Origin of the sequence: Planococcus shenhongbingii (assembly GCF_030413635.1) — a bacterium.
GTDB lineage: Bacteria > Bacillota > Bacilli > Bacillales_A > Planococcaceae > Planococcus > Planococcus shenhongbingii.
In genome coordinates this window covers 1,207,203-1,264,873 of sequence record NZ_CP129235.1, presented here as the reverse complement: position 1 = coordinate 1,264,873, position 57,671 = coordinate 1,207,203, and the positions used below count along the sequence as shown (strand labels likewise).

Genomic DNA, 57,671 nt, shown 5'->3' with positions numbered 1-57,671 from the left:
CCGCCCGCTTTCGACATTTTTTCCGCAATCAAAGCGGAAGCGATTTTATCCAGGCCAAGGCCGCCGTATTGCTCCGGTACATCGGCACCGAGAAGGCCGATCTCTCCAGCCGTTTTCAATAGCCGCACAGAATGCTCAAACTCATGGTTTTCCAGTTTCTCCACCACAGGCATTACTTCCGTATTCACAAAATCCTCGGTCGTTTTAGCGATCATTTTTTGCTCTTCCGTAAAGTCTTCCGGTGTAAATACTCGGGATAAGTCTGCATCTTCGATTAAGAAACTGCCGCCTTTGATTAACGTCTTAGATTCTGCCATTTTTTATTCCTCCTGTTTTATCGTTAGGTTATATTAAAATGCATGAATTTTTTAATCGATATTCCGCACAGCAGCTTCGCTTGCTGCGAACGTCTCCGCTGTTTTGCTCCAAAGTAATTAATAATCAAAGAGGTATATTAAGTAATCATACTTTTATAGAAAACCTATCCAGCGCAGGCGCGTCCACGGGCTAGGCGAAGCAAGAAGACAGGCGTTCTTTGCCTGGCTTCTTGCGAAAGCCATGCCCAAAGCGGCCTAAGCGGTATACAAAAAGCCATTTCTTCAATTCAACTTACTCAATAATTTACAGCATTTCAAAAACGCCGGCTGCGCCCATACCGCCGCCGATGCACATTGTCACAACGCCGAATTGTTTTCCTTGGCGTTTTAATTCACTCATCATCTTCATCGTCAAAATAGATCCTGTTGCTCCAAGCGGGTGGCCTAAAGCTATGGCGCCGCCGTTTAAGTTCACTTTATCGATATCAAGGTTGAGATGGCGGATGACGCCTAACGATTGGGAAGCGAAAGCTTCATTCAATTCCCATACATCAATATCCTCAATTGAAAGGCCAGCCAATTTCAATGCTTTCGGGATGGCGACAATCGGACCGATTCCCATCACTTCCGGCGGCACACCTCCTGTTGCAAATGAACGGAATTTTGCAATCGGCTTTAATCCGAGTGCTTCTGCTTTTTCCCGGTCCATGACCAACACCGCTCCGGCACCGTCTGAAGTCTGCGAAGAGTTTCCGGCAGTTACTGTGCCGCGGGCCGAGAAAGCTGCTCGGAGCTTGTTCAAGGATTGAATGCTTGTGCCGTGTCGCACGCCTTCGTCCATTTCAAACATGAATGTTTTTTCCTGGTATTTATTATTGTCATCGACGAAACGCTTAGTGACTTCGACCGGCACGATTTCTTCATCGAATTTGCCGGCAGCGATTGCTGCAGCCGCTTTTTCATGGGACCGGACAGCAAAAGCGTCCTGATCTTCCCGGCTTACGCCGTATTGAGTAGCGACTTGCTCTGCCGTATGCCCCATGCTCATATAGTATTGAGGAGCTGTCTCCGCCAGCTTTGAATTCGGCCGGATCACATTGCCCATCATCGGCACCATGCTCATCGATTCAACACCACCGGCTATGATTGCTTCTGCGCTTCCGACCATGATCCGTTCGGCTGCATAAGCGATCGACTGAAGCCCTGATGAACAGAATCGGTTGACTGTTACTGCTGATACCGTATCCGGCAATCCTGCCAATGCACCGATATTGCGTGCAATGTTCATGCCTTGTTCAGCTTCCGGCATCGCACATCCCATGATCAAATCATCTATCGGGCCATCATATCCGCCTGCCCGGTTTAATGCTTCCCGGACTACCAATGCGCCGAAATCATCCGGACGCACAGTAGCAAGAGAGCCTTTTTTCGCTTTGCCGACCGGAGTTCTGGCCCCGGCGACGATTACTGCTTCGCGCATGTGTTTTTCCTCCTTTAATATCTTCGATTAGTTGCGGAGCGGTTTGCCTTTGACCAGCATATGCTGCATCCGCTGCTGAGTTTTCGGTTTCGCAACCAAGCTTAAAAATGCTTCACGTTCCAGATCCAACAAGTATTGTTCATTCACTTTCGTACCGTATGGAAGTTTTCCGCCGGACAAGACAAAAGCGAGTTTCTTGGCGATTTTCAAATCATACTCTGTAATATAGCCGGATATGAACATGCCTTCTGCTCCGAGTAAAAGAGTGGCGTATCCAGGCTCACCGGTAACCGGCACTTTTTCGCGAATCGGTGCCTGGTAGCCATTTTCATATAAAGCAAGTGCTGCTTGTTTTGCATCATAAATCAGATGATCGCTGTTGACGCTGATGCCATCTGTGAAATTCAAGAAGTTATTTTCACGCGCTTCTTCTGCTGAAGTAGACACTTTTGCCATTGCAATCGTTTCAAACACATTGCTTGCGATATTCTGGTAATCGACCGTTACGCCGTTCGGCAGGCCTTTCAAGTGCTTGATGTAAAGTTCTTTGTTTCCACCGCCGCCAGGAATCAGCCCAACGCCCGCTTCCACTAAGCCCATATACGTCTCCATCGAAGCCTGGATATGTGCTGCATGAAGCGCAACTTCCGCGCCTCCGCCAAGCGTCATGCCGAACGGTGCGACCACTACAGGTTTGGAACTGTATTTGATTTTCATTAACGAGTTCTGGAAGGTCCGGATAGTGAAATCCAGTTCAAAGATATTGTCATCTTGCGCTTCCATCAGGATCATCCCAAGGTTCGCGCCGACACAGAAGTTCTTGCCTTGGTTCCCGATGACCAAGCCTTTGTAATTCTTTTCTACTTCATCTATTGCATAATTGATCATTTGCATAATGTCCAAGCCGATTGCATTTGAACGCGAATGGAATTCCAGCAGCAAAATGCCGTCTCCAAGATCAATCAAGCTTGCTCCTGAATTTGACTTCAAGACCCCGTTCTTTTTCTTATAACGTTTTAAATCAATCGCTTTTTCGTTGACTGGCACCGGCTGGTAATCGGTTCCATTAAAGAAATACAGGTTGCCGTTTTCTTCTTTATAGAAGCTCTCATTGCCGCTGTCGAGTAAACTTTGAACAAAGGCAGGAATCTGTAAACCTTCCTGCTGCATTTTTTCGACTGATTTTCGGACGCCGATTGCATCCCATGTTTCAAACGGCCCTTGTTCCCAGCCGAATCCCCATTTCATGGCATTGTCAATGGCCACTATATCGTCTGCAATTTCACCAGCTAATTGAGCGGAATACAGGAGTGTCGGCGAAAGGATGCTCCATAAAAGCTCTCCTGTGCGGTCGTTTGCGTAAACGAGCGTTTTAGTTTTCGCCGCAAGGCCTTTCTGTTGTTTTGCCATTTCTTGTGAAGGCGTTTTCAAATCGCCGGCTGGGCGGTATTCCAAGGTTTCCGGATCCAGTTCCAGAATTTCTTTGTCTTTTTTAAGGAAGAATCCTTGTCCTGATTTGGCACCGATCCAGCCTTTCTCAATCATCTTCTTCATGAATTCAGGCGTTTCAAACACTTTCTGTTCTTCACCGGAAGTCTGGTCATAAACATTTTTCGCTACATGCATGAATGTATCGAGGCCAACTACATCCAATGTACGGAATGTCGCTGATTTCGGGCGTCCGATCAACGGCCCTGTAACCGAATCCACTTCTCCGATGGAATACCCGCGGTTCTGCATTTCACGCAATGTCACCAACAATCCGTATGTACCGATGCGGTTGGCTATGAAATTCGGCGTATCTTTCGCAATCACAACGCCTTTACCCAATCGGTCTTCTCCGAATGACGTCATGAACTGAAGAACTTCAGGTGCCGTCGTGTGCGCCGGAATGATTTCCAGGAGTTTCAAATAGCGCGGCGGGTTGAAGAAATGAGTACCAAGAAAATGTCTGCCAAAATCTTCTGAACGGCCTTCAGCCATCCCGTTGATGCTGATGCCGGATGTATTGGATGAAACGATTGTGCCAGGTGTTCTGACAGCATCAATTTTTTCATAAAGCGATTTTTTAACTTCTAAATTTTCAACGATTACTTCGATGATCCAATCCACGTCTTTCAATTTCTCCAAGTCATCTTCCAAGTTTCCTGGTGTAATCAGCTGCAAATTCTTTTTAGAAGTCAATGGTGCCGGTTTCTGTTTCAACAGTTTTTGAATAGATGTGGCGGCAATCCGGTTTCTCACCTGCGGATGTTCTAATGACAATCCTTTTGCCTGTTCTTCTTCCGACAATTCGCGAGGAACGATATCCAGCAGTAAAACCGGAATTCCTATATTTGCAAGGTGTGCTGCAATTCCTGAACCCATTACACCGGAACCAAGCACCGCTGCTTTTTTAATTTGGTAAGCCAATGAAAAACCCTCCTCGTTTTTTTGAATGAACCCTCATTCATTTTTTACTTAAAAAAATAGAACGCTCTCTATGTCCTCAGTGTAAATTATTTTCATTGTTTTCGCAATATTTAATCGTTAAAATTATTGAACTCTTTGAGTTCAATCTCTTCCCGAAAGTTATCCGGCATTGTAAACTGGTTTAGAGACATTTAGGAGGAGATTTTATGAAACCCATTACATCAACTGAACAATTCAATGAAATCATCGAAGGAACTGAACCAGTAATCGTTAAATTCCAAGCCGGCTGGTGTCCGGATTGCACGCGCATGGATATGTTCATCGATCCAATCATCGAAGAATACAACGAATACAAATGGTTTGACGTGAATCGTGATGAATTGCCTGAGCTTGCAGAAAAATACGACGTTATGGGCATTCCCAGCTTATTGGTTTTCAAAAACGGTGAGAAAACAGCCCACCTTCACAGTGCTCATGCAAAAACACCTGAATCGGTAACAGACTTTTTAGCAAGCCAGAAGAAATAGACAACCGTCTATTTCTTTTTTTGCGCTATAATAAAAATCAATAATAGAAATAGAGGTGTCTTAATGGATTCATCGCAAGAAATTAGAGAGTTAAAAGAACTGGTGCTGCATTATGAAAAAGTGATTCAGAATATGTCGGCTCCAATCATTCCTTCCATTGTGCCCGATACGATTCTCGTTCCAATCGCCGGTTTTATTTTCCGGAACCGTTTTGAAACAATCCGCACGAAAGTGCTTCAATACGCATCTGAACACCGTGATATCGAGTGCGTCATTTTTGACTTTACCGGTGTGCGGATCGAAGATGTGGAAACATTCGATTACAACGAATTAGCCTCTGAATTGTCCCAGCTCAATAACGCTCTCAAGCTGATGGGCCTCCGTCCAATTTATGTCGGCTTTAATCCGCGCTTTGTCCGGGAAATTGTCCATGCGGGCATACAAGTGGAACTGGAAGTTTTTAATACATTCCGGGCAGCGCTGAAGAAACTCCTGGCGGAAAATGAAAGATCCTTGTATTCAATTTAAATGCCATCCAAGAACGTTGAGGAGGTCTGAAAACTGAAAATTCTTCTTCCATTTGAAGGCATGTCTCAATACGCTGCAGCGATCGATGCCAAAAAACAGCGATCTGCCTGTGGGCCGACCACCATTGCCGCTATTCTAAAGCATCATGAAAAAATTGATTATGGAATTGAGCAGCTTTATGGCCTGCTTGGCACTACGCCAATCGGCCTTTTTACTTGGCGGCTGATCAAGAACTTCAAAAAAGCCGCCGGCCAGCGCTATCATATTGAAAAAGTCCGTTCATTGGAAACAGTTAAAAGTGAACTGCTTGCCGGGCGGCCGCTCGCAATGAAATTCGACCGCTATTTTTCATTCCGCTGGTTCTCTAAACCTTTGTATGACTACCACTGGGTGCCGCTTATCGGATTTGAAGACGAGGACGATGATGTGGTCCTGTATATTCACGATAACGGAAAAAGAAACCGCCCGAGTAAAATACGGGCGGTTTCTTATAATGAAAACCGAAACGTCTTAACGTTCGTAAGGATCTGTCCGGTCAAAAGGAGATAGTTCCGGAATCAAGCTTTTTTCCAATTGGCGCGCCAGCAGTTTCAATTCCTGGCCGTCGAACAGTTCGACCATATCGCTTGTATAATTCGGCACCACTATTTCATCAAGAGCCACAGCGAGCGGAATATCGCATTTGATGACAGCCAGTTCTTTAGATAGCAGCAGCATATCCTTATGCTCTTCTATCTTTTTCTTTTGGGCAGGTTTCAATTCGTCAATCGCTTCAAGCACTCCATCGGTCGATCCGTATTTTTTGATGAGCTCCAAGGCAGTCTTCGGTCCAATCCCTTTTACTCCCGGGTAGCCATCGCTCGCGTCTCCCATAAAGGCTTTGACATCCGCGAACTGGTCTGGCTCGATGCCATATTCTTCTTTAAACCGGGTTTCAGTGTAAACATCGTATATATGATAACCTTTTTTCATAAAAGCGATTTTCACGGAAGGGTTTAAGAGTTGCAGCATGTCTTTGTCGCCTGTCATGATGGTGAAATCTGCTTCACCTTGCCATTGCTTTGTAAACGAGCCGATAAAGTCGTCAGCTTCGATGCCGGCTTCTCCGTAATTCTTCCAGCCAAGCTGCTCCGATACCTTTTTTGCCAAATCGAATTGATGCAGCATATCTTCCGGCGGCGCTGGCCGGTTTGCTTTGTACCCGTCAAACATTTCAGTACGGAATGTCTGTGCCCCCATATCCCAGCATACTGCCAGATGCGTCGGCTTCATCATGGTTTTAGCGGCCAGAACGTGCCGTGCAAATCCCTGTACGCCGTTAGTTGCCAGCCCTTCCGTCGTCCGGAAATACTGTCCTACTGCGGAAGTTGCAAAAAAAGAGCGGAATAACAAAGCCATTCCATCTACTAATAAAACATGTGGTCTTTCATTCATTGTAAATCCTCCATCCTTTATCAAACACTCTCCCCATTATACCTCTTACTCACCGTAAAAGTCGGATTCGACCTACTGGCAATCAGTAGGATAACATCCGTTGATTGAGTTTCTTTTTAGCCAACAAAAAAACCGCCGAAGCGGCGGTTTTAACGTTTGCGTTTGACTGCTTTGAAATCAAGACTGATTGATTTGTAAAACGATATCATCATTAAGAGTATGATGAACGAGAACGGAAAAGCAGCTATGATCAACGAAGTTTGAAGTGCACCTAATCCACCAGTTGACAATAAAACTACAGCAATCAGTGACTGAGAGATACCCCACGATATCTTAACGGAATTGGCTGGATTTAGCGATCCATTTGTCGATTGCATTCCTAACACAAAGGTTGCCGAGTCTGCTGATGTCACAAAGAAAATAGCAATCAGCACAATAGCAATGACTGACAAGAAGGAGCCAATTGGCAGTTGTTCAAATACAGCGAACAAAGTTTCTTCCGTCAACAGGCCAGTTAAATCTGTCCCTTTATTCTGCACATCCATGGCCGCCGTGCCGAAAGTCGCAAACCAAATGAAACTGAAAACAGCTGGAATCAAGAGAACCCCTGACAAGAACTGGCGAATTGTCCGGCCTTTCGAAACCCGGGCAATAAAGATTCCCACAAAAGGAGCCCAAGAAATCCACCAGGCCCAGTAAAACACAGTCCAGCCATCTATCCAGGCTCGTTCATCTGAATTGACCGGTGCAGTACGGAAACTCATCTGAGCCAAATTTTGCAGATAGCTTCCGATCGTATCCGTGAAAGTGTTGAGAATAAGCAATGTCGGACCTAATACAAGTACTAAAATCAATAAGAAAATAGCCAAAACCATATTCGTATTGGACAAGTATTTAATCCCTTTACTTACTCCGCTCCATGCGGAAACCGTGAACATTATGGTTACAATAATGATAATGATGACCTGGACGATGAAATTATTGCTTGGAATTCCTTCAAATAAGAAGGATAATCCTCCGTTAATCTGTATTGCACCAAATCCAAGTGTGGTGGCCACCCCCATAGCGGTAGCAAAAATGGCAATGACATCGACCAGCGTTCCCCATGGCCCTTTCATTTTATCACCGAAGATCGGTTTTAACGTTGCTGATATTAAACCAGGCTCACCTTTTCGGAATTGGAAATAGGCCAGTACTAATGCTACGGCACCATATATAGCCCATGCGTGGATTCCCCAATGGAAAAAGGTGAAACGCATCGATTCCCGGAATGCTTCGGCAGAACCTGGCTCTGCAGTTGCCGGATCAATGGCAAAGTGAGATAGTGGTTCAGCTGACCCCCAAAAGACCAGGCCAATCCCCATTCCCGCTGAAAATAGCATGGATACCCATGATATAAACGAAAATTCCGGTTTGTCATTTTCTTTCCCCAATTTGATTTTCCCCATCGGGCTGACGAGGAAAAACAGACAAAATAGAACTATGAACGAAACGACCAATAAATAATACCATCCAAACGAAGTTGTCAGGAATGACTCTATATTGCCTGTAACTTCTGCGAAATTTTCTGGCGCGAATGTACCGTACGCAACTGCCAATAAGACGACGGCAAGCGAAATCCAGAAAACATTGGTTACTTTTTTCATATAGTATCTCTCCTTCTCTTTTAACACATTTCTTTATGTTAAAGAATATTGGAAGTGATGTCAAATCAGCTTCTATTTGAAAAGATTTAGAATCATAAGTCTTTGAGTTGCAATATGCATATATTAAAAAGAATGGAAGAAACCCCACCAGTAGATGATTTCGTTTCCTTCTTCTAAGAGCCTTTCTAGCAAGTTTACCTCTTGAACCATTTGTACAAGTTAATTATTCACCATATACAATAATTCTATTCCCTTTCTCTTTTTAAATTATCCCTTAACTTCCCTTCTTCAGAAAATAAAAATACCGCCATTCAATTGAATGGCGGCCAGAATGTAGACTAAGTGTACTAGGAATGAATAAAACGGTATAACCCCCAACCGGTTCGGCCACTTCGCTTTCCGTGGGCACGGCCTTAGCCGCTTCCTTCGCTTCGCTCAGTCCAGGGTCTTCGGCTCGTGTCGCTTCGCTGCTCCCACAGGAGTCTCGTGGCCGAATCGGCTGGGGGTGTCGCTTTACTTCAAGGAATCCCTTCCATCCAGGATGCCTCTTTTCAGATAAGTGAAGAGAAGCAGCATCCGGTTTTTATTTCACTTCAGGTTCCGCAGCGGAAACCGGCGAGGGCAAAGATGTGCTCCTACATCGCTGCGCTAGCTTCGTCGCAAAGGCTTGGCCTTACTACCTTCGGCCAATGCCTTTCCTGCGGGGCAGCGTAGCGACGAAGTGCCGAAATCCACTTGGGCGCCCGTCCCAAGTTAGTTCGGCGCGAGCCCGCGGAAAGCGTCCGGTTGAAGCGCAGGAACCGGGGGGAGAACCTTGTTTTTTGTAGTTATTCACGTGATTGAAAGTAGGATTCTTTTGTCTACAAGCTCCACCGCCATTCAATTGAATTGGCAGTAACATATACGAATGACTTAGAAAGTAAGAACTCCGAAGGCAAGTGCTGCGAATATCATAACAAAACACGATCCCAATGCCCATTTAAATATGAATTTTTGATGGTCTCCGAACTCTACGCCAGCCATCCCTACAAGCAAGTAAGCAGATGCTATTAATGGGCTCATGGCATGGACGGGTTGGCCAAGCAGTGATGCACGTGCAATTTCTACCGGGTCTACGCCATAAACTGCTGCAGTTTCAGCTAAAATCGGCAATACGCCAAAATAATAGGGATCGTTTGCCATAAAGTAAGTGAACGGAATACTGGTGACAGCTGTAATAATCGCAAAATACGGGCCAGCCGATTCTGGAATCACGGCAACTAAACTGTTAGCCATCGCGTCAACCATTTCTGTTCCTGACAGGATTCCCGTAAAGATGCCGGAAGCAAAAACCAATCCGACTACTGCCAAGACGTTTCCTGCATGATTGGATATTCTTTCTTTCTGGTCATCCAATTTCGGATAGTTGATCATAAGCGCTATGACAAAAGCAATCATGAACAAAGTCGATAATGGCAATACAGACGCCACCAAACAGATGATCAATGTAACGGTTAACAGAAAATTGATCCAGATTAATTTTGGCCGCTTCGTATTTTCCATAGCGGCAGTTGCACTTAATTCACTGATAACAAGTTTTTCTTCCTTTGAATATTGAATCTCTGCAATTCCTAAACGTTTGCGCTCTCTTTTTCCTAGGACAAATGCTGTAAATAATGTCCATAAAATCCCGGCTGCCATAACTGGGATAAGCGGCGTAAAGACATCTGCTACATCAAGTTGAAGTGCAGCAACCGCTCTTGCAGTCGGCCCGCCCCAAGGCGTCATGTTCATGACACCGAATGAAAGCATGGCTACACATGTCAAGATAAGCGGATTCATTCCAATGCGTTTATAAAGCGGCAGCATTGCTGTTACAGTGATCATATAAGTGGTCGTCCCGTCGCCGTCAAGTGCGACAGCCATGGCAAGAACAGCGGTACCTATGACGATCTTCAGTGGATCCCCTTTAACGATTGATAGTATTTTTGACACTAGCGGATCAAACAATCCCGCATCAATCATGATACCGAAATACAGAATAGCAAACATCAGCATGACTCCCGTCGGTGCCACTTGCTTAATCCCTTCCAGCATCATATCACCGAGGCCTGTCCAAAATCCTCCCAGCAATGCGAAGATAATCGGTATCGTCACTAACGCAACCATCGCGGACATCCGCTTGGTAATGATTAAAAACATGAATACACCGATCATTGAAAACCCTAAAAGTGCTAACATATTTATTCCCCCTCTATTGTTCTTCCATTGTCCGTTGATAAATTCAATAAATAATTCAACAATTTAGATATTGTTTATTAATATAGATGAGCTACACAGCTATGTAAACGTTTACAAAATATTGTTATTTAAATACTTAAAATCTATTTCGTACATTAAAACTATTGTCAGATTTTTCTGCTCCTTTTATTTAAAGTGCAAAACAATAAAAAGAGGCTCCCATAGGGTCTGTTTTAACTCTCCGCCAGCCTGCATAAACCGGCGGAAATACTAACACAGTTATCCCTAAGGCAACCTCATGATAAGATGATTTCTATATTTTAAAGTGTCTACAGAACAAGAAATGGATGCCGAAAATATTTATTTTGTTAAATCCATTTCAGCTTTTTTATTTATCCAGAAACTTATTCGTTTCCCTCATTAGTCTTCATCAAATCCTCATACATCTTACTTTGCTGTTCTAGAAATTGAGTTGTTTCACTGCTATTCATATAAAAATCTTTCCACATATACTTCTCGAGCGTTTGCTGCCATTGTTCTGTTTGCACCATTTTTTCAATCGTCTGATCCCAAAATCGAATTTCATCTTCCGTCATATCAGGCGGTCCCATAATGCCGCGCCAGTGCTCGAATACAATTTCAATTCCTTCTTCTGACCAAGTCGGGACTTCAGGCAGTTCTTTTAACCTGTCATCAGACGAGATCACGAGTATTTTCACTTGATCAAGGTCATAGTATTTTTTCGCTTCCGCTAACGTCATGGTTGCCACATCTATTTGCTTTTTCAATAAGGCATCCACTACGTTGGCACTGTTTTCATAAATTTGAAAGTTAAGTTTTTCCGGCTGCACGCCAGCTCGTTTGCTCGCCAGTACAAACGACAGTTGATCATCATTTCCTAATCTGGGAGAAACGCCAATTTTATAATCATGCGGTGCATCTTTCAGGTTTCCCATCATGGTTTTGGCACTATCAATGCTTGAATCTTTTGAAACCACCACCACTTCCCACTCTGTAGCCAATATCGCCAATGGAGTAAAATCTTTATAAGTCAACTGGCTTTGGCCCAATAAATGATTCGTGATAAGCAAGCTGGAGTTGACCGCTAATACGGGATCTTTCTGCTGCTGCGTATATTTCCAGCCTAGTTCTCCGCCAGCCCCAACTTTATTGAGTACATGAATCTCCCCATCAATCAGGTTTTCACTTAGTAAACTGTCCTGCATCGCTCGTGCCGTTATGTCCCATCCTCCGCCAATTGACCCGGCAACAATCGTGACTTCCTCTGTTGCCAGTTCCTGATTTTCTTCAGGAGTACATCCCGTTAAAAGAATGGCAACAAATATGGAAATGGTCATTATCTTTTTTCTCATTCTTTATCCCTCGTTAACTTAATGAAATAAACCATGGCGTATTCCTATTCGCCAAAGTTGCCATTTTCTTGAATCATTCTACAAAGTAATATTTTCTTTGAGGCCTTCCGACAATCCCGTACTCATGTTTTGCTACGCAGACATTTACCGAAACCAAATACTCCAAATATCTCCTTGCCGTCGTTCGGGAAATCCCCATTTCTTCACTCATTTCATCAATGGAAACGCCTTTCAGTCTCTCCACTACAACTTTCACTTTATCCAAAGTATGGCCATCTACACCTGTCGGAAGATCATTTTGCATGGCAACTGGCTGCTTTGCAGATCCAAATAGTTGGTCGATCATTTTTTGATCTACTTCACCATTAGAGCCGAGCAATTTTCTCTTTCTTTTAAACTCTTCAATCGTTTCCACAAACTTGTCCATGGTTACTGGCTTTAAGAGATAATTGAAAACACCGTATTTGACGGCTTTCTCAAGCATCGCTTTTTCGGTAGCAGCAGTCACCATAATAATATCGACCAGCGGATAACTTTCCCGTATTTTCGGCAATAATTCCGTACCCAGTTCATCAGGCATATAAATGTCCAGCAACAGCAAATCCACTTCATTTTCACGTAAAAGATCCATCGTTTCCTTCGCATTTAATGCCTTTCCCACCAACTTTACATCGCTTACTTTTTGCAAGAACTGCTCCTGTACTTGAGCAATCCGAAAATCATCTTCTGCTATAACCACTTTAATCATGGTATTTCCCTCCTGAGTTTATCCCATCATTTTTTTTGGGAGGTAAACGGTAAAAATAGTCCTGCTTTCTTGTTCAGTGCTTACTTCAATTGTGCCGCCCAAGGATTCGACAATGCGCTTCACGTTGAATAAGCCGAATCCTCTATTTTCACCCTTCGAGGAGTATCCCATCGTAAATAGCGCATCTAATTTATCGTTTGGAATTCCTTTTCCATTGTCCGTTACTTCTATTATAATATCGTTGCCAAAATCCGTAATTGAAAATGCCACTTTCTTCTCTTGCTGCTGCTCTACTGCATCAAAGGCATTATCAATCAGATTGCCAATAATGACAACCGCATCTGCTGCCTCTATATGGCTTGGCAACGGATCGACATAGCTGTCAGGATCCACTTCAAAGTGAATTTTCTTTTCCGAAGCCTTTCCAATTTTCCCCAACAAAATAGCCTGGACATTCGCATCGTGAATTTGATTGAACAAAATCTGGTTTTGATGCTTATGTGTGACAGACTCTTTCTGGATAAACTCAAATGCATCCTGGTATCGCTCTAATTGCAATAACCCGGACAGCAAAAATAATTTATTGGCATATTCATGGGTTTGTGCACGAAGCCCTTCCGAATACTCACGAACCTCTGTTATCGTATTCATCAGATTCTTCAATTCTGTTTTATCCCGGAAACTGGAAACAACGCCTGCCACCTGGCCATTTTCAATAATCGGAATGATATTGAAGATGAAAATCTTTTCATTAATCAAGACCTCTGCATTATTAACCGATTTCCCTGTCTGTAACACGTCATCTATTTGAATCTGTTGAAGAAATTGGTTGAGGGGCTGGCCTATAAGGTTGTCCTCATCAAAATCTAACATCGACTTCGCTGAATGATTGATCAACGTGATCCATCCATTTTCATCAATCGCTATAATCCCTTCTTTGACGGATAACAGAATGGCGTTTCTTTCCCTATACAAGGCAGCAATTTCGTGCGGCTCCAGTCCCAATGTATCTTTTCTAATACTTTTCGCCAGAAATATGCCTCCCAATATTCCCACCAGCAAAACAATCAAAGAGGCAATCATAATAACTCTGATTCGTTCATAGATACTTTGGTAAATATCCCTTTCCAAAAATTCGACGGACACGGTCCCAATGATTTGCGTGTATTCACCGTAATCCGCAATGATCGGCACTTTCCCGATGATCACAGTTCCTTGTTCCCGTTCCACTTCAAAATTATTCGAGCCCCCGAAAATTAATGCCCGGTAACTGATAGGATCGATGCTCTCTTGGCCAACGAGACTTGGATTCACATGTGAATAAATGATTCTTTCGCGATCTTCGATGACGATATCCGCTGCATTTACTTGATCTTTTATCTGCTCAGCAATTGGGCGGAAGCGGCTGTCTGCATCATTTTCTTCAATGGCCTCCCGAAGTTCAGGCAAAAGAGAAATCGTCTTGGCCGATTGCAAAGCCAATTGCTCCACTTGGTCCCTGGTATCTACAGATTCTAAATAAGCGAAGATACCGGCAAGCAGAATTACGATAAAAAGGATCAGCGCACTGATCAGCCCAAGTATTTTGGTTTGTAATGGAATGTTTTTCATTTTATTCATTAGCATGACTCTTTTCTTAACATTACGATTATTTTCTCATCACTCATTATAGCTTATGGGATTCTAATTGGGGGTTTGAATCTTATCTTTATGATATAAAACAAATAGAAAAACGCACCGCTTGCAGAACTGGTTTAACGTTCTGCAAGCGGTGCATTTCTTCTTAAAGAATAAACTTTAGCTAATTTTCAATTCCCATCGACTGTCTATACCCTTTTAGATAGGGAATTTCAGAGGAACTGCCCAGCTCCATTGAATTCATTGCCCGGTGCCAGTGTGGATAGAGAGGTGCCGGCCTAGCGACTGATTCAATCCGGTCATGCTCATCCGCAGTGAGCTGAATTTCAAATGAAGCGATGTTTTCCTTCAATTGCGCCTCGTTGCGGGCTGCGATGACTATCGGACCGACATTCGGGCGGTCCCTCACCCAAGAATATGCGATTTGCGGAACGGAGGCGTTGTGGTTCATCGCAACCTCTTCCAGGGCATCAATCACTTGGTAAAGGCGTTCTTGGTCCTGAACCCAAGGCTCCGGCCATCCGGTGCCTTGGCGCGTATTGTCAGGGGCTTGTTTATGCCGGCCAATCTTTCCGTTGAGCAATCCTTCGCCGAGCGGACTCCAGATCATCGAACTGACGCCAAGTTCCGCTCCTGCCGGCAGCAGCTCATACTCCGCTTCCCGTGCTTCTGGCGTATAGTAGATTTGCTGGGTGACCGGTGGGATGCAACCCAGCTGCTGTGCAACTGAATAAGTTCTAGCCAGTGCCCATCCGCTGTAATTTGAAACACCCCAATGCCGGATTTTTCCGGATTTAATCAGGCTCGTCATCGTTTCCACCGTTTCTTCGATTGGTGTCTGCCCATCCCATAAATGGACCAAATACAAATCCAAATAATCTGCTCCAAGCCGCTCCAAGGTTTGGTCAATGGAAGATAAGATATTGTTTCTTGAAGCACCTCGAACGTTCGGATTTTCGCTTAAAGGAAAGCCCGTTTTCGACGTCAGCAACACTTCATCGCGGCGCCCTTTAATAGTTGTGCCAAGTACTCTTTCAGCATCACCTTTCGAATAAAGATTTGCTGTATCAAACATATTGATTCCAGCTTCTAAAGCCAAATCCACCATCCGCCGAGCTTCTTTTTCTTTGATGTTGCCGGCTGCTTCAAAACCATTTGTGCCGCTGAACGGGACAGTTCCCAGTATGTATTTGGGTACGCGTAAGCCTGAGTTTCCTAGATAGATATATTCCATAAGATCCTCCTATCGAATAAGCATTAGTTTTACTAATGCGGGATATTAGTGGATTACCCTACTGTTGTGTCAGTAAAACTGCTTGTAATGCCGGCTGGATAATTTATTAGCGTTAGATTTGGTTAATGCTAAAAACAGTTATCGCAGAAATAACAAAAAACGCCAAAACCTCATAAAAAGGTTTTGGCGTTTTCTTAAAATCCTTTTTCTCCAAATGGAGACGGCGGGAGTCGAACCCGCGTCCAGAAACTCCGCTACTTGAGCGTCTACGCGTGTAGCTTACTTATTAGGGTTTCATGCGCCATTCTGCCAGTAAGCAGGCGTCCTGGGCACTAATTTGAGAATCTCTTGCCGGCAGCTCAAATGGCACTGCAAGCCGTATCCCACTAAAGTTGAGCTTTACCTAGCCACATGGGCGATGGATAGATAAAGCAGATCCGAGCTTACGCTGCGAATGCTAGGTTTTGGTTTGTTTTGCCAGTTACTATAGTTACGTTGGTGACGGAGCCGATCCTCCGACGCGCGACCCAAGCCCAGATCATCCCTGTCGAATCCGTAACGTCCCCTCATTATAAAGGAACACGGGAAGGCGATGAGCCTTATGTGCTATAACATTATTATAAGGCAATAATGGTCAGACATCAAGTGTTAACGGTTGCGGTCTTTCATAGCGCGGTCAATTTCTCGTTTTGCGTCTTTTTTCTTTAAATCCTGGCGCTTATCGTAGTTTTTCTTACCTTTACCGATACCGAGCAGCACTTTTGCATAGCCGTCTTTCAAGTACATCTTCAACGGAATGATTGCCGATCCCTGCACTTTTGAGACGCCTACAAGTTCATTGATCTGCTTTTTATGCAGCAACAGTTTCCGGACTCTTGTCGGATCATGGTTAAAGATATTGCCCTGCTCATAGGGCGCAATGTGCATATTGGAAATCCAGGCTTCGCCGTTCCGGATCCGAACAAACGCATCCACCAGCTGCACTTTGCCGTTTCGTGCAGATTTGATTTCAGTTCCTTGCAGCACAATTCCGGCTTCAATCGTTTCTTCGATGAAATAATCGAATCCTGCTTTTTTGTTTTGTGCGATAACTTTTCCTTCGCCTTTTGCCATGCTGTTTTCACCTCAAATAGATTCAAAAAGGGCGGCAGTTGAGCCGCTCCTTGTTATTTCTTTTTGCGTCCTGGACCTTTGCCCTTAGCAACGCCTTCATAAAACTTTTTCTTTTTGTTTTTCGGTTTGCGGGTCGGACTTCCTGGCTTGTCGCCTGGTTTGCCACCCGGTTTCCCGCTTCTTCCCGGCTTTTTATCGCCGTCTTTTTTCGTGGCGCGGATGACTTTTGGTGCGTCTTTTCTCGTGCGGCGCACGCTCTGCGGCATGCCGACGATTTCAAAGTCGATCGATGATTCTTCCGGCTTGACGCCAATCACTTTCACTTGAATTTCGTCCCCGATGCGGAACTGGCGTTTTGAACGCTCACCCATCATCATCATCTGGCGGTCATCGAAGCGGTAGAAATCATCCGTCATGTTCGACACGTGGACTAATCCCTCAATCGTATTCGCCAATTCGACGAACAAGCCGAAATTCGTTACGGAAGAAATGATGCCTTCAAATTCTTCGCCGATTTTATCTGCCATGTATTGTGATTTCTTCAATGCATCTGTGTCGCGTTCGGCATCGACTGCACGGCGTTCGCGCTCAGACGTATGTTCAGCAATTTCATCCATATGCGCTTCCCAGTGCATGATGGTCGCTTTCGACAAGTCTTTATTGATCAAATACGTGCGGATCAAACGGTGAATGACCAAATCCGGGTAACGGCGGATCGGCGATGTGAAATGCGTATAAAATTCACTGGCAAGCCCGAAATGGCCTACGCTTTCAGCCGAGTATTTCGCCTGCTGCATAGAGCGCAGCATCATTGTCGAAACGACCGCCTCTTCTGGTGTGTCTTTGATGGAATTAATAATTTCCTGCAAGGCGCTCGGATGCACTTGCGTACCGCTGCCTTTTACCATAATCCCAAAATTGGTGATAAATTCGAAAAAGCGCTGAAGCTTCTCCGGCTTCGGATCTTCGTGAATCCGGTAAAGCGAAGGCACGTCCATATTATGGAAATGTTCTGCTACCGTTTCGTTCGCCGCCAGCATGAATTCCTCGATCAACCGTTCGGAAACCGTGCGTTCACGAACCACGACATCCACCGGATAGCCATCTTCATCAACAAGAACTTTTGATTCTTTAAAGTCGAAATCGATCGCTCCGCGGCGCATGCGGCGTTCTCTGAGAATTGCAGCCAAGTCTTTCATCAACTCAAACATTGGAACAAGATCTGCATACTTTTCTTTCAGTTCCTGATTGTCCGTTTCCAGTATTTCATAGACATCTGTATATGTCATCCGTGCGGAAGTATTAATGACGCTTTGAAAAATATCATGCGAAAGTACTTCGCCCATATCATTGAAAATCATTTCACACGACAGCGTCAAGCGGTCCACTTGCGGATTCAGTGAACAGATGCCGTTCGACAAGCGGTGAGGAATCATCGGGATAACCCGGTCCGTCAAATAAATACTCGTTGCCCGGTCATAAGCTTCCCGGTCAATCGGTGATCCTTCTGTGACATAATGGCTGACGTCGGCGATGTGGACGCCCAATTTATAAGTTCCATCCTCTAATTTCATCACTTGGACAGCGTCATCCAAATCTTTTGCATCGGCGCCATCAATCGTCACAATCTGCTGATCGCGCAAATCGCGCCGATCTTTTAAATCTCCTTGATCGATTTCTTCCGGCACATTGTTCGCTTGCTCCAGGACATCCGGTGGAAATTCTGTCTCAATGCCATGTTTATGAATAATGGATAAGATATCAACGCCGGGATCATTTTTATGGCCCAAGATCTGTGAGATGATTCCCGTTGCGGACATCCGTCCTTCCGGCCAGCCCGTAATTTCGACAACGACTTTATGGCCATCAACCGCGCCAAGTGTATCGTCTTTTGCGATAAAGACGTCCATATTCAATTTCTTATCATCCGGCACGACAAAACCGAAGCCGCGATTGTCTTGGAAGGTGCCGACCACTTTGGAAGTGCCCCGTTCCAGAATCCGGATAATAGCGCCTTCTCGACGGTCGCCTGCTGAAGCCTCCGATACACGAATCATGACTTTATCGCCGTTGACCGCTCCATTCACTTCGTTCGGTGGAATGAAAATATCATCCAAACCGGCTTCTTCCGGTGCCACAAAGCCGAAGCCTTTGGCATGGCCGATGAATTTCCCGCGCATCAGATTCATCCGCTCCGGTACTCCGTAACGGTTGGCACGCGACCGGACAAGCAGCCCTTTTTCTTCAAGCTTCACCAAGGTTTTCACCAATTCTTTAAATTCATCGGCATTCTCAAAGCCGAATTGCTCTTCTATTTCCTGTACAGTCAGCGGTTTATAAGCGTCTTCACGCATAAACTCCAATAACCGTTGGTCCAATGTCATTTCTTTATTTGCCATACTGAATTCCTCCTCTAAGACGGTCTCACACGCTCCAATCGAGCGATTCGAGAAATGCTAAAATGTCTTGATGCAATTGTTGTTTTTCTTTATCGAGCGTAATGACGTGCCCGGATTTCTCGTACCACTTGATATTTTTCTGGAAAGATTCTGCTTCTTCATAAATAATGTTGGCAGAATCGGTATCGATCACATCATCCAATGAACCTTGGACGACAAAAAGCGGAGCGTATACATGATCCACCTGTCCTCTGACATGGCCAATCAATTTCCGTAAATCGGCAAGTGACTCCATTGGAGTTTCTTGAAACTTCTTCATTTCTTCTTCGATAACTTGTTCGTCTTTTCCTTCATACTTCTTATAATCCCGGGCATATTTTAACACGCCTTCATACATCAATTCGGTTGTTTTCATATGCATAGGCGCACACATTGTGATGAGTCCCTTTACAGGGAATGTATACCCTATCTTCAGTGTAAATACGCCGCCAAGCGATAAACCGGCAACGGCAATTTCCTCATAACCTTCTTCTTTTAATTGGTTATAAGCTTTCTCAACATCTTTCCACCAGTCTGCCGGACCTGTAGGAAGCAATTTCTCCGGCTCCACGCCGTGTCCCGCATAATGGGGAGCAATAGACGTATAGCCCTGTTTTTCAAGAAAACGGCCGAGCATCCGGACGTCCGCTGAGTTCCCTGTAAATCCATGCAGCAAAAGCACGGCTCTTGGCCCTGCCTTAAAGAAAAATGGTTTTGGCTGCGAAATCCGCATAAATATCCTCCATTCATTTCAATTTGTATCAGTTGGACTACATATTTTATTCTTTAGTATGACATGTTAAACCTCGTCTTCTACTTATGAAGAGCGGATGAAATTCTGCCAACTAGCAAACACCTTATATCGTTACCATATTCCTGTACGATTTTTTTATTAAATTATCTAAAGATATGGAGCAAAACAGCGGAGACGCCTGCGGGATAGCGAGACAGCCGAGACCCTGCAGGAGCGTAGCGGCTCGGCGCTCGCCCGCGGCAAGCGTAGCTGTTATGCGGAATATCGACATTAGACTTCATCAAAGCTAAAATTATTAATATCTTATCTAAAAGAAAACGCCTAACCAGTTATTGGTCAGGCGATTTAATCATCTACATTAAACTTTTGTGACGGCGATAGCCAGAATAAAGAATAAGGCAGCAAGTACAATCGTAACGCGTTGAAGGACTAGGTCCAATCCACGGGCTTTTTGCTTGCCGAAAAGTTGCTCTGCTCCACCGGAGATGGCTCCTGAAAGGCCTGCACTTTTTCCTGATTGCAATAAGACGACAACGATTAAAGCGAGCGATACGATGACGAGTAATGTCATTAACAACGTATGCATAAATTCCACCTCCTGAAAAGAACTTCCACAACAAGAATAAGTTTACCAAAAACTGCGAACTATGACAATAGCAACAGAACTAATGGGTTCCTTATACCTTATTTCTTCAAGTTGTAGAAAGTTTTAACGCCGAGGTATCTAGCTGTATCATGAAGCTGGTCTTCGATGCGCAGCAATTGGTTGTATTTCGCAACGCGATCCGTACGTGAAGGTGCTCCTGTTTTGATCTGGCCAGCGTTTGTTGCTACCGCGATATCGGCAATCGTCACATCTTCCGATTCTCCTGAACGGTGGCTGATGACAGCGGTGTAGCCCGCGCGTTTCGCCATTTCAATCGCATCAAATGTTTCTGTCAATGTACCGATTTGGTTTACTTTGATCAAGATCGAGTTTCCGATGCCTTGTTCAATTCCCTGCGCCAATTTTTTCGTATTTGTTACGAATAAATCATCACCGACTAATTGAACACGGTCACCAATGCGTTCTGTCAGCAATTTATGGCCTTCCCAGTCATTTTCATCCAAGCCGTCTTCAATTGAAACGATTGGGTATTTATTGGAAAGTTCTTCGTACCAGTCAACCATTTCAGCAGAAGTTTTCACTGTATTGTCTCCTGGCAAGTTATATACGCCTTTTTCTTTGTCGTAAAGTTCAGAAGAAGCGACGTCCATAGCAAGCAATACATCTTCGCCTGGTTTGTAGCCCGCTTTTTCAATAGCTTCCATAATCGTTTGAAGTGCTTCTTCGTTTGACCCAAGGTTTGGAGCAAAGCCGCCTTCATCCCCTACAGAAGTGTTATAGCCTTTTTCTTTCAAGACACTTTTCAGGTTATGGAAGATTTCTGCTCCCATGCGCACTGCGTGGCGGAATGTTTCTGCACCAACCGGCATAACCATGAATTCCTGAATGTCCACATTGTTATCAGCATGCTCGCCGCCGTTTAAAATGTTCATCATCGGCACTGGCAATTGCTTAGCGTTGAAACCGCCTAAGTATTGGTATAACGGAACATCTAAGTAATCAGATGCGGCGTGGGCTACTGCCATGGAGACACCCAAAATAGCGTTTGCCCCTAAACGGCCTTTGTTTTCCGTACCGTCCAGTGCAATCAATGCCTGGTCGATGGATACTTGGTCAAGAGCCGAGAAGTTGCCTTCAATTTCTGCAGCAATTTCATTGTTAACATGGTCAACTGCTTTTAATACACCTTTTCCAAGGTAACGGCTCTTGTCGCCGTCGCGAAGTTCAACTGCTTCGTGTTCTCCAGTCGAAGCTCCAGATGGTACGATTGCGCGTCCAAATGCTCCGCTTTCTGTGAATACTTCCACTTCGATCGTTGGGTTTCCTCGTGAATCTAATACTTCGCGTGCTAAAACGTCTGTGATAATTGGCAATGAAAACATCTCCCTTTTAATATAATGGTTTTCCGGTCATTTCTTCCGGTTGTTCAACATTCAGCAATTTCAATACGGTCGGAGCCAAATCGGCTAGAATTCCGCCTTTTCTCAACTCCACGCCTTTTTTAGTCACAATGACCGGCACTTGATTCGTCGTATGGGCAGTCATCGGCATGCCTTCAAGCGTTACCACTTCATCGGCATTTCCATGGTCAGCTGTTACGATGGCATATCCGCCTTTGGCGTGCAGCGCCTCAATGATTTTGCCTAAGCATTCATCGACCACTTCAATGGCACGGATTGTCGGCCCAAGCATTCCACTATGGCCAACCATATCCGGATTTGCAAAGTTCAAAATGATGGCATCATGAGCGTCGTTTTGAATTTGTTCGACCAGTTTGCCTGTCACTTCAAAAGCACTCATTTCCGGCTGCAGATCGTATGTCGCCACTTTTGGGGAATCTACTAAAATTCGATCTTCACCCGGGAAAACATCTTCTCTTCCTCCGCTCATAAAGAACGTGACATGCGGATATTTCTCGGTTTCGGCAATTCGCAATTGAGTCAGTCCGCTGTCAGACAACACTTCACCGATCGTATTTTCCAAATTCTGCGTTTCATAAGCCACTCGTGTCGGCAAATCATCGCTATAAGATGTAAACGTGATGAATGACAGATTTGTCGGATGCTTCACGCTCAGCTGCAATTCCTGGAATCCTTCACGCACGAATACAGAAGTCAGCTGAATGGCCCGGTCAGGACGGAAGTTGAAAAATACGACAGAATCGCCTGTTTCAATCGTTGCCACTGGCTGGCCTTCTTCAACGATGGCAAAAGGCACGACAAATTCATCATGGATGCCCAAATCATAAGAATAAGTAATACCGGCATTAGCAGATGGAGCCGTCTGGCCCGCACCATCCACTAAAACGCGGTAAGCAAGGTCTACCCGCTCCCAACGCTTGTCGCGGTCCATTGCATAATACCGGCCGCTAATGGAAGCGAATTTCCCGACGCCGATTTCTTGCATTTTTTGCTCGGCTTCTTCCACATATTTAATTGCTGTCTGTGGCCCGACGTCCCGGCCATCCAAGAATCCGTGTACATAAACACGTGTTAAGCCATAAAATTTCGCCAATTCCAGCAGAGCGAACAAATGCTCATAATGGCTATGCACGCCGCCGTCTGACAGCAAGCCCATCAAATGGAGCGCTTTGCCGTTTGCTTTGGCATTTTCAACTGCTTCTACAAAAGCGGCATTTTGAAAAAAGTCGCCATCGCGGATTGATTTATGGATCCGTGTCAGGTTCTGATAAACGATTCTTCCGGCACCGATGTTCAAATGGCCAACTTCTGAGTTGCCCATCTGGCCTTCCGGAAGCCCTACCGCTTCGCCTGAAGCCGTCAAAAGGCTATGCGGATAGTTTTCCCATAATTGATCAAAATTCGGTTTATTTGCTTGAGAAACAGCATTGCCAAAAGTCTCTTTCCGGCAGCCGAAGCCATCCAAAATGATTAACGCTACTGGATAATCTGTATTACGCATGCGATCCCGCCTCTAGTAGTTTTACAAAGGAATCCGTTTCAAGGCTGGCGCCTCCAACAAGCGCGCCGTCAATGTGTTCCATACCCAGCAATTCTTCAATATTGGCGGGTTTAACGCTGCCGCCATACTGGATGCGGACTTGCTGAGCAATGCCGTCATTGAATAATGAAGCCACTTTATTTCGGATAATGCCGCAAACTTCGTTGGCATCTTGGGCAGTAGCTGTCTTGCCTGTTCCAATCGCCCAGATCGGTTCATAAGCAATCACCAATTGCTCGGCTTGCTGTTCCGATAATCCAGCGAGCCCTGCTTCTACTTGTGCTTCAACCACTGAGCCGGTTTCGCCGTTTTCACGCTGTTCCAAGGTCTCGCCCACGCACATAATCGGTGTTAAGCCGTTTTCAAATGCTGCATGGACTTTTTTGTTGACCGATTGGTCCGTTTCATTGAAATACTGCCGGCGCTCTGAATGCCCGATAATCACGTAATTCACTTTAATATCAGCCAATTGGGCAGCACTGATTTCTCCAGTAAATGCACCTTCTTTTTCTTCATGCATCGTTTGAGCGCCTATTTGAAGCGAACTTGATTCTGTTGATGCGACAAGCTGCTGCAGGTAAAGAGCAGGAGCGCAAATGACCGAATCAACTTTGTCTGCATCCGGCACGAGACCTTTTACTTCTTCTACAAATTCCTTTGCTTCAGATAAGGTCTTATACATTTTCCAGTTTCCAGCAATAATCGGTTTTCTCAACAATACCACTCCTTCTATTTGTCGGTTAAGGCAGTTACGCCTGGCAATTCTTTGCCTTCCATAAATTCGAGGGAAGCTCCGCCGCCGGTTGAAATATGATCCATTTGATCAGCGACATTGAACTGCTCTACTGCAGCGGCTGAATCGCCTCCGCCGATAACTGTATAAGCTTCTGTTTTTGCCATAGCCTGTGCTACTGATTTTGTGCCATTTTCAAAAGAACTCATTTCAAAGACGCCCATTGGCCCGTTCCAAATGATCAATTTAGAGTTCAGAATGACATCGGAATAAAGCTCAACGGTTTTCGGTCCAATATCGAGGCCCATCCAATCTGCAGGAATTTCATCGATACTAACCACTTTGGTCTCGCCGTCATTGGAGAATTTTTGTGCCACAACTACATCTAGCGGCAGATAAAGTTTGACACCTTTTTCTTCCGCCTTTTTGATGAACGATTGTGCCAGCTCGATTTTGTCTTCTTCGAGCAAAGAAGTGCCGATTTCATGGCCTTGAGCTTTCGTAAAGGTATAAGAAAGCCCGCCGCCGATCAGCAGGTTGTCGACTTTATCCAGCAAATGGTCGATTACGCCGATTTTGTCTTTTACTTTCGCTCCGCCGATAATCGCTGTAAATGGACGCTCCGGCTCAGATAAGGCTTTCCCTAACACATCCAGTTCCTTTTCCAGCAACAGGCCGGAAACAGCAGTCAGATGCTTAGCGATGCCGGCAGTTGAAGCGTGCGCTCTATGTGCCGCTCCAAAAGCGTCGTTGACGAAAACATCTGCCAATGCAGCAAACGCTTTAGCCAATTGTTCATCATTCTTTTCTTCGCCGGGATGGAAGCGGACATTTTCCAATAAAACAATGTCGCCATCGTTCATTGAAGCAATTTCCTGCTCAACTTTTTGCCCGATGGATTCATCAAGGCTTTTCACTTCTTTATGTAATAATTCACTTAGTTTGGCGCCTGCAGCTGCAAGCCTCATGTCTTCGTTGACTGTACCTTTTGGCCGTCCCAAGTGGCTGGCCAAAATTACTTTTGCTCCATTATCAACCAAATATTCGATGGTTGGAATGGCAGCGCGGATCCGTGTATCATCTGTCACTTTTCCTTCTGACATCGGTACGTTAAAATCCACTCGGCAAAATACGCGTTTTCCTTTTAAGTCCACGTCTTTCATAGTCATTTTCTTCAACATGACACTACCTCCCCGTTCGTCTAAAAAAAATAAGGGGTGGGGTAAATCCCCACCCCTCTACCCTCTTCCATTATAGAGGTTCATCGGAAATTAAGCTATAAATTTGGGATTACAATCCTGTTTTATACATGTGAAGAGCAAGGTCGATACAACGTGCAGAATAACCAGATTCGTTGTCATACCATGAAAGAACTTTCACCATGTTTCCGCCAAGCGCCATTGTAGATGCACCGTCGATTGTAGATGAAGCCGGGTTGCCGTTATAGTCGCTAGAAACCAGTGGCAGGTCCGTATAAGCCAAGTAACCTTTCAATTCGTTTTCAGTAGCTTCTTTCAACGCATTGTTGACATCTTCAACAGTAGCTTCTGTTTCAAGTTCTGCCACTAAGTCGATCAATGATACGTTCGGTGTAGGAACGCGGATAGCCATTCCGTCCAGTTTGCCTTTCAGTTCCGGCAATACTTTTGTTACTGCTACCGCAGCTCCTGTAGTTGTCGGAATCATGGATTCTGCTGCTGCCCGTGCACGGCGATAATCTTTGTGAGGTGAATCCAATAGAATTTGGTCATTTGTATAAGAGTGGATGGTCGTCATCATGGCATGTTTGATGCCGAAACGATCATTCAATACTTTTGAAATACCTGCAAGGCCGTTAGTCGTACATGAAGCATTTGATACTACGTTGTCCGTTGCTGGGTCGTAGCTGTCATGGTTCACGCCCATAACCAATGTTTTCATGTCTTTGCCCGGTGCTGAAACGATAACTTTCTTAGCACCAGCTTCGATATGTTTAGCAGCCGCATCAGCGTCTGTGAATCGGCCTGTCGATTCAAGGACGATGTCAACCCCTAATTCTCCCCATGGAAGAGCTGCAGGATCTTTTTCAGCGAATACACGCATTCTTTTGCCGTTCACGATAAGGTCTTCGCCTTCAGCAGAAATCTCTGCATCTGAAATACCGTGCACTGAATCATATTTCAAAAGATGTGCAAGCATTTTTGCGTCAGTCAAATCGTTTACTGCCACTACTTCCACTTCCGGGTTTTCCATTACCTGGCGATATACAATACGTCCGATACGTCCAAATCCGTTAATTGCTAATTTTAAAGTCATTTAAAATTCCTCCTGTTTTTGAGTTAACTCGATTATTTTTCGTGCCGCACCTTCGTCTGTGATTAAAACCGTTTGTTCCGGTGCAATCTTGAAGTAAGAAAGAATTGCTTTAGCTTTCGATCGCCCTCCTGCAACTGCCAGGATGAAAGGCGCTTTTTGAACTTGTTCAATTTGGATTCCCGCTGTGCGGATGCGATAAACTACATTTCCGTTTTTGTCGAAGTAATAGCCGAAAGCTTCACTAACCGCTTCGCCTGCACGGATTTTTTCCACTTCTTCAAATGAGGACTTTCGCTGCAGCGCAATTTCTTCAGCGTTTCCGATGCCATGTACAACAACTTGTGTCTGGTCGTACAATTCCATCATTTCTTTGATCACCGGTTCCCGCATCATCATCTCGTACGCCTCGGCACTTAAATGATCAGGCAGATAAAGTGTTTTGACCGCTCCACCGGTTTTTTCAGCAAACAGGGAGGCGATTGTATTGGCTTGATGGAGGACATCTTCTCCTAAGCCTCCTCTTGCTGCAATAAATTGCAAAGAGCTATCTCTTTTATCGGAAGCTATTTCTTTTGAAATAGCAGCCATTGTACTGCCGCCTGTTACCGCGATTTTTTTATACAGTGGGAACTTCGCTTCCAATAAGCGGGCAGCTTCTTTACCAATATTCGATTTAACTGCTGGAATATCGTCGCTGTTCTGAGGCACGATCAGCACTCTTGATATTCCTAAAAGGGATTTCAGCTCTTTTTCCATGTTGGACAAGCCCGACATTTCTCGCATAAAATCCTTCAAAGCTTCAAGCACTTCAAGCCCCTGTTCAGAAACAATCATTCCAGCGGTCTTTGTTTCAATCAACTGCTGGTTGCGCAACAGATCTGTTTCTTTTCGGATATCCCGTTCAGTCATTCCGGCAAGCTCACTTAAAGGGCGCCTGCCAATGGGCTGTTCCATTTGAATGGTCTGCAGAATTTGATAACGCTTTTTCAGGAGCTCGGTCATTTCCGGCATCAGCTTTTTTTTCGCTTCCGTTAATGAATCCATTCGTTCACTCCATTTCAAGCTGGGCAATTTTTGTCCCACTTAGAATTTTATTGTCCCACTAGTTTCATTCTAACGAAGCCCTCTTTAAAATGCAAACAAAAAGAAGCGTTAGAATTCTAACGCTTCCAATAATTCGATATATCCGATGTTTCCATAAATCACGACTTTCCCGTCTTTTTCGATCACGGGAATCATCAGCATGTATTTTTCATGTATGGCATCGTCGCTCTCGATATCGACTTCCTCATATTCGAAAGGAAAATCTTCCCGGACAAGCTCAAGCATCATTTTTGCTTCATCACATAAAGGGCAATTTTGGCGTGTGTAGAATGTAATCATTTCTTCCCTCTTTCATCAGAATTTGCGGCCTGCTCCGCCGCCGCCTCCAGAACCGCCACGGCCACTTCGAGAACCACCGCCACTGCTGCGGGAGCTTCCGCTGCTGCTCCGGCGTGAACTTGATGAACTTCTTCTTCCTGAATTTTTGCTATTCCCTCTCCCAGCCCCATCGCCGAACAAGGAAATGACAATCCATATGACAATACCGGCAACAATGATACCCCGAGGGATCAACCAATCGTCCTTCTCATCGGGAACACTTGATTGCTGAACCGCCGGCTGCGCCGCTAAAGACGTATTGTTCCAATCATAGGCAGCCGCTACTTCTTTGTAAAGCGCTTTATAAGTGTTCATAATTCCTTTTCCATATTCATCCTGCTTCAAATACGGTATAGCATAGCTGTCAAGAATCCGTCCCACTTCACCATCCGGAAGAACCGCTTCAAGTCCATAGCCGGTGGAAATGTAAATTTCCCGGTCGCCCGTAGAAATGACCATAAGCGCTCCGTTGTTCTCCTCTTTCTTTCCTATTCCATAATGCCGGAGAGCTTCCAATGCATAATCGGCAATCGGTTTGCCTTCTAATGAAGGAACGGCCATCACCGCGAGCTGGGCAGTGGTTGCATCTTCAAGCTCTGTTCCCAATCGACGCAGTTCCTCTTCTTCTGCTGGCGTTAAGACATCAGCTATATCCTGAATGTATATATCCTCCGTCAATTCAGGAAATTCCACAGCCCCGACAGGAGCCGAAACCAAAAAGCTGAACGTTCCTAACAAGAAAATTACTTTCTTCATCATTCCTTGTCGCTTCCGAATTCCACTTTAGGAACTTCTGAAGCACCTGGAGCCGCTTCAAAATATGCTTTTTCACTAAAACCGAAAACGCCGGCAATCATATTGCTAGGAAAACTTTTTGCTTTTCGGTTAAATTCCGAAACGGTTTCATTGAAATCCCGTCTGGCCACCGCAATTCGATTTTCCGTACCGGCCAATTCATCAGCCAGCTGCTGAAAATTCTCACTGGAACGAATTTCTGGATAATTTTCCACAACCACCAGTAAACGGCTTAACGCACCATTCAATTCGGCATCTGCTTCGGCTTGCTCATTGACGCCTTCAGCACGGGCCAAATTCGAACGTGCCTGCGTTACATTGTCAATAATATCCTGTTCCTGATCAGCAAACCCTTTAACCGTTTCAACAAGATTAGGGATCAAGTCGAGTCTGCGCTGCAATTGATTTTCAATCTGTGCATACGATTCGTCAACATCTTCTTCAAGCTGCACAAAACTGTTATAGCTTGGAATCAACATAGCTGCGGAAATAAAAATAAAAGCGATTAGGATAATAAACGGAACAAAAATTTTTTTCAATGCTTCACCTCTTCAGTAGTTTTGAATTTATTTCTTCTTCTAAAGTATAAAGCAATTAAATAAAATTATTGGAATTTTATTCCTCTATATTAATAAAACGAAAAGTTTATTTTGATAATTACTTTTAACCACACAAAAAAAGCCCGCTTTGCCAATAAAGAGGCAAAACGGGCTTCCTAAATCTATATGCCCTCGGAGAGAATCGAACTCCCATCTTAAGAACCGGAATCTTACGTGTGATCCATTACACTACGAGGGCTTTTCGTTATTAACGACTTTTCTATTATAACCATAACAAAACAACTTTTCAAGCCTATTTTTTTAATTCGTTAGATTTGACCTTCATTGACCATAATGTGTATGATAATAGTACAGCTGGAAGAACTTTCAGCATGAATTGACTACTATTTATTATGAGGAGGAAATATCTTATGAATTTAATTCCTACAGTAATTGAACAGACTAGCAGAGGCGAACGCGCTTATGATATTTACTCGCGCTTGTTAAAAGACCGTGTCATCATGCTCGGTAGCGGAATCGACGATAATGTTGCCAACTCAATTGTAGCACAGCTCTTATTCCTTGAAGCTGAAGATCCAGATAAAGATATCTCCATTTACATCAACAGCCCAGGCGGAAGCATTACAGCCGGTATGGCGATTTATGATGTTATGCAGTTTATCCGTCCGGATGTTCAAACTGTCTGCATCGGCATGGCAGCATCTATGGGTGCTTTCCTGCTTGCAGCTGGGACAAAAGGAAAACGCTATGCACTTCCAAACGCTGAAGTCATGATTCACCAACCACTTGGTGGAGCTCAAGGACAAGCGACAGAAATTGAGATTGCAGCGAAACGCATTTTGCACCTACGTGAAAAATTGAATCAAATCTTGTCAGACCGTACTGGCCAGCCGTTAGAAGTGATTTCAAAAGATACAGACCGTGATAACTTCATGACTGCTGAACGTGCAGTAGAATATGGTTTAGTCGATCAAATCATCACTCGCAACAAATTGCTGGACGAAAAAAAATAAAATGAACAAAGAGGATTCGGGATGAGTTATTCCGAATCCTCTTTTTCTGTTAACGATTTTGCGAATAGAAAGAGTCCACAGTTGGTTGCTGTGACTTTTTTCAGGCTGTTGAGAAACTCGAATGTTCTTCTATCATTGCGCTCCAGGCGAGACGCTTTTCGCGGACATGGCTTCAGCCGCTTCCTTCGCTGCATTCAGCTCGCTATTACGATTTTTATAAACGCTCTAAAAGTATGATTGGTTTGAGTAAGTTCTCTTTTATTGCTTCCCGCTCTCCAGATATGAAGCCAACCAGCGGAGACGCCTGCGGGAAAGCGAGACAGCCGAACCTTGCAGGAGCGTAAGCGACGAAGCGGCTTGGCGCTCGCCCGCGGCAAGCGTAGCTGGTTGGCGGAATATCGGTTAAGAAATGATCACCAATGCAAGTTTTATCTTTCTCCACAAGCTAGAAAGAGTCTACAGCTGATTGCTGTGGACTCTTTTTATGCATCTTTTTCAATAAGGGCAGCCAATGCTTCGACTGCCGTTTCTTCATCTCTGCCATCTGCAGAAATTTTGACGGTCGTTCCTTTGCTGATTGCCAGGCTCATGATGCCCATAATGCTTTTGGCGTTTACTTTTTTGTCGTCTTTTTCTAAGTAAACATCCGAATTATAACGGTTTGCTTCTTGAACGAACAAAGCCGCTTGCCTTGCTTGTAATCCTGATTTCAATTGTACTTCCACTTGTTTATCAACCATGCTGATCCTCCTCTGAAACTTGGCTAAACACTTTAACTTATATGAAAGAAAGGCCTAAAATCACTGGCCAATCATTTCTCCTTTTCTCAAGGTTTCGGCAATTTCATCAATTTTCCGCAACCGGTGATTTACGCCTGATTTGCTGACATTTCCCGTTGAGACCATCTCGCCCAATTCTTTCAACGTGACGTCCTGGTATTCTACCCGCAGGCGTGCAATTTCACGCAGCCGTTCCGGCAATTGGTCAATCCCGATCATTTGATCAATAAGGCGAATATTTTCCACTTGCCGCAGCGCCGCATCAATGGTCTTATTCAAATTGGCGGTTTCACAATTCACTAAACGGTTGACACTATTGCGCATATCGCGAATAATCCGCACATCTTCAAATTTTAATAAAGCTGAATGCGCACCGGCAATGCTGAGAAAGTCCGAAATTTTTTCCGCTTCTTTCAAATAAGTGACAAACCCTTTTTTCCGTTCAATCGTCTTTGCGTTCAAATGGAATTCGTTCAGCAAATTCACTAAAGAATCCGCATGGTCTTTGTAAAGCGAGTAGATTTCCAAGTGATAGGAAGAGGTCTCCGGATTATTAACAGATCCCCCTGCTAAAAATGCACCACGCAAATACGCTCGTTTACAGCAGTTCTTCTCGATTAACGCTTTATTGATTTCATGTTCGAACTGGAAGCCTTCTGAAATAATAGCCAGGTCTTCCAACACATGTTTAGAACCTTCCCTGATTCTGCAAATATAAACGTTATTCTTTTTCAGCCGCATCTTTTTTCGGACCAGCAGTTCCACTGGATAAGCCCGGTAAAAGCGCTTTAATAATGTGTAAATCCGACGGGCTATAGCCGCATTTTCGGTTTGTATATCAAGGCTCAATTGCCGATTTGAAAATGATATGGTGCCGTTCATGCGAATTAAAGCGGACAATTCCGCTTTCCCACAACAATCGTCCACTTCGACTTGTGTCATCTCTTTTTTGGTTTCCGAAGCAAAAGACATCCATATTCCCCCTTCCAAGCATTAAAAATACAAATGCTCAGGATCTTCTTTGATAAGGCCTCCAGCATATTCAAACAGCCATTCTGCTACTTTCATCGGTTCATGCCGGACTGTTTCTCCAAAAATATTCGCGATGTCCTGTTTGAATATTTCAAGGCCCATATTGTGCAAACGTTCTTCATCATATTCGACTGGCCACGCTTTTTGTTTTTTATAGCGTTCTACAACTCCTTTAGGCACTTGTTCCTTATTGAGCAGAATCGCATCTAAAAACGGTTCACCTACATGGTCGTAAATGGCTTGAACATGGTCACAGGCTGTATATTTGTATGTTTCTCCTGCTTGGGTCATTAAATTGCAGATATATATTTTTTTAGCTTCAGCTGCAACCACTGCTTTTTTTATGTCTTTTACGAGCAGATTCGGCAATATACTGGTATACAACGAACCTGGTCCCACTACAATGACATCCGCTTTAGTGATAGCTTCTATCGTATCAGGCAAAGTTTTCACATCACGCGGTTCTAAAAAAACTCTTTTTATTGGCTGCAAATACGCCGGAATTTTAGATTCTCCGCTGACAATCGTGCCATCTTCAAACTCGGCATGAAGCGTGACCAACTGGTTTGCTGCTGGCAGCACTGTCCCATTGACGTTCAAAACACGGCTCATCTCCCTTACTGCATGTGAAAAATCACCTGTGATGTTCGTCAAAGCAGCAAGCATAAGATTGCCTAGAGAATGTCCTTCCAAATCCGGGGAGTGTTTAAATCGGTATTGAAACATTTCCGCCACCAATGGTTCAGCATCTGATAAAGCAGCCATGACGTTTCGAATGTCTCCTGGAGGCGGTATATCTAAGTCGTTTCGAAGCCGGCCTGAGCTTCCACCATCATCAGCTACGGTAACAACCGCAGTTAAGTCCAGCGGAAACTTCTTTAATCCCCTTAGAAGCGTAGATAGTCCTGTGCCTCCACCAATAATAACGACCCGTTTCCGGCGTAAAGTACTTTCCATGCACTCAGCCCTTTCTTGTTTTGACGTCCCGATGAGTAACGATCGTTTTGTTTTGTTCTGCCAATAGTTTTCCGTAATATTCAGCAAGCGTCACTGACCGGTGCTGGCCGCCGGTGCAGCCAAAAGCGATCACCAGTTGCGCTTTGCCTTCGTTTTTATATTGGGGAATCATGAATTCTAAAAGGTCCGTCAGTTTACTGATTAATGTTTGGGTCTCACTCCATTGAAGAACATAGCTTGAGACCGGTTCATCCAGTCCGGACAACGGTTTCAATTCTTCAATATAATAAGGGTTCGGCAAAAAACGAACATCGAAAACCAAATCTGCATCAATTGGAATGCCGTGTTTAAAGCCGAATGACATCACATTGACGGTAAATTTATTGCTTGTTTGCGTAGCGAAATCTGTCACAATTTTTTCTCTTAGCTGTCTAGGAGTCATGGTGGAAGTATTGTAAATGTACTTCGCACGCCCTTGCAGATCCATCAGCATGTCGCGCTCTTTTTTAATGCCGCCAAGCACTAGGCCGCCTGGAGATAATGGATGTGACCGGCGTGATTCCTTATACCGGCTGACAAGTGTTTGGTTGTCGGCATCAAGAAACAGAATCGTCGTAGACACTTTTGGCTCTTTCGAAATATTGTCAATGGCATCCACAAGGCTGTCAAAAAAGTCGCCGCCCCGTAAATCCATAACTGCAGCAACCCGCTTCATTGATTTGCCGGAATCTCTCATCAACTTGATGAAAGTAAGCAATAAAGCCGGCGGCAAGTTATCAATTGTAAAAAAACCCAAGTCTTCGAAACTTTGGATTGCGACTGTTTTGCCTGCTCCTGACATGCCGGTTATTATAATTAATTCAGTTTCATTCGTATGCTTATCCATTATGCTGGATCCCCTCTTCAGTAGACATTTGAATGCTTTCTTTAATTAGCTGGAATTCCGGCGAATAATGAAAAGTGCCATATTGCATACCTATTTGGCTTGCAGCAAATTGCAGGTTTGTACGGTCTCCTTCAGCCATCGGCAAAAATGCCAAACTTTCAACCGGATGCCATTCAAGAAGGCCTTCTCTCGTTTCTTCGAAAGGTTTGCCAATCAAGCCGGTTGCCAAAAAAGTGAAAAGCATCCATTCATCAACGATTTGTTCTTTTTCTTGAATCATCATCGTGTAGATCCCTTTTAAATGAGTTCCAAGCGGCTGTACACCTGTTTCTTCCGTGAACTCTCTGATCGCCGCTTCATAAATTGATTCTCCTGTTTCCATTTTACCGCCCGGTGCAACGTACCAATCACGCCGGGGTTTTTTTAATAGCAATACTTGTCCTTCATGGACCACTAATAAATTTGCGATTCGCTGCACTGTCGACACTCCGTATCTATTGTAAACTCTCTCCATTATACATCTATCCTGGCGTGTCATGCAAAAAAAGAAAAGCGTAGGCGGCTTACTCAGCCCTGACAAGCGCTGGAGGGCTTGCAGTGAATGGCGCTTTTGCCATTCGCAGTAAGACCGAAGCGACTCGAGGGGCTAGCCGCCGGAGCTGGACATTAAGAAAAGCGTAGGTAGCTTGCTCAGCTCCGACAAGCGCCTATGGAAGAAGAATTTTAAAATTTATGCATAAAAAAAGAGGCCGTTCTCCGATTATCTCGAAAAACGGCCTGTCAAAATTTCTTTATAAAAAGGGGGTCAATTTACTATTCCTACTTTACCACCATCTTATGACAACAGTGTTACAAGTAGATTAAAATAGCATTAAATCAAGCTTTAATCCCGATTTTTTCGACCAATTCCTCAATATAATGCTGAACCGCTTGAGCAGCGATACTTCCGTCGCCAGTTGCTGTAACAACTTGGCGCAGCATTTTTTCACGTACGTCTCCTGCTGCATATATACCCGGAACTGCTGTTTCCATTTTTTCATTGGTAACAACATAGCCTTCGTCATTTAGGATTCCTAAATCAGCAAATGGTTTAGTCAATGGCAGCATTCCGATGTAAATGAATACACCATCCGCTTCAAATTCCTGTTCATTGCCGTCTTTTGTAGAAACCAGCGTGACACTTCCCACTTTGCCGTTTTCATCATTAATTTCTTTAACCGTATGGCTCCAGATAAAATCAATTTTATCGTTTGCAAACGCCCGGTCTTGAAGAATTTTTTGTGCGCGAAGCTCATCGCGTCTATGGACGATGGTTACTTTATCTGCAAAACGCGTTAAATAAACGCCTTCTTCAACTGCAGAGTCTCCGCCTCCGACGACAACCAGATTTTTCTGTTTGAAGAAGGCTCCGTCACAGACTGCACAATAGCTGACGCCTCGGCCGCCTAGTTCATTTTCACCAGGGATACCCATTTTTTTATACTCAGCACCTGTAGTAATAATGATGGCACGCGCTTTATATTCTTTCGAACCAGCGATGATGGTTTTGTACTCTTCACCATCAATGATTTCTTTTACGTCGCCATAAGCGTATTCAGCACCGAATTTTTTCGCGTGCTCGAACATTTTGTTTGAAAGGTCTGGCCCTAGAATATGTTCAAAACCCGGATAGTTTTCAATTTCTTCCGTGTTGGCCATTTGGCCGCCTGGAATTCCGCGTTCAAGCATTAATGTAGATAAATTCGCTCTTGATGTGTAAACAGCGGCTGTCATGCCTGCTGGTCCTGCTCCAATAATGATCACGTCATAAGTATTATTCGTCTCAGTCATAATAGGCCCTCCTAAATCTCAGTAGCTAAATCGTATAAGATTACCGGCATTGCAGCAACTTTTTTGCTTATGATTCGAAAAGCGGCAAATACTGGATCAACTGATTAACATATTTGGTCAGTGTAGCTGATGTTATGCCGAAATGTGCGGCAACCGCTTTTTTGGTGACAGAACGGTCTCTTGAAGATCTGACCATATAAGCAACCGAAGCGGCCAATGCTTTTGGATTTTTAAATTCATAACGGCGTTCAAACGCTTTTTCCACTAGCATAAACCACATTTGGAAAGCGTAGGAGCCTTGCTCAGTTATCATACTTTCTTCTTGGTACAGAATTTCAGTCGCTTCCATTGCCCGCATGAATGCTTGCTCTTCCGGCACATGTGCTTTAAACGGATGGCCTAGCGCATAACCAAGCAGATAGGTTTCAAGCACGGTTGGCTGTTCAGATTTCAGCCAATTCGGATGTGAAACAATTTCCTGCTTGTGGGCAGACTTTCCTAATAGAAAAAGACCAAACAACCGCTCGCTCGTCTGCGGATGATCAAGTTTCCCCACCAAATAATCCCGGTCATGTTCAAGCGCGTCTGGATGTGGCATAGCCGCCTGTTCTGCCCATGGTTCGTAGCCGTCTTTGCCCGGATCCATTTGCGTCAAATGCTTCCAGGCTTGCTTGGCAATATCTTCATGGCCGGAGTGATAAGCTGCATGAGACAACCAGAAATAGAACGCAGGATCACCGTCAAATCCGCGTTTCTGCAAGCTCCGCAACCAGCGGTACGCTTCTTTATACTTGCCGACCAATGCAAAAGTAGCTCCTAATTTATAGCGATGCTCAAAGACATAAGGCTGAATTTTCTTCAGCAAATCCAGCACGTCTTCAAGTTCCTCATTTTTTTCATAATAATGAAAGACTGCCAGATTGCAAAGTGCATGCAAATTCCCTGTATTTCTTCTTAATACATCATGCAGCAGCGCTTTTGCCATTTCCGTTTCGCCGATATAAAAGTAAGCCAAGGCAAGATTATTATGTGCTCCCCAGAAATCCGGCTTTTCTTCAATCAGCGATTCCAACAATTTGATGGCTTCCGGAAAGTTCCCTTCCTCCATCAAGCGCCGGGCTTTTTCTTGCTGATAAAAATGCTCACTGTCTTGAGCTTCTCCGTCGTCATCAAAAAGCTGCCAGTCTTCTTGTTCTGCAAAATCGATGATTTCTAAAGCTTCCGCTGCATACTGGCCCTGTATGTCGTTTTCCACGTATTTCTTCGCAAAATTGCGCGCTTCTAAGAACATTCCCATATGTGCATTCACTTCTGCTAAGAAAAACAAGGTCTCCGTCTTATATTGATCAAGATCATATGCTGTACGCAATGCTTCCATTGCCTGCCCGAATTCCTGCATCTCCATAAGAACGATGCCAAACTGGACCCAGATATCCGGGTCTTTCGGGCTTAATTCTGTAGCCCGCTGCAGATACTTATGGGCTTTGGGATACTGATCCCGCTGTAACTCTTTTAATGCCTTTTTGTAATAATATTCCCCTGTTGGAATGAATGACAGGACATTTTCATAGTTTTTCTTTTTTTTATTCTCCAAAATATGCCTCCGAAAAAGTAAAAGGAACGATTGTCATCGCTCCTCCACTTAAATGTGCTGTAATTATAGCATATTTCCTTATTGTTTACCCGCAGTTTTTGTTGCATGACGTTCTTTTAAGACGTTAATGACGTCTTCAAACCCGACTTTCTGTTCTTGCAGCAGCACCAGGACATGATAAAATAAGTCCGCCGTTTCCATCGCCAGTTCTTTCGGATCTCTGTTTTTCGCTGCAATGATCACTTCTGCCGCTTCTTCTCCGACTTTTTTGCAGATTTTATCGACGCCTTCTTCAAACAGGTAAGTCGTATAAGCGCCGGCTGGCATTTCTTCTTCCCTTTTTCGGATCAATCCCGTCAGGTCACTGAACATGTCCACTTTCGACTCGTTTGGTGCACCGGCAATGGTGTTATGGAAACAGCTTTCTTCGCCAGTATGGCAAGCCGGGCCATTCGGAATCACTTCATAGATCAACGAGTCTCCATCACAGTCAAGGCGGACTGCTGTCACTTGCTGGGTATTGCCGCTAGTCGCGCCTTTGTTCCATAATTCAGAGCGGCTTCTGGAGTATAACCAAGTTTCGTTTGTTTCTAGTGTTTTTTGTACGGCTTCTTCGTTTGCATAAGCCAATGTCAGCACTGCTTTCGTGTCGGCATTTTGAATAATAACGGGAATCAGCCCGTTGCCATCATATTTGATATCGTTCATCGGACATTCACTCCCTCTTTCCTTAAATACTCTTTCACTTCAGCAACGCTCGTTTCTTTGTAATGAAAAATTGAAGCCGCAAGAGCAGCATCTGCATCCACTTCTTTGAAAACTTCGGCGAAATGTTCCCGATTTCCTGCCCCGCCGCTTGCAATCACCGGGACTTCTACCGCTTCCCGCACCGCTTTGGTCAGTTCCAAATCAAAACCATCTTTTGAGCCGTCTTTATCCATTGAAGTCAAAAGCAGTTCCCCTGCTCCCAGTTCGACGCTTTTCTTCGCCCACTCCACTGCATCCCAGCCGGTTTTATTGCGTCCGCCATGTGTATAAACATCCCAGCCTGTGCCGTTGCTTTTGGCATCAATGGCTACGACGATGCATTGAGAACCGAAATAATCCGCCCCTTCTTTGATTAGCTCGGGCCGGTCAAGCGCCGAAGTGTTCAAGGAAACTTTGTCGGCTCCCGCACGCAGCATACGCTTCATATCTTCAAGAGAACGAATGCCGCCGCCAACCGTAAACGGAATGGATAATTCAGTGGCCACTATTTTGACCACTTCAATCATCGTTTCTTTGCCTTCGTGGGAAGCAGAAATATCCAAGAAGACCAATTCATCCGCTCCTTGCTTGTCGTAAAAACGGGCAAGCTCCACCGGGTCCCCGGCATCACGAAGCGACACAAAGCTTACGCCTTTGACAACCCGTCCTTCTTTGACATCGAGGCATGGAATAATTCGTTTGGTCAACATGACAGCGCCTCCTCCAGTGTAAAGCGGTTTTCATACAGCGCTTTACCGATAATGACTCCGGCAATCGGGCTTTCGCCTGCTGCCTGTTTGACGTTTTGGATATCTTCAAGAGAACCGATTCCACCGGAAACGATTACTTCTGCTTGATCCGAATCGACGAGCGTTTTATTGGCATCGATATTCGGCCCCTGCAGCGTGCCGTCCGTTGCGATATCTGTGTAAATAAAATGCTTGGCTCCTTTGGAAACAAAAAAGCTGGCGACGTCTTTTGCCGATTGCCCCGAAGTTTCAATCCATCCTTCGGTTGCAGCCATTCCGTTTTTGGCGTCAATGCCAATGACGATCCGTTCTGCCCCGAATTCCTCAATAAACGATGCGACCAGTTCCGGATTGCGGATTGCAAGGCTCCCGATGATGACGCGGCTAATGCCGTTTGATAAATAATGTTCAATATCTTCACGCGTCCGGATGCCGCCGCCAATTTGGATATTGACCGGAAGCTTCGCCGCTTCAATCACAACTTTATCATTGATCCGGACGCCATCTTTGGCTCCGTCCAAATCGACCATGTGAATCCATTCCGTTCCGGCATCCACAAATTGCTTAGCCATATCAACTGGCGAGTCGCCGTATACGGTTTCCTGTGCATAATCTCCCTGAAAAAGCCTTACGCATTTTCCGCCGCGCAAATCAATTGCGGGATAGATTTGAAACTTGCTCATCTTGGTTCCTCCTGACGTTTGCAATCCATTGTTCAAGTAAATAATGACCGAAATCACCGGATTTTTCCGGGTGGAACTGCATTCCTGTAATCAACCCTGAACCGACGACGCCTGGCACATCGATGTTGCCGTAGCTTGCTGTCGCCCATACCTGCTCCGGGTTTGTGTTCACTGCTAAAAATGAATGGACGAAATAGACATGGGTATCCACTTGCAAATCATCCAGCCAATACGGCATGCGGGAAAATTCAAGCCGGTTCCAGCCCATATGAGGTATGCGGTACGCCCCTTTTTCAAAACGGCGAATCTGCCCTTTCAACAAGCTGAGCCCTTTTGTCGGTTTTACTTCTGAACTGTCTTCATACAGCAGCTGCATGCCAAGGCAAATTCCAAGAAGCGGAATGCCTTTTTCGGGCAATGATTGAATAAAAGAAGAAAGTCCTTTGCGGTCCAGCAATTCCATCGCATCTGGAAAGGCGCCGACTCCCGGCAGTAAAATTGCTTCTGCTTCAAGCAGCGTCTCCGGATCGTCAGATAAAATCACTGTGCAATCCAGTTTTTTCAATGCTTGTTCCACGCTGAACAGATTGCCCATGCCGTAATCGATAATTCCGATAATCATGTTAACAGCCCCTTTGTAGATGGCACGCCTTTCACTCGGGAATCTATGATTGTCGCTTCGTCCAGCGCACGAGCGAGCGCCTTGAAGACCGCTTCGATGATGTGGTGTGTATTATGGCCGTAGTGAATAATGACGTGGACATTCATACGCGACTCCAGTGCAAATTTCCAGAGAAATTCACGTACCAGTTCTGTATCAAACGTGCCGACTTTTTCGTTCGGGATAATGCCCCGCATTTCCAAGTGGGGTCGATTTGAACAGTCGACGACCACTTGAGCAAGAGCGTCATCCATCGGCACAAAGGCATTGCCATAGCGGCGGATGCCTTTTTTGTCGCCCAGCGCTTCTTTCACTGCTTGTCCAAGGACAATGCCAATGTCTTCTGTTGTGTGGTGATCGTCGATATGGGTATCGCCGTCTGCTTTGATTTCCCCGTCAAACAAGCCGTGCTTGATGAATAAGTCGAGCATATGGTCCATGAACGGCACACCCGTGTTGATATCCGCTTTTCCATCTCCATCCAGCGAAAAAGAAATGGCTACTTTGGTTTCATTTGTATCGCGCTTGATTTCAGCTTTTCTCATCATTTATTCTCCTTTTTTCCAGGCACGGGATTCTACTGCACGTGCATGTCCTTCGAGTCCTTCAAGGCGTGCAAGACGGGCAATCTTCGCTTCATTTTGCTGCCAGGCCTGTTCACTGTAATAAACCACACTTGTTCTTTTGACAAAATCATAGACCGACAAGGCACTCGAAAAACGCGCCGTGCTGTTGGTTGGCAAGACGTGGTTTGTGCCTGCGAAATAATCGCCGATCGGTTCCGACGAATAACGGCCGATAAAAATCGCGCCGGCATTCTGGATTCTTTCTGACAGGGATTCTGCATCTGCCGTCATAATTTCTAAATGCTCAGGTGCCAGTTCATTCGCAGCCGCGATCAATTCATCCATCGTTTCTCCGACATAAATCATGCCGTGATCATTGATCGCTTTTCCTGCAATGGACTGCCGCGGCAGGGTCACCAGCTGGCGCTCCACTTCAAGCGAGACGGCATCTGCTAATTGCTGGCTGGTTGTCAGCAGCACGGCACTTGCCATCGGATCGTGTTCCGCCTGAGATAATAGATCCGCCGCCACTTCATCGGCAAAAGCTGTTTCGTCCGCAATGATGGCAATTTCACTAGGCCCTGCAATCATGTCGATTGCGACGTCGCCGAAAACTTGCCGTTTAGCCAGAGCCACAAACACATTGCCTGGCCCTGTGATTTTATCCACTGCTTCGATTGATTCTGTGCCGTATGCAAGCGCGGCAATCGCTTGGGCGCCGCCCGCTTTATAAATTTCATCAATTCCAAGAATATGTGCTGCAACCAACACTCCATCAGATAATCTGCCGTCTTTTCCTGGCGGAGAAATCAGTACCACCCGGCCGACACCCGCTACTTGGGCCGGGATGACATTCATCAACACGGAAGACGGGTAAGCGGCTGTGCCGCCTGGGACATACAATCCTGCCGAGCTGATTGCTGTGACCCGCTGGGCTACATAAGAGCCATCGTTTCTGGTGTTTTTATAACCCTCTTGCTTTTGGTTTTTGTGGTACTCCCGGACATTATCCGCCGCTTCCGTCAAGTCCTGAAGCAATCGGGCATCAAAGCGGCCGACCGCCTCCATGATTTCGCCATGGCTGACCCGGATGCTCTCCAATTTGACCCCGTCCCATTTCTCGGTGTAGCCGAGCAATGCCGCATCGCCGTTTTGCTTCACGTTTTGGATGATTTCCTTGACGGCAGCCAGCTGCTCGGCATTAGCTTCAGCAATCGTTCTTCTAATGGAAATGTCGGAAGATAATTGCATCTGTTTCATGCCTTCGCCTGCTTTCGTAAGTTTTCGACAAGTTCACGGATCCGCTCCTGCTTTAATCGGTAACTAACTGGATTCGCAATCAGCCGGGAAGTGATTTCAGCGATTTGCTCATACTCCACAAGGCCATTTTCTTTCAGCGTTTTTCCTGTTGATACGATATCGACGATGCGGTCTGCAAGCCCAATCATCGGTGCCAATTCGATAGATCCGTTCAATTGAATGATTTCCACTTGCTCCCCTTTGCCTCGGTAAAAGCGGGAAGCGATTTTAGGATATTTAGTTGCGATTCGCGGCGTCACCGGATTCATCTCTGTATTCGGTAATCCTGCAGTCGCGATATAGCAGCGGCTAATTCCAAGGTCCAGCAATTCATGGACGGAGCGGTCCAGCTCCAGCATAACGTCTTTACCAGCTATTCCAATATCCGCTACGCCATGTTCCACATAAACCGGCACATCCATCGGCTTCGCCAAAATAAAGCGGAAGCGTTCGTTCGGCGCTTCCACAATCAGTTTGCGCGAGTCATCCAGTTCTTTCGGCAAATCATAGCCTGCTTTTACCAGCAGCTCATAGGCTTCCTCAAAAATTCGCCCTTTTGGCATGGCAATCGTCAGTTCATCCATTTTTAGCACCTTCCAATCGTCTTACTTCGCTGAACAATGCAGTAAACTCTTCTAGCGCGTGTACAGCCGGAGCATATTGGAGCGTGGCTCTTGCTCCGGATTCGCGCAATTGCTGCGCTTGCTCATGTGCCTGTTCTTCGCTGGCTTCGTCAAATAAAATCAATATATGCTGCTCTTCCTCTTTGTCCGGCGGCATCACTTCCAGCAGCCGGTCTACACGCAAGCCGAATCCTGTAGCTCCGACATGCAAGCCGAACTGTTTCATCAATCCATCATAGCGCCCGCCATTGCCTAGCGGAAACCCGCTTCCTGCTCCATATATTTCAAACACCAGGCCGGTGTAATACGTCATATGGCTGGTAAAGGATAAATCATAAGTGATGGCTTCCGCCAGTCCGTTTCTTTGGATGATGGTCTGCAGTTTCAGCATTTCTTCATAAAACGCTGTTTGTTCACTATTTGAAAAATCAATGTATGGTTTCCAGTCTTCTAAAGATGACGTGATGATTAATTGTTTAAAAGAAGCCGCTTTTTCTGTATCCCCGATCAATTCATTGGCCAGTTGTTCAAAACGGACACCGTTTTTCGATACAAGAGCAGCACGGACCACTTCTATTTGATCATCGTCCAATCCAAAATCCCTTAATATGAGCTGCAGCAATTGTGTATGGCCAATGACGACACGGCCAGATTTAACGTTCAACTGGTTTAAGATATTCGAGGCCAGGATAATCACTTCTGCATCTGCGTAAAGCGAATCATCGCCGATCAGTTCGACGCCCATTTGTTCGAATTCTGCCGGCCGGCCGCCTTCCCGCTTTTGTGCCCGAAAAACGTTGGAATAATACCCGAGCCGGACCGGCATTTTTTCTTTCAGCAATTTTGATGCCGCCACCCGTGCAATTGGGGAAGTCATGTCGGGACGAAGGACCAGTGTTTCGCCTTGGCTGTCCAACAATTTAAAAAGCGCGTTATCTGGAATAGCAGAAATTTTGCCGATTGTTTCGTAATACTCCAGTGTTGGAGTTTGAAGCAAATCATATCCAGCACCTTGCATGATCGATGTGCCTTTCGCACGCAGTTCAGCTTTCTTTTTAGCAATAAACGGGAAATCGTCACGCATACCCAGTGGTTTCTCGAACATTTGAATGGTCATTGAAGGTCACTTCCTAAAATTGGTTATTTTGCTTTAGTTAGTTAGAGTGGTGAAGTAATTTTTATTTTAGCGCATCTTCCCATGGACCGTCAAGGAATAGTGTAAAAGTTAAGGGAAAGAAATTAACCTACTAGGCCGCTTCTTGACAAAGAAACGAGTTTCACTCTTATTACAAAAAAACCTGAAAGCACACCGCTTTCAGGTTTTTAGTTGGCGTTCGGCCATTTGTTCAGCTGTATAAATAATCACCATCGGATTTCCACCGACAAAAGCTCCGGCTGGCACGTCTTTATTGACCAGTGTGGCAGCGGAAACAATGGCACCGTCCCCGATTGTCACTCCAGGCAAAATAGTCGTATTAGCACCGATCAAAACTTCGTCTCCTATTATGACTTCCCCTAATCGATATTCGTTAATCAAATATTCGTGGGCAAGTATGGTCGTATTATAACCGATGACCGAATTCTTTCCGACCGTGATCTTCTCCGGGAACATGACATCCGGCATGACCATTAACGCAAAAGAAGAATGCTCTCCCACTTTCATATGCAGAAACGTCTTGTAGAGCCAGTTTTTCATAGGCAAAAAAGGTGTATAACGTGCGGTTTGAATGACAATGAAATTTTTAACGACTTTCCAAAACGGCACGGTTTTATAGACATGCCATAGCGAATTTTGACCGGTGACAAAATGGCGCTCGGTGTTTCTCATTGGACTTCTTCTTTCGTCAAATGCAGCAGATCACTGATGTGCTGCAGCATATAGTCGGGATTAAAACCAGCCAAAAATTCCTCGCCTTTTACGGACCAGGCGACGCCGGCAGTACGAACACCGGCATTTTGACCACCTTCTATATCGTGTGAATTGTCACCGATCATCAGGGCTTCGCCCGGCGCTGCATTCAACTGTTCCAATGCCAGCAAAATCGGTTCTGGATCCGGCTTCGGCTCTTTGACTTCATCCAGGCTGACGATGACGTCGAAAATATTTCCGACTCCCATTAATTCCAGTCCGTGTTTGATGGAAGCCCCTCTTTTGGTGGAAACGATCGCCATTTTCAAGCCGCGGTTTTTCAGCAGCCTCAAGGTTTCAGCTACGCCATCATATTCTGTTACCAACTCGTCATGCAAGGTTTTATTGATGGCACGGTATTGCTCAGTCAGTTCTGCTGTGCGCTCCGGGGCAATAGCAGTAAACGTCTGTTCAAGTGAAGGCCCGATAAAATGAAGCACTTCCTGCCTTTCGAAACGGCCCGGAAAATGCTCGTCCAATACCGAAAGAAAGGTTTGGATGATCAATTCATTGGTGTCGAGCAGCGTTCCGTCAAAGTCGAATAACAGTGCATTGATGTCTTTGGTCACGAGGAAAGCACTTCCTTCCGGTTTTCTTCTGTTTTCCGCCATACATAAGAAACAAAAATCGTTAAGACCAGTGCTGTAACAAGGCGTATGATAAACAATGGCCATATGGGGATGCCAAGTGGAACGAAAATAAGCGTATCTTCCACAATGGCATGGCAAGCCACTAGAAAGATAAAGGCCAATGTGGCATCTTTTTTACTGACGCCATCTTCCTGAACTGCTTGAATCATAACGCCCGCTCCCATGGCTAGACCAAACACCAAGCCTGATGCCAATGTCAGCGAAGCATTTTTCTGGATGCCCAGCAATCGAGTCAATGGTCCCATCGAATTGGAGATGCGCTGCAAAAAGCCTTTATCTTTTAATATTTGAATCATCAGCATCAACGGGATGACGATGATCGCCAGCTGTAAAATTCCGAAAGAGGCTTTTTCAAGTCCGAGCAGGAAAACGCCCATCCAGCTTTCCGGCGCAGCTGCAACTTCTGGAGCGAAACCATATTTGGCTGTTTCGCCGCCGCCTTTCCAAACGAGGTTGATGATGATTCCTGATAAAGCGGCCAATCCGAATCGGACAACCAGGACCACCCATAGCTTAACTCCAACTTTTAACGCAACACCGGTTTCGATAAAAATATTATGGGAGAAAGAAAGCATGACCGCCAGGATAAACACTTCTTTTACGGTCAGCTCCAGAGACAGAATCCCTCCGATTCCGGCATACAAGTTTAATGCATTACCAAGAACCAAGGGAATGGCAGCATCTCCGCTAAGCCCAAAGATCCCCATAATCGGAGCAACTAAATCGATGATGAATGGCAAGACCGGTGTATATTGGAGCATCGTCACCAATAACGTAATTGGGAAAATGATTTTCCCCAATGTCCAAGTCGTATGTAGACCCGCTTTCAATCCATTTTTCAACGTAGACATTCCATTCCTTCTTTCTACTTATCCAAGTAATGCGGTGGATTTTTTAGTTTCACTCGGCGGTAAACAACGAAAACAACTGAAATGATGATGGCTATTACGGATACCAATTGGGCAGCTCGCAGTTCCCCAATCACATAGAGGCTGTCCGTCCGCATCCCTTCTATAAAGAAGCGGCCGACAGAATACCAGATGACGTAGAAAAAGAACATTTCGCCGCGCACCAGATTAACCCGGCGCAGCAGCAGCAAAATAATGATGCCGACAAAACTCCATAACGACTCATATAAAAACGTCGGGTGATAATAAGCTCCATCTATGTACATTTGATTGATGATCCAATCGGGAATGAATAGATTTTCCAAAAATGCACGGCTTACTTCCCCGCCATGCGCTTCCTGGTTGATAAAATTCCCCCAGCGGCCAATGGCCTGGCCGATTAAAATGCTGGGAGCAAGAATATCCGCCACTTTCAGGAATGACGTATTGCGGCGCTTGGTAAAAATATACGCCACAATTACTGAAGCGATAAGCGCTCCGTGAATGGCAATTCCGCCATTCCAAATGGCAATGATTTCTCCAGGATTGTCTTTATAATGATCCCATTGGAAAATCACATAATAAATGCGGGCCCCCACAATAGCCAGCGGCACCGCCCAAATCAGCAGATCCGTCAGGAAATCGGGATGAAGGCCCCGTTTGACCATTTCACGCTGGCCAACCAAAAATGCGATGATGATGCCGGTAGCAATAATGACGCCATACCAGCGGACATCGATTGGCCCGAGCGAGAAAGCGATCGGATCTATTGCAGCTAAAATCGAATACATGCCATGCACCTTCCCATTCCCTTAGTTTGTATCTTGAGCAATAACTTCATCCAGCCGTTTTGAAAACTCTTCTGCTGCATTGACGCCCATGCGTTTCAAGCGATAATTCATGGCAGCTACTTCTATGATAACGGCTAAGTTTCGCCCTGGGCGAACAGGAATTGTCAGCTTCGTTAAATCCGTATCGATGATCCGCATCTTCTCTTCTTCCAAGCCAAGGCGATCATACGTTTTGTCCTGATCCCATAATTCCAGATCAATGACCAGTGAAATGCGTTTGAATGTCCGGACAGCACTTGCACCAAATAATGTCATGATATCGATGATGCCAACCCCTCTGATTTCAAGCAGATGCTCTATCAGTTTCGGAGGATGGCCGACTAACGTATTCTCGCCTTCCTGATGAATTTCTACGCAGTCATCCGCAACGAGGCGATGCCCTTTTTTCACAAGCTCGAGCGCAGTTTCACTTTTCCCCACGCCGCTCTTGCCCGTAATCAAAACACCGACTCCATAAATATCAACCAACACTCCATGGACCGCAGTCGTAGGCGCCAGCTGGCTTTCTAAATAATTTGTCAGCAAACTGGAGAAACGGGTGGTCGGCATTTTCGTGCGGAATACTGGCACGTGCTTTAGGTTCGATGCATCCACTAGCTCCGGCGGTACTTCCATTTCATGGGCTACAATAATAGCCGGTGTGTCGTCGGTGCAGAGTTTCAACATCCGCTCTGTCCGCTCCCTTTCTTCCAACAGCGCAAAAAAAGACAGCTCCGTTTTGCCAAGCATTTGAATCCGGTTCGCTGGATAATGTGTGAAATATCCTGCCATCTCAAGTCCAGGCCGCGAAATATCACTGATTGGAATATGCCGTCCCAGTCCGTCCTCGCCGCTGATTAATTTCAGATCAAAAGTGTCCATTACCTGTTTTACTGTTACCTGTCCCATCTTTACCCTCATTCCTTTTACACTCAAAACGCAAAGAACTTTGTTTGAAGTTCTTTCAGCATTCTGACGGTTTGCTCCTATTTTAACACGGAAAACTTTAATTTGAAGATTTTCGTGTCTCCTTTCTGCAAGCTTCCATCTATATGGACAGTAAAGGAGGAATTTGACAATGAAAATAATGATAGATGCAGGCCATGGGCCTAATACTCCGGGCAAGCGCTCCCCCGACGGACGCCTCCGGGAATTCCACTTTAATGCGGCAGTCGCAGATGAAGTCAAGAAGCGGCTCATATTAGACGGCCATTCCGTCTTTTTCAGCCATCAACCCGATCAGGACGTTCCTCTCCATGAACGAACGGCGCTTGCTAACCGGTTAAAAGCAGATTTATTCGTCTCCATTCACGCAAACGCTTTTGGCTCTGTTTTTAATGACACCCAAGGAATTGAAACGTTCATCTATACCAAATCAAGTGCAGATAGTATAAAATTTGCCGGTTCGATTCAACAGGCATTGATTTTGTCAACGCACCGGAAAAATCGCAGCGTCAAAAAAGCCGATTTTGCTGTACTCCGTGATACCGGAATGCCGGCTGTTCTAATCGAATGCGGCTTTATGACAAACCGTGAAGAAACCGAATTATTAAAACTGGATGCTTACCGGAAACGCTGTGCCAGCGCTATCGCATTTGGCATCGGTTGTGCCATTTAACATCCGTGCCCCTTGAAAGCTGAATTTGCTTTCAAGGGGCTTTTTATTTTGCCGTGCTTTAACAGTCCGACTGGTTCATCTGACAATCAGCGGGGATAAAGCCTCCAGTTCTGCTACACTTATTGCATAGTGAACAAAATGAAGAGGTGGACTATGAACAAAACAATTGGCATTCTTGCACATGTTGATGCAGGAAAAACGACGTTTTCTGAACAATTGCTGTATCATGCCAAAAGCATTCGGCAGCGCGGGCGTGTTGACCATCAAGACGCTTTTCTCGATAGCCATGAAATTGAAAAAAACAGAGGCATCACCATTTTTGCGGATCAAGCGATGTTTTCCTACAACGATTCTACTTATTACTTGATCGACACACCGGGACATGTCGATTTCTCAGCAGAAATGGAACGCGCCATTCAGGTTTTGGATATTGCCATCATCATCGTCAGTGCCGTTGATGGCGTTGAAGGACATACGGAAACTGTTTGGCAGCTCCTGAAGAAATACCGGGTACCGACTTTCTTCTTTATCAATAAAACCGATCGGGAAGGCGCAGAGGTGAATCGGGTTTTAACAGAGATCCGCAGCAGCCTTACGCCGGATGTTTTTGATGTGACTGCTTCTTTTCATAACGGTGAAATGGACGATGAACTGATTGAGTTTCTGGCTGAACGCAATGAAACGCTTCTCGAATACTATCTAAATTCCGGGTATGATCCCGAGCTTTGGCTGCAAACTTTAAGGACCATGATCCGGAATCAGCAGTTTTTCGCTGCTGCCGGCGGTTCAGCATTGAAAGATACTGGAGTTATTGAGTTCTTCGATCAAATTGACCAACTGACGGCAACTGCGTATTCAGATGAAGAAGAATTTGCTGCTCAAGTGTATAAAATCCGCCATGAAGCGAACGGAAACCGCCTTACTTTTATCAAAGTGCTGAGTGGCTGTCTGCGGGTACGGGACGAAGTCGCTTATGGGGCTGCCGAAAACCGGCTTCAGGAAAAAGCGACTCAGCTCCGCACATACAACGGCCATAAATTCCAACCGGTAGAGCAAGCGAGAGCCGGCGAACTGGTCGCTGTTGCCGGACTTTCAGAAACTCGCATCGGAGACGGTTTGGGGAAATTGGCTGCGCGGGCATCTTTTGGCATGGTGCCGGCATTAAAATCAAAAGTATTAGTTGATCCTGCCGCCAATATCAAGGAAGTATTGAAAGGCTTTATGCTGCTCAATGCTGAAGATCCTTCACTGCGTGTAATATGGGATGAGCATTTCCAGGAGATCCATATCCATGTCATGGGCGTGATCCAGCTTGAAATCCTTGAGCAAATCGTCAAAGAGCGGTTCGGCTTTCAAGTTTCATTCGGAGATCCTGAAATTCTTTATAAGGAAACAATTGAGCAGCCAGTTATGGGCTACGGCCATTTTGAACCGCTCCGCCATTATGCAGAAGTCCATCTCAAGGTTGAACCGGCACCTCGCGGAAGCGGCATTACATTGGCCAACATTTGCCATGCCGATGCTTTATCTATCGGCAACCAGAACTTAGTGCTCCATCATTTAAATGAACGGGACCATCATGGTCTGCTCACCGGCTCAGCATTAACTGATGTCAAAATCACTTTATTGACCGGCCGTGGCCATAACCAGCATACTGCCGGCGGCGATTTCCGCGAAGCCGCTTACCGGGCACTTCGCCAAGGACTTGAAAAAGCCCATAACCGCTTGCTGGAACCTGTCTATCATTTCAAGATCAAAGTGGAAATGGACCATATGGGGAAAGTTTTATCTGATATCCAGCAATCCCATGGCAGTTTTAATGCCCCTGAATTATTAGACGGCAAAGCTTTTATCGAAGGGAGGGTGCCAGTTGTCACTTTTATGAACTACAGCACTGAATTCGCTTCTTTCACCCACGGAAAAGGGGCGCTTACGCTGCTGCCCGGCGGCTATGATTTTTGCCATAACGAAGAAGAAATTATCGCAAAACAAGGTTACAATAAAGATGCGGACCCGGAATACACATCAACCTCTATCTTTTGTGCCAAAGGACAAGGCTATAAAGTTCCTTGGGACGAAGCAGAAGCCGCTATGCACTGCCTTTAAAATTTATTGGAAAAGAGGAAATCCGTATGTATGAAGCAAAGATGAAAGAAACAGATTCAGATGTCATCCGATTCATCGAAGAGACGGTGGCAAATCCAAAGAAAAAACAAGATGCTTACCGGTTGCTTGAGATTTTTCAAGAAACCAGCGGATACCCGCCGAAAATGTGGGGGCCGAGCATCATCGGATTCGGGTCGTATCATTATGTTTACGCTTCCGGCCATTCAGGCGATGCACCGCTTGTTGGCTTTTCTCCACGGAAAGCGAAAATCAGTTTGTATATTGCATCTGGTGATCCGGACTATGAACAGCGGCTTGCTAAACTGGGCAAACATACCAGCGGAAAATCCTGCGTCTACATCAACAAACTTGAAGACATTGATACCGCAGTCTTAAAAGAATTGATTGTCCAATCCATGGATTTTACTCAAAAACTATATGCAGAATACAATTGAAAAAGCCAGAAAAGCGGTTATCTGCTTTTCTGGCTTTTGCTATTCTATTAATAAAGACTCGCAAATATCTTTTACTCCGGCCATCCCTAAAATCGCCATAAAACTTTTTTGGATGCCCAAATGGCCGTTTTTAGGATTGTGCCATTCTTCCAGTGTATGGGCCCCGCCAAAGTCACCGCCGAGCCCAATCGTAATCGAAGGAATCCCCAGGCTCATCGGATAATTTGAATCTGTACTGCTCGGTTCTCCCAGCCTCGGCTGCCCACCGATCGATTTGACGGCGGCACAGGCAATTTGGACAATTGGCGCTTCTGGCGATTGGCTGGCCGGTGCCCGGTTGCCGAACCGGGCCACTTCCACTTTTAAGCGGTCATCGCCCCAGCGGCGGTTTTCATCTTCAGCCGCTTTTTGGACAATTTCCAAAAAGCGGCTTTCCAGTGTTCCGAGTTCTTGTTCATCATTGGATCGCAAATCAACAGCCATGCTTGCTTCTTGGGCAATCGCGTTAACCGAAGTGCCTCCTGATACTTGGCCAACTGAAAACGTCGTTTTCGGCCGGGAAGGCGTCTCAAGATCCGCAATTGCTGCAATCGCCCGGCCAAGCGCATGCGTCGCACTTGGTGTCCCGAATGCCCCAAAGCTATGGCCGCCCGGACCTTTATATGTAATGGTATAGCGAAAACTTCCTGTTGCAAGGTAAGTGATATGGTTGAATCCTTCACCGTCTATCGATACAAAAGCATCAATGTCAGAACGCGCAGCAAAAAACGCTTTGACTCCTCGCAAGTCCCCGGCTCCCTCTTCGCCGACAGTTCCACCGAATAGGAGATCTCCGCTGGTTTTTATCCCTGCTTCCTTCATCGCCCGCACGACCGCCAGCAATTCTGCCAGTCCCCGTGTATCGTCGCCAATTCCCGGTGCGTAAAGAATGCCGTCTTTCTGGTGCACAGTTGTATCCGTGCCTTCCGGAAACACCGTATCCAGATGGGCTGAAACAAAAATCTTTGGTCCATCTCCACTTCCTCTGCGCATTCCAAAAACATTGCCTTCTGCATCCATTTGAACTTCTTCAAGTCCAAGCGCCTGCAGCCGGTGCATAAAGTTTTCAGCCCGCTGCTGTTCTTTAAAAGGCGGTGCTGGAATTTCCGTTAAGGCAATCTGGTCTGCAATGGTTTGATGGTGATCTTGCTCAATGAACGATAACCCCTTTTTTACCGCTTCATCTTCTTTCAACTGATCAAAAACTTCTGTTATCCGGGTTGAAATGGTCGTTTCTGCCACGTACTCTCCTCCTTATCATTTTTAGTTCTTGTTCAATTTTGAAGTTGCTACCTTATTTAAACAGTACCGCATATGTCATTAGAGCTCAAGAAATGGAAAAAAGCCGGCATGCTATATGCCGGCTTTTTCTATAATTTATTCTACTGTCAAATAACGCACAAGTACAGAACCGGTTTTGGTTTCTCCATAGACCAAAAGAGGCGCTGCCACAGCTTCTCCGCTTTCTTTTGAAAAACGGATGGACTTTTGCATAAATTGTCCTTGTTCATGGGTATGTTCAACATCTGAAAGCAAGACATCCATTTTGCCAAGGTTGGAAGAAACTTCCCCTCTTAAAGGCAAGTGGGAAGGAATATAAATTTCTACATTTCCTGCCAGTGTTTTCGCTTCCACTTTGCGGGCTTCTTTGCATCTCGATGTCACTACGACATTGCCATTCAACGATTTTGCTTCTGTTGTCTGGATGTCACCATCAATATAAATGCGGCCGTTCAAAGTTTCTGTCTCCATTACTTTCCCTTGGACATCCTGCACTTGGATTGCACCATTTGCTGTTTCTAGTTCAGCATCATCAAAATCGACATTTTTCAATTCGATTTTGCCGTTTGCAGTTTTCACTTTAATCAAAGCTGCATCGATGCGCTTCATTGAAAAACCACCGTTGAATAAACGGGCAGCAATGTGGGTATACTTTTTGGCTGGTACATACAGCACCACATTTACTTGCGTTGTTTTCATATCACTGATGATGCGGAGTTTCTGATCATCTGCAATGAAAACAAATTTATCAAGAAAATCTTCTTTTGCCTGCTCTTCCGATTCTGCCCGATAAGCTTTTACGCTGCACTCAGCACGGATTGTATCATCTTGCGACGGGAAGATTTCCAGCTGGCCATTCGCAATATCGGTGATGATATTGTTGACATCAATATTTTCCTGTTTAAAGGTATGGCTGAACTGTATCGCATCCCCGAATGGAGAATCGAATTCCATCGTTTTCAATTTCCCGACTGAACTTTGCATAAACTGCATCATGCGGTCGCTCAATTGGTTAAAGTCTTTGGAAAGGTTTTTCGAGAAATCTTTCGAGAAATCACGCGAAAAATCTTTAGAGAATTTTTTCACCATGTCTTCCGGACGGAACAAGCCCCGTCTGCCGCGCTTTTCCCGATAATCATTGCGGCCGTAATCACGCGAGGACTGTTCCCGTTCTCCACCGCCGTCTATTGCTCTCAATAGCTCTACTGCTTCTCTTGCCGTAATGGTGCCTTTTTCCACCATATCCAATATGCGTTCTTTTTCACTTTGCATGTATTGCGGCCTCCTCTTTGTCGGTTTGATGAAAAGCGGAAGCTAGACAAAAACCGAACTTGATAGTCTCTTAATTGATACGTTTCGAATCAAAAAAAGTTTCACTTCGCTACTTTTTTCTTGCGCGTTGCTTTTTTAACTAAGGTTTCCATACGGGCGCGATCACGTTCCAGAATCGGTCCCAGATATTTCCCGGTATAAGAATCCTGGGAGGCTGCTATATCTTCCGGTGTTCCGGTTGCAATAATTATCCCGCCTTTGTCTCCGCCTTCCGGCCCAAGATCGATAATATAATCAGCAGTTTTAATGACATCCAGATTATGCTCGATGGTCAAAACCGTATCGCCATTATCAACCAAACGCTGCAGCACAAGAAGCAAGCGTGAAATGTCATCCGCATGGAGACCAGTTGTCGGCTCATCCAATATATAGAAAGATTTGCCGTTGGAACGTTTATGAAGTTCAGAAGCGAGTTTCACCCGTTGCGCTTCTCCTCCCGACAAAGTAGTTGCCGGTTGCCCTAGCGTAACATAGCCTAAACCGACATCGACAATCGTTTTCAATTTACGATAAATTTTCGGATGGTTCTCAAAGAATTGTGTAGCTGTTTCAACGGTCATTTCCAATACATCGGCAATGCTCTTGTCTTTATACTTCACTTCCAGCGTTTCCCGATTGTAGCGTTTGCCATGGCAAACTTCGCATGGAACATAAACATCCGGCAGGAAATGCATTTCTATTTTTATAATACCATCTCCGCGGCAAGCTTCACAGCGTCCACCCTTAACGTTAAAACTGAAACGCCCTTTTTTATAGCCTCGCACTTTCGCTTCATTTGTTGAGGCGTAGACATCGCGGATATCGTCGAATACCCCGGTATAAGTGGCAGGATTGGACCGTGGCGTACGGCCGATTGGTGATTGGTCAATATCAATCACTTTTTCAAGTTCATCGATGCCTTCCAAGGACTCATGTTTGCCCGGTTTTGTTCGAGCCCGGTTCAATCTGCTCGCCAGTGATTTGTACAAGATCTCATTGACCAATGTACTTTTTCCTGATCCAGAGACACCCGTGACGGCAACGAATAAGCCCAGCGGAATATCAACATCCACTTTTTTTAAGTTATTTTCGTTTGCTCCACGAATGGATATCGCCCGGCCGTCGGATTCTCTGCGCTCTGCAGGCAGCGGAATAAATTTCGTTCCATTCAAATACTGGCCAGTCAATGATTTTTTATTCTTCATCACTTTTTCAGGTGTACCAGCGGCGATGATTTCGCCTCCGTGTACTCCTGCTCCAGGCCCGATATCAATCAAATAGTCTGCCGCGAGCATCGTATCTTCATCATGCTCTACGACGATTAATGTATTGCCAAGATCACGCATTTCTTTTAATGCGCCAATCAAGCGGTCATTATCTCTTTGGTGAAGGCCGATTGAAGGTTCATCCAAGATATAGAGCACTCCTGTCAGCCTTGAACCGATTTGCGTCGCAAGCCGGATGCGCTGGGCTTCTCCGCCCGACAACGTGCCGGATGCCCGATTCAAAGTCAAATAATCGAGGCCGACATTAATCAAGAAGCTAACCCGTTCACGGATTTCACGGACAATCGCACTGGCAATCTGCGCGTCTTTTTCCGATAAAACCAGGTTTGCAAAAAATTCGTCCGCTTCCACGATGGAAAACTCGGAAACTGCACCAATATGCAATTTATTCACTTTCACTGCGAGGGTTTCGGGTTTTAAGCGGTAGCCTTGGCAAGCCGGACATGGTTGCTCGCCCATGTATTTTTCCATTTGTTCCCTTGTCCAATCTGAAGATGTTTCACGGAAACGGCGGTCTACATTGGTTACGACACCCTCAAAATGAATATGGTTATCACGGATTTGCCCGTAATCATTTTCATAACGGAAACGGATTTTATCATGGCCGGAACCATACAGCAAAATCTGGACATGCTCTTCCGGCAATTCGCTGACTGGAACCGTCATATCAATCTTATAATGTTTGCAGACAGCTTTGAGCATTTGAGGATAATACTGTGAGCTCGTCGGCTTCCACGGAGCTATCGCGTCATTTTCCAACGATAAGTTCCAATCCGGAATAACCAGTTCCGGATCTACTTCCAGTTTATGTCCAATTCCGTCGCATTCTGCGCAAGCACCGAACGGTGAGTTGAACGAAAACATCCGCGGTTCCAGTTCGCCGATGGAAAATCCACAAATCGGACAAGCATGGTGTTCACTAAACAGCAATTCTTCCTGTTCCATGACATCTACCAGAACCCGGCCATCCGCAATTCGCAGCGCGGATTCCAGAGAATCGCTCAGCCGCGGCGCAATGCCTTCTTTCATGATGATCCGGTCGATGACCACTTCAATGGAGTGTTTTTTGTTTTTATCCAAATCGATATTGTCATCAAGATCTATTAAATCGCCATTGACACGGACGCGGACATAACCTTGCTTTTTGATGTCCTCCAGTAATTTGACATGCGTCCCTTTTCTGCCTGCCACTACCGGTGCTAAAATCTGCATTTTTGTCCGTTCAGGATACTCCAGCAAGCGGTCCACCATTTGCTCAATCGTCTGGGAAGAAATTTCAATACCATGATTGGGGCAGACCGGTTTACCGATACGCGCATACATCAGCCGCATATAATCATAAATTTCTGTTACCGTTGCTACAGTAGAACGGGGGTTTTTGCTCGTTGTTTTTTGATCGATCGATATTGCCGGCGATAATCCTTCAATCAAGTCGACATCCGGTTTGTCCATTTGCCCAAGAAATTGGCGGGCATAAGAAGACAGCGATTCGACGTACCGACGCTGTCCTTCTGCATAAATCGTATCAAATGCCAAAGAAGATTTGCCTGACCCGGAAAGACCTGTCATTACCACCAGCTGATCCCGTGGAATGACGACATCGATATTTTTCAAATTATGTGCACGCGCACCTTGTATACGTATTTCCTGGTTTTTCAAGTTTTATCACCCTTCCGCTTTCAATTCGAGCACAGTGTCTCGAAGTTCGGCTGCCCGTTCGAAATCGAGCGCTTTTGCCGCTTCTTTCATTTCTTTTTCCAGCAGCGTAATCAGTTTCATGCGGTCTTCTTTTTTGAGTTTTTTGCCTGCTGCCGCTTTTGAAACATATTCTTCTGTCTCTTCAGCTGCTGTAGTAGCCCGAATAACATCCCTGATTTTCTTTTGTATGGTAATCGGTGTAATGCCGTGTTTTTCATTGTATTCGGCCTGTATGGTACGCCGGCGAGTCGTTTCATCAATCGCTTTCCGCATTGAATCGGTCATTTTATCCGCATACATAATGACATGGCCATTGGAGTTTCGCGCAGCGCGCCCCATCGTCTGAATAAGTGAACGCTCTGAGCGCAAGAAGCCTTCTTTGTCTGCGTCGAGTATGGTCACCAAGGAGACTTCCGGAATATCGAGTCCTTCCCGAAGCAAGTTAATGCCGACAAGAACGTCATAAACACCCATCCGCAATTCCCGGATGATTTCAATCCGTTCTAACGTCTTAATCTCCGAATGCAGGTAATTGACTTTTATGCCTGCTTCTTTTAAATACGCCGTCAAATCTTCGGACATTTTTTTTGTCAATGTCGTTACAAGCACCCGTTCATTGCGCTCGGTGCGCTGCCGGATTTCATCCATCAAGTCATCAATCTGCCCTTCTATCGGACGCACTTCAATGGTCGGGTCCAATAGTCCTGTCGGCCGAATGATTTGTTCCACCATTTCCGGTGTATGTTCAAGCTCATAAGGGCCTGGCGTCGCTGATACGAAAACAGCCTGGTGGATATGCTTTTCGAATTCATCAAATGTCAGCGGCCGGTTGTCCATAGCCGAAGGCAAACGGAATCCGTGATCCACCAATACTTTTTTGCGTGCCTGGTCCCCATTGAACATGCCGCGGACTTGCGGCAAGGTTACATGGCTTTCATCCACTACCA

The 57,671-nt window shown here is 45.2% G+C and carries 54 protein-coding genes, 1 tRNA gene and 1 other RNA gene (2 of these 56 cut by a window edge); 7 read left to right on the top strand and 49 right to left on the bottom strand.

The genetic code is table 11. The features are described from left to right. From QWY16_RS06240 to QWY16_RS06230, 3 genes are all read right to left on the bottom strand, one after another. A protein-coding gene (locus QWY16_RS06240) for an acyl-CoA dehydrogenase FadE (RefSeq protein ID WP_300992084.1) crosses the window boundary here: on the bottom strand, nucleotides 1-317 show its 5' portion. The gene continues 1,465 nt to the left of window position 1, outside the view; the window shows 317 of its 1,782 coding nt (coding positions 1-317); its start codon is at nucleotides 315-317; the stop codon falls past the left edge of the window. 304 nt (nucleotides 318-621) lie between these two features. Beyond that, a complete protein-coding gene (locus QWY16_RS06235) occupies nucleotides 622-1,797 on the bottom strand; it encodes an acetyl-CoA C-acetyltransferase (RefSeq protein WP_300992083.1) in 1,176 nt (391 codons plus the stop codon). A gap of 27 nt (nucleotides 1,798-1,824) precedes the next feature. Then, nucleotides 1,825-4,209: a 3-hydroxyacyl-CoA dehydrogenase/enoyl-CoA hydratase family protein gene (locus QWY16_RS06230; RefSeq protein ID WP_300992082.1), complete on the bottom strand. Its 2,385-nt coding sequence runs from the start codon at nucleotides 4,207-4,209 to the stop codon at nucleotides 1,825-1,827. Between the two features lie 206 nt (nucleotides 4,210-4,415). Between QWY16_RS06230 and QWY16_RS06225 the strand changes: the two genes are divergently transcribed. The 3 genes from QWY16_RS06225 (at nucleotide 4,416) to QWY16_RS06215 (ending at nucleotide 5,813) form a co-directional block, all read left to right on the top strand. Continuing rightward, nucleotides 4,416-4,736: a thioredoxin family protein gene (locus QWY16_RS06225; protein ID WP_300992081.1), complete on the top strand. Its 321-nt coding sequence runs from the start codon at nucleotides 4,416-4,418 to the stop codon at nucleotides 4,734-4,736. Between the two features lie 63 nt (nucleotides 4,737-4,799). Continuing rightward, nucleotides 4,800-5,264 (top strand): STAS domain-containing protein, encoded by a 465-nt coding sequence (locus tag QWY16_RS06220; protein ID WP_300992080.1) that lies wholly within the window; start codon nucleotides 4,800-4,802, stop codon nucleotides 5,262-5,264. Between the two features lie 60 nt (nucleotides 5,265-5,324). Beyond that, nucleotides 5,325-5,813, top strand: coding sequence for a C39 family peptidase (locus QWY16_RS06215; protein ID WP_300992079.1), 489 nt, complete (start codon nucleotides 5,325-5,327; stop codon nucleotides 5,811-5,813). Here QWY16_RS06215 and QWY16_RS06210 read toward each other — a convergent pair. From QWY16_RS06210 to QWY16_RS06105, 22 genes are all read right to left on the bottom strand, one after another. Then, entirely contained in the window at nucleotides 5,775-6,698 is a 924-nt protein-coding gene (locus tag QWY16_RS06210) for a 5'-3' exonuclease (RefSeq protein WP_300992078.1), read from the bottom strand. The two genes, QWY16_RS06215 and QWY16_RS06210, sit on opposite strands and share 39 nt — an antisense overlap. Nucleotides 6,699-6,847: 149 nt before the next feature. Continuing rightward, nucleotides 6,848-8,344: a glycine betaine uptake BCCT transporter gene (locus QWY16_RS06205; RefSeq protein WP_300992077.1), complete on the bottom strand. Its 1,497-nt coding sequence runs from the start codon at nucleotides 8,342-8,344 to the stop codon at nucleotides 6,848-6,850. 912 nt (nucleotides 8,345-9,256) lie between these two features. Continuing rightward, complete coding sequence (locus QWY16_RS06200; RefSeq protein ID WP_300992075.1) at nucleotides 9,257-10,564, bottom strand: CitMHS family transporter; 1,308 nt, start codon at nucleotides 10,562-10,564, stop codon at nucleotides 9,257-9,259. A gap of 404 nt (nucleotides 10,565-10,968) precedes the next feature. Continuing rightward, nucleotides 10,969-11,937, bottom strand: coding sequence for a tripartite tricarboxylate transporter substrate binding protein (locus tag QWY16_RS06195; RefSeq protein ID WP_300992073.1), 969 nt, complete (start codon nucleotides 11,935-11,937; stop codon nucleotides 10,969-10,971). Between the two features lie 73 nt (nucleotides 11,938-12,010). Continuing rightward, on the bottom strand, nucleotides 12,011-12,685 hold the full coding sequence (locus QWY16_RS06190) for a response regulator (RefSeq protein ID WP_300992071.1): 675 nt from the start codon (nucleotides 12,683-12,685) through the stop codon (nucleotides 12,011-12,013). Between the two features lie 18 nt (nucleotides 12,686-12,703). Beyond that, the gene (locus tag QWY16_RS06185) at nucleotides 12,704-14,305 is read right to left on the bottom strand and encodes an ATP-binding protein (RefSeq protein ID WP_300992069.1); all 1,602 of its coding nucleotides are present in this window, start codon (nucleotides 14,303-14,305) and stop codon (nucleotides 12,704-12,706) included. Between the two features lie 181 nt (nucleotides 14,306-14,486). Then, on the bottom strand, nucleotides 14,487-15,557 hold the full coding sequence (locus tag QWY16_RS06180) for an aldo/keto reductase (RefSeq protein WP_300992067.1): 1,071 nt from the start codon (nucleotides 15,555-15,557) through the stop codon (nucleotides 14,487-14,489). Between the two features lie 212 nt (nucleotides 15,558-15,769). Further along, nucleotides 15,770-16,123: a transfer-messenger RNA gene (ssrA, locus tag QWY16_RS06175) on the bottom strand. A gap of 82 nt (nucleotides 16,124-16,205) precedes the next feature. Next, a complete protein-coding gene (smpB, locus tag QWY16_RS06170; RefSeq protein ID WP_300992066.1) occupies nucleotides 16,206-16,670 on the bottom strand; it encodes an SsrA-binding protein SmpB in 465 nt (154 codons plus the stop codon). A 53-nt stretch (nucleotides 16,671-16,723) separates the two neighbouring features. Further along, nucleotides 16,724-19,069 carry a ribonuclease R gene (gene rnr, locus QWY16_RS06165; RefSeq protein ID WP_300992065.1) on the bottom strand — a complete coding sequence of 782 codons (2,346 nt, stop codon included), beginning with the start codon at nucleotides 19,067-19,069 and terminating at the stop codon, nucleotides 16,724-16,726. A gap of 25 nt (nucleotides 19,070-19,094) precedes the next feature. After that, nucleotides 19,095-19,841 carry an alpha/beta hydrolase gene (locus QWY16_RS06160; RefSeq protein WP_300992064.1) on the bottom strand — a complete coding sequence of 249 codons (747 nt, stop codon included), beginning with the start codon at nucleotides 19,839-19,841 and terminating at the stop codon, nucleotides 19,095-19,097. A 379-nt stretch (nucleotides 19,842-20,220) separates the two neighbouring features. After that, nucleotides 20,221-20,448 carry a preprotein translocase subunit SecG gene (secG, locus tag QWY16_RS06155; RefSeq protein WP_036808196.1) on the bottom strand — a complete coding sequence of 76 codons (228 nt, stop codon included), beginning with the start codon at nucleotides 20,446-20,448 and terminating at the stop codon, nucleotides 20,221-20,223. Nucleotides 20,449-20,546: 98 nt separating this feature from the next. Further along, a complete protein-coding gene (eno, locus tag QWY16_RS06150; RefSeq protein ID WP_300992063.1) occupies nucleotides 20,547-21,842 on the bottom strand; it encodes a phosphopyruvate hydratase in 1,296 nt (431 codons plus the stop codon). 16 nt (nucleotides 21,843-21,858) lie between these two features. Next, nucleotides 21,859-23,391, bottom strand: a complete 1,533-nt coding sequence (gene gpmI, locus QWY16_RS06145; protein WP_300992061.1) for a 2,3-bisphosphoglycerate-independent phosphoglycerate mutase — start codon at nucleotides 23,389-23,391, stop codon at nucleotides 21,859-21,861. Continuing rightward, nucleotides 23,384-24,145, bottom strand: a complete 762-nt coding sequence (gene tpiA / locus QWY16_RS06140) for a triose-phosphate isomerase (RefSeq protein ID WP_300992060.1) — start codon at nucleotides 24,143-24,145, stop codon at nucleotides 23,384-23,386. The genes gpmI and tpiA overlap by 8 nt, the downstream gene beginning before the upstream one ends. A 14-nt stretch (nucleotides 24,146-24,159) precedes the next feature. Further along, complete coding sequence (locus tag QWY16_RS06135; protein WP_300992059.1) at nucleotides 24,160-25,344, bottom strand: phosphoglycerate kinase; 1,185 nt, start codon at nucleotides 25,342-25,344, stop codon at nucleotides 24,160-24,162. 109 nt (nucleotides 25,345-25,453) lie between these two features. Next, nucleotides 25,454-26,458, bottom strand: coding sequence for a type I glyceraldehyde-3-phosphate dehydrogenase (gene gap / locus QWY16_RS06130; RefSeq protein WP_300992057.1), 1,005 nt, complete (start codon nucleotides 26,456-26,458; stop codon nucleotides 25,454-25,456). Next, nucleotides 26,459-27,502, bottom strand: coding sequence for a sugar-binding transcriptional regulator (locus QWY16_RS06125; RefSeq protein WP_300992055.1), 1,044 nt, complete (start codon nucleotides 27,500-27,502; stop codon nucleotides 26,459-26,461). Between the two features lie 108 nt (nucleotides 27,503-27,610). Next, nucleotides 27,611-27,841 carry a glutaredoxin family protein gene (locus QWY16_RS06120; protein ID WP_300992054.1) on the bottom strand — a complete coding sequence of 77 codons (231 nt, stop codon included), beginning with the start codon at nucleotides 27,839-27,841 and terminating at the stop codon, nucleotides 27,611-27,613. 15 nt (nucleotides 27,842-27,856) lie between these two features. Beyond that, complete coding sequence (locus QWY16_RS06115) at nucleotides 27,857-28,639, bottom strand: TPM domain-containing protein (RefSeq protein ID WP_300992053.1); 783 nt, start codon at nucleotides 28,637-28,639, stop codon at nucleotides 27,857-27,859. Then, nucleotides 28,636-29,214 (bottom strand): LemA family protein, encoded by a 579-nt coding sequence (locus QWY16_RS06110; protein WP_300992052.1) that lies wholly within the window; start codon nucleotides 29,212-29,214, stop codon nucleotides 28,636-28,638. Before QWY16_RS06110 ends, QWY16_RS06115 begins: the two co-directional genes overlap by 4 nt. Before the next feature lie 187 nt (nucleotides 29,215-29,401). Further along, a tRNA-Arg gene (locus QWY16_RS06105) sits at nucleotides 29,402-29,473 on the bottom strand. A gap of 172 nt (nucleotides 29,474-29,645) precedes the next feature. Here QWY16_RS06105 and clpP point away from each other — a divergent pair. Beyond that, complete coding sequence (gene clpP, locus QWY16_RS06100; protein ID WP_300992051.1) at nucleotides 29,646-30,248, top strand: ATP-dependent Clp endopeptidase proteolytic subunit ClpP; 603 nt, start codon at nucleotides 29,646-29,648, stop codon at nucleotides 30,246-30,248. A gap of 482 nt (nucleotides 30,249-30,730) precedes the next feature. On the opposite strand, the gene QWY16_RS06095 is transcribed toward clpP, so the two are convergent. The 20 genes from QWY16_RS06095 to hprK form a co-directional block, all read right to left on the bottom strand. Continuing rightward, the gene (locus QWY16_RS06095) at nucleotides 30,731-30,988 is read right to left on the bottom strand and encodes an HPr family phosphocarrier protein (RefSeq protein WP_300992049.1); all 258 of its coding nucleotides are present in this window, start codon (nucleotides 30,986-30,988) and stop codon (nucleotides 30,731-30,733) included. 60 nt (nucleotides 30,989-31,048) lie between these two features. Continuing rightward, entirely contained in the window at nucleotides 31,049-31,999 is a 951-nt protein-coding gene (whiA, locus tag QWY16_RS06090) for a DNA-binding protein WhiA (protein WP_300992048.1), read from the bottom strand. A 21-nt stretch (nucleotides 32,000-32,020) separates the two neighbouring features. After that, nucleotides 32,021-33,016, bottom strand: a complete 996-nt coding sequence (locus QWY16_RS06085; protein ID WP_300992047.1) for a gluconeogenesis factor YvcK family protein — start codon at nucleotides 33,014-33,016, stop codon at nucleotides 32,021-32,023. Between the two features lie 4 nt (nucleotides 33,017-33,020). Further along, the gene (gene rapZ / locus QWY16_RS06080) at nucleotides 33,021-33,902 is read right to left on the bottom strand and encodes an RNase adapter RapZ (protein ID WP_300992046.1); all 882 of its coding nucleotides are present in this window, start codon (nucleotides 33,900-33,902) and stop codon (nucleotides 33,021-33,023) included. After that, nucleotides 33,895-34,380 carry an NUDIX hydrolase gene (locus QWY16_RS06075; RefSeq protein ID WP_300993319.1) on the bottom strand — a complete coding sequence of 162 codons (486 nt, stop codon included), beginning with the start codon at nucleotides 34,378-34,380 and terminating at the stop codon, nucleotides 33,895-33,897. The genes rapZ and QWY16_RS06075 overlap by 8 nt, the downstream gene beginning before the upstream one ends. 398 nt (nucleotides 34,381-34,778) lie before the next feature. Continuing rightward, a complete protein-coding gene (trxB, locus tag QWY16_RS06070; protein WP_300992045.1) occupies nucleotides 34,779-35,732 on the bottom strand; it encodes a thioredoxin-disulfide reductase in 954 nt (317 codons plus the stop codon). 67 nt (nucleotides 35,733-35,799) lie between these two features. After that, nucleotides 35,800-37,326, bottom strand: a complete 1,527-nt coding sequence (locus QWY16_RS06065) for a tetratricopeptide repeat protein (protein WP_300992044.1) — start codon at nucleotides 37,324-37,326, stop codon at nucleotides 35,800-35,802. A gap of 78 nt (nucleotides 37,327-37,404) precedes the next feature. Continuing rightward, a complete protein-coding gene (hisIE, locus tag QWY16_RS06060; RefSeq protein WP_300992043.1) occupies nucleotides 37,405-38,034 on the bottom strand; it encodes a bifunctional phosphoribosyl-AMP cyclohydrolase/phosphoribosyl-ATP diphosphatase HisIE in 630 nt (209 codons plus the stop codon). Continuing rightward, a complete protein-coding gene (gene hisF, locus QWY16_RS06055) occupies nucleotides 38,031-38,783 on the bottom strand; it encodes an imidazole glycerol phosphate synthase subunit HisF (RefSeq protein WP_300992042.1) in 753 nt (250 codons plus the stop codon). Before hisF ends, hisIE begins: the two co-directional genes overlap by 4 nt. Further along, on the bottom strand, nucleotides 38,777-39,505 hold the full coding sequence (hisA, locus tag QWY16_RS06050) for a 1-(5-phosphoribosyl)-5-[(5-phosphoribosylamino)methylideneamino]imidazole-4-carboxamide isomerase (protein WP_300992041.1): 729 nt from the start codon (nucleotides 39,503-39,505) through the stop codon (nucleotides 38,777-38,779). The genes hisF and hisA overlap by 7 nt, the downstream gene beginning before the upstream one ends. Continuing rightward, nucleotides 39,474-40,127, bottom strand: a complete 654-nt coding sequence (gene hisH, locus QWY16_RS06045) for an imidazole glycerol phosphate synthase subunit HisH (protein WP_300992039.1) — start codon at nucleotides 40,125-40,127, stop codon at nucleotides 39,474-39,476. The genes hisA and hisH overlap by 32 nt, the downstream gene beginning before the upstream one ends. Further along, nucleotides 40,124-40,714, bottom strand: a complete 591-nt coding sequence (gene hisB / locus QWY16_RS06040) for an imidazoleglycerol-phosphate dehydratase HisB (protein WP_300992037.1) — start codon at nucleotides 40,712-40,714, stop codon at nucleotides 40,124-40,126. The genes hisH and hisB overlap by 4 nt, the downstream gene beginning before the upstream one ends. Further along, nucleotides 40,715-41,992 (bottom strand): histidinol dehydrogenase, encoded by a 1,278-nt coding sequence (gene hisD / locus QWY16_RS06035; protein WP_300992036.1) that lies wholly within the window; start codon nucleotides 41,990-41,992, stop codon nucleotides 40,715-40,717. Further along, nucleotides 41,989-42,615: an ATP phosphoribosyltransferase gene (gene hisG / locus QWY16_RS06030; RefSeq protein ID WP_300992035.1), complete on the bottom strand. Its 627-nt coding sequence runs from the start codon at nucleotides 42,613-42,615 to the stop codon at nucleotides 41,989-41,991. The genes hisD and hisG overlap by 4 nt, the downstream gene beginning before the upstream one ends. Further along, entirely contained in the window at nucleotides 42,608-43,771 is a 1,164-nt protein-coding gene (locus QWY16_RS06025; RefSeq protein ID WP_300992034.1) for an ATP phosphoribosyltransferase regulatory subunit, read from the bottom strand. Before QWY16_RS06025 ends, hisG begins: the two co-directional genes overlap by 8 nt. Nucleotides 43,772-43,969: 198 nt before the next feature. Continuing rightward, nucleotides 43,970-44,482 (bottom strand): acyltransferase, encoded by a 513-nt coding sequence (locus QWY16_RS06020; protein WP_300992033.1) that lies wholly within the window; start codon nucleotides 44,480-44,482, stop codon nucleotides 43,970-43,972. Then, nucleotides 44,479-45,174, bottom strand: a complete 696-nt coding sequence (gene ppaX, locus QWY16_RS06015; protein ID WP_300992032.1) for a pyrophosphatase PpaX — start codon at nucleotides 45,172-45,174, stop codon at nucleotides 44,479-44,481. Before ppaX ends, QWY16_RS06020 begins: the two co-directional genes overlap by 4 nt. Continuing rightward, entirely contained in the window at nucleotides 45,129-46,064 is a 936-nt protein-coding gene (locus QWY16_RS06010; protein ID WP_300992031.1) for a nucleoside recognition domain-containing protein, read from the bottom strand. Before QWY16_RS06010 ends, ppaX begins: the two co-directional genes overlap by 46 nt. Before the next feature lie 14 nt (nucleotides 46,065-46,078). Beyond that, nucleotides 46,079-46,891 (bottom strand): prolipoprotein diacylglyceryl transferase, encoded by an 813-nt coding sequence (gene lgt, locus QWY16_RS06005; protein WP_300992030.1) that lies wholly within the window; start codon nucleotides 46,889-46,891, stop codon nucleotides 46,079-46,081. 21 nt (nucleotides 46,892-46,912) lie between these two features. Further along, nucleotides 46,913-47,839 carry an HPr(Ser) kinase/phosphatase gene (gene hprK, locus QWY16_RS06000; RefSeq protein ID WP_300992029.1) on the bottom strand — a complete coding sequence of 309 codons (927 nt, stop codon included), beginning with the start codon at nucleotides 47,837-47,839 and terminating at the stop codon, nucleotides 46,913-46,915. Nucleotides 47,840-48,008: 169 nt separating this feature from the next. Here hprK and QWY16_RS05995 point away from each other — a divergent pair, with 169 nt between their 5' ends. From QWY16_RS05995 to QWY16_RS05985, 3 genes are all read left to right on the top strand, one after another. Further along, a complete protein-coding gene (locus QWY16_RS05995; protein WP_300992028.1) occupies nucleotides 48,009-48,548 on the top strand; it encodes an N-acetylmuramoyl-L-alanine amidase family protein in 540 nt (179 codons plus the stop codon). 153 nt (nucleotides 48,549-48,701) lie between these two features. Next, a complete protein-coding gene (locus QWY16_RS05990) occupies nucleotides 48,702-50,654 on the top strand; it encodes a GTP-binding protein (RefSeq protein ID WP_300992027.1) in 1,953 nt (650 codons plus the stop codon). Between the two features lie 26 nt (nucleotides 50,655-50,680). Then, a complete protein-coding gene (locus QWY16_RS05985) occupies nucleotides 50,681-51,109 on the top strand; it encodes a DUF1801 domain-containing protein (protein WP_300992026.1) in 429 nt (142 codons plus the stop codon). A 39-nt stretch (nucleotides 51,110-51,148) separates the two neighbouring features. On the opposite strand, the gene QWY16_RS05980 is transcribed toward QWY16_RS05985, so the two are convergent. The 4 genes from QWY16_RS05980 to uvrB all read right to left on the bottom strand — a co-directional run. Further along, on the bottom strand, nucleotides 51,149-52,390 hold the full coding sequence (locus QWY16_RS05980) for a M20/M25/M40 family metallo-hydrolase (protein ID WP_300992025.1): 1,242 nt from the start codon (nucleotides 52,388-52,390) through the stop codon (nucleotides 51,149-51,151). 135 nt (nucleotides 52,391-52,525) lie between these two features. After that, complete coding sequence (locus QWY16_RS05975; protein ID WP_300992024.1) at nucleotides 52,526-53,701, bottom strand: DUF4097 family beta strand repeat-containing protein; 1,176 nt, start codon at nucleotides 53,699-53,701, stop codon at nucleotides 52,526-52,528. A gap of 101 nt (nucleotides 53,702-53,802) precedes the next feature. Next, nucleotides 53,803-56,685: an excinuclease ABC subunit UvrA gene (gene uvrA, locus QWY16_RS05970; protein ID WP_300992023.1), complete on the bottom strand. Its 2,883-nt coding sequence runs from the start codon at nucleotides 56,683-56,685 to the stop codon at nucleotides 53,803-53,805. A gap of 6 nt (nucleotides 56,686-56,691) precedes the next feature. Beyond that, nucleotides 56,692-57,671, bottom strand: partial view of an excinuclease ABC subunit UvrB gene (uvrB, locus tag QWY16_RS05965; RefSeq protein ID WP_300992022.1) — the final stretch only. The gene runs 1,003 nt beyond the window's last position; only the last 980 of its 1,983 coding nucleotides appear in the window; the start codon falls outside the window, past its right edge — the gene reads right to left on this strand; its stop codon occupies nucleotides 56,692-56,694.

Excerpts from the sequence above, each read along its gene's own strand:
- hisD (WP_300992036.1), bottom strand. The coding sequence starts at position 41,992 with ATGAAACAGATGCAATTATCTTCCGACATTTCCATTAGAAGAACGATT.
- QWY16_RS06220 (WP_300992080.1), top strand. The coding sequence starts at position 4,800 with ATGGATTCATCGCAAGAAATTAGAGAGTTAAAAGAACTGGTGCTGCAT.
- QWY16_RS05995 (WP_300992028.1), top strand. The coding sequence starts at position 48,009 with ATGAAAATAATGATAGATGCAGGCCATGGGCCTAATACTCCGGGCAAG.
- QWY16_RS06125 (WP_300992055.1), bottom strand. The coding sequence starts at position 27,502 with ATGGATTCATTAACGGAAGCGAAAAAAAAGCTGATGCCGGAAATGACC.
- QWY16_RS05975 (WP_300992024.1), bottom strand. The coding sequence starts at position 53,701 with ATGCAAAGTGAAAAAGAACGCATATTGGATATGGTGGAAAAAGGCACC.
- hisH (WP_300992039.1), bottom strand. The coding sequence starts at position 40,127 with ATGATTATCGGAATTATCGATTACGGCATGGGCAATCTGTTCAGCGTG.
- hprK (WP_300992029.1), bottom strand. The coding sequence starts at position 47,839 with ATGGGACAGGTAACAGTAAAACAGGTAATGGACACTTTTGATCTGAAA.
- hisG (WP_300992035.1), bottom strand. The coding sequence starts at position 42,615 with ATGGATGAACTGACGATTGCCATGCCAAAAGGGCGAATTTTTGAGGAA.
- QWY16_RS06235 (WP_300992083.1), bottom strand. The coding sequence starts at position 1,797 with ATGCGCGAAGCAGTAATCGTCGCCGGGGCCAGAACTCCGGTCGGCAAA.
- QWY16_RS06020 (WP_300992033.1), bottom strand. The coding sequence starts at position 44,482 with ATGAGAAACACCGAGCGCCATTTTGTCACCGGTCAAAATTCGCTATGG.
- QWY16_RS06085 (WP_300992047.1), bottom strand. The coding sequence starts at position 33,016 with ATGGAAAGTACTTTACGCCGGAAACGGGTCGTTATTATTGGTGGAGGC.
- QWY16_RS06180 (WP_300992067.1), bottom strand. The coding sequence starts at position 15,557 with ATGGAATATATCTATCTAGGAAACTCAGGCTTACGCGTACCCAAATAC.
- QWY16_RS06190 (WP_300992071.1), bottom strand. The coding sequence starts at position 12,685 with ATGATTAAAGTGGTTATAGCAGAAGATGATTTTCGGATTGCTCAAGTA.
- secG (WP_036808196.1), bottom strand. The coding sequence starts at position 20,448 with ATGCATACGTTGTTAATGACATTACTCGTCATCGTATCGCTCGCTTTA.
- smpB (WP_300992066.1), bottom strand. The coding sequence starts at position 16,670 with ATGGCAAAAGGCGAAGGAAAAGTTATCGCACAAAACAAAAAAGCAGGA.
- QWY16_RS06205 (WP_300992077.1), bottom strand. The coding sequence starts at position 8,344 with ATGAAAAAAGTAACCAATGTTTTCTGGATTTCGCTTGCCGTCGTCTTA.
- trxB (WP_300992045.1), bottom strand. The coding sequence starts at position 35,732 with ATGACTGAGACGAATAATACTTATGACGTGATCATTATTGGAGCAGGA.
- QWY16_RS06210 (WP_300992078.1), bottom strand. The coding sequence starts at position 6,698 with ATGAATGAAAGACCACATGTTTTATTAGTAGATGGAATGGCTTTGTTA.
- QWY16_RS05990 (WP_300992027.1), top strand. The coding sequence starts at position 48,702 with ATGAACAAAACAATTGGCATTCTTGCACATGTTGATGCAGGAAAAACG.
- gap (WP_300992057.1), bottom strand. The coding sequence starts at position 26,458 with ATGACTTTAAAATTAGCAATTAACGGATTTGGACGTATCGGACGTATT.
- QWY16_RS06095 (WP_300992049.1), bottom strand. The coding sequence starts at position 30,988 with ATGGTTGATAAACAAGTGGAAGTACAATTGAAATCAGGATTACAAGCA.
- rnr (WP_300992065.1), bottom strand. The coding sequence starts at position 19,069 with ATGGCAAATAAAGAAATGACATTGGACCAACGGTTATTGGAGTTTATG.
- QWY16_RS06195 (WP_300992073.1), bottom strand. The coding sequence starts at position 11,937 with ATGAGAAAAAAGATAATGACCATTTCCATATTTGTTGCCATTCTTTTA.
- clpP (WP_300992051.1), top strand. The coding sequence starts at position 29,646 with ATGAATTTAATTCCTACAGTAATTGAACAGACTAGCAGAGGCGAACGC.
- lgt (WP_300992030.1), bottom strand. The coding sequence starts at position 46,891 with ATGTATTCGATTTTAGCTGCAATAGATCCGATCGCTTTCTCGCTCGGG.
- QWY16_RS06160 (WP_300992064.1), bottom strand. The coding sequence starts at position 19,841 with ATGCGGATTTCGCAGCCAAAACCATTTTTCTTTAAGGCAGGGCCAAGA.
- ppaX (WP_300992032.1), bottom strand. The coding sequence starts at position 45,174 with ATGGCGGAAAACAGAAGAAAACCGGAAGGAAGTGCTTTCCTCGTGACC.
- QWY16_RS06200 (WP_300992075.1), bottom strand. The coding sequence starts at position 10,564 with ATGTTAGCACTTTTAGGGTTTTCAATGATCGGTGTATTCATGTTTTTA.
- QWY16_RS06120 (WP_300992054.1), bottom strand. The coding sequence starts at position 27,841 with ATGATTACATTCTACACACGCCAAAATTGCCCTTTATGTGATGAAGCA.
- QWY16_RS06215 (WP_300992079.1), top strand. The coding sequence starts at position 5,325 with ATGTCTCAATACGCTGCAGCGATCGATGCCAAAAAACAGCGATCTGCC.
- QWY16_RS05985 (WP_300992026.1), top strand. The coding sequence starts at position 50,681 with ATGTATGAAGCAAAGATGAAAGAAACAGATTCAGATGTCATCCGATTC.
- hisB (WP_300992037.1), bottom strand. The coding sequence starts at position 40,714 with ATGATGAGAAAAGCTGAAATCAAGCGCGATACAAATGAAACCAAAGTA.
- hisIE (WP_300992043.1), bottom strand. The coding sequence starts at position 38,034 with ATGAACGATATCAAATATGATGGCAACGGGCTGATTCCCGTTATTATT.
- whiA (WP_300992048.1), bottom strand. The coding sequence starts at position 31,999 with ATGTCTTTTGCTTCGGAAACCAAAAAAGAGATGACACAAGTCGAAGTG.
- QWY16_RS06225 (WP_300992081.1), top strand. The coding sequence starts at position 4,416 with ATGAAACCCATTACATCAACTGAACAATTCAATGAAATCATCGAAGGA.
- gpmI (WP_300992061.1), bottom strand. The coding sequence starts at position 23,391 with ATGCGTAATACAGATTATCCAGTAGCGTTAATCATTTTGGATGGCTTC.
- hisF (WP_300992042.1), bottom strand. The coding sequence starts at position 38,783 with ATGTTGACCAAACGAATTATTCCATGCCTCGATGTCAAAGAAGGACGG.
- QWY16_RS06025 (WP_300992034.1), bottom strand. The coding sequence starts at position 43,771 with ATGACCATTCAAATGTTCGAGAAACCACTGGGTATGCGTGACGATTTC.
- QWY16_RS06010 (WP_300992031.1), bottom strand. The coding sequence starts at position 46,064 with ATGTCTACGTTGAAAAATGGATTGAAAGCGGGTCTACATACGACTTGG.
- QWY16_RS06185 (WP_300992069.1), bottom strand. The coding sequence starts at position 14,305 with ATGAATAAAATGAAAAACATTCCATTACAAACCAAAATACTTGGGCTG.
- rapZ (WP_300992046.1), bottom strand. The coding sequence starts at position 33,902 with ATGGATAAGCATACGAATGAAACTGAATTAATTATAATAACCGGCATG.
- QWY16_RS06115 (WP_300992053.1), bottom strand. The coding sequence starts at position 28,639 with ATGATGAAGAAAGTAATTTTCTTGTTAGGAACGTTCAGCTTTTTGGTT.
- QWY16_RS06135 (WP_300992059.1), bottom strand. The coding sequence starts at position 25,344 with ATGTTGAAGAAAATGACTATGAAAGACGTGGACTTAAAAGGAAAACGC.
- hisA (WP_300992041.1), bottom strand. The coding sequence starts at position 39,505 with ATGAGCAAGTTTCAAATCTATCCCGCAATTGATTTGCGCGGCGGAAAA.